Here is a 57,671-nt window from a genome sequence, read left to right as displayed (position 1 = left end):
TCTCAGTGGGGTCGCATTATAGGGAGATCCGAAAACAGATCAACCCTTTTTTGAAGAAAACTTGAAATAAATGACTGTTCGCTGCGTATTTGAGCTAAACGCTCAAAAACACAACTAAAAGTAGCCTTTATTTAGATTATAGTAGTGCTTTTATGTAAATGAATGCTGTGATTGTGCTTATTTATAACTTAACCATTAAGTAAAACTCTAATAAATAAGTTTATAAGTATTATTAAAGCTTAATAAATAGGCCCATTCATTTCTTAAGCTAAAAATTCTTAAAATTGATAAGTAGATAAGTAGATAAGTAGATAAGTAGATAAGTAGATAAGTAGATAGAATAACTCAAACAATTTGTTTATCAAATTTTTGGTATTAAAAAGCCGAGCATAAGCTCGGCTTTTTGGTGTCTCTTTAAAGACTTACTCTGCAGACTGCGCGTCTTCTTGAACTTCTTCGTTAGTCGCTGGGCGACCCACTAGTTCAATATAAGCCATTGGTGCATTATCACCAGCACGGAAGCCACACTTAAGAATACGAGTGTAACCACCAGGACGGTCTGTATTACGAGGACCGATTTCGCTGAACAATTTACCAACTACTTCATTATCACGCGTGCGAGCAAACGCTAAACGGCGATTTGCTACACTGTCAGTCTTAGCCAGTGTGATTAAAGGTTCAATTACACGGCGTAACTCTTTCGCTTTAGGCAAAGTAGTTTTGATGATTTCATGTTTCACCAAAGAACTTGCCATATTGCTGAACATCGCTTTACGATGGCTACTGTTACGGTTTAATTGACGACCACTCTTACGATGGCGCATGACCCTATCCTTCTAACTAAACTAATATAGTGATTTAGATTATTCAGCTAGGCTTGCAGGCGGCCAATTTTCTAGGCGCATGCCTAGAGAAAGACCACGTGAAGCTAGCACGTCTTTTATTTCAGTTAGAGACTTCTTACCTAGATTAGGCGTTTTAAGAAGCTCAACTTCAGTGCGCTGAACTAAATCACCGATATATTGAATTTGCTCGGCTTTCAAACAGTTTGCTGAACGTACTGTTAGTTCAAGATCATCAACTGGACGAAGTAGAATAGGATCGAATTCTGGCTTCTCTTCTTTCTCTTCTGGCTCAGTTACATCACGTAAATCTACGAATGCATCTAATTGCTCAGCTAAGATAGTAGACGCACGGCGGATCGCTTCTTCAGGATCTAAAGTACCGTTTGTTTCCATATCAATGATTAACTTGTCTAAGTCTGTACGTTGCTCAACACGGGCTGATTCAACCGAGTACGCAATACGTTCAACTGGGCTGAATGATGCATCAAGCAGCAATCGACCAATTGGACGCTCATCGTCATCAGAGGATAAACGACTAGATGCCGGCACATAACCACGACCACGCTCAACACGAATACGCATGCTGATCTCGCTGCTATCTGTCGTTAAATGACAAATAACGTGATCTGGATTAGCAATTGTTACATCGCCATCGTGCTGAATATCAGCCGCAGTCACAGGGCCTACACCAGATTTAGTCAGGGTCAGAAAAACTTCATCTTTGCCTTCTAACGTTACTGCTAGACCTTTTAGGTTTAGTAGTATTTCAATGATGTCTTCTTGTACGCCTTCTTTCGCGCTGTACTCATGCAATACACCGTCGATTTCAACTTCAGTTACTGCACATCCAGGCATAGATGATAACAGTATACGGCGTAAGGCATTACCCAGAGTATGACCAAAGCCACGCTCTAGTGGTTCTAAAACTACTTTAGAACGCGTTGGGTTGATAGCGTCGATATCGACTAACCTTGGTTTTAGAAATTCTGTAACAGAACCCTGCATTTTATCCTCTCTTAACTCTTAACTTTACTTAGAGTAAAGTTCGACGATTAGTTGTTCATTAATGTCCGCAGACAGATCTGAACGCTCAGGTAGGCGCTTAAAGCTGCCTTCCAATTTCTTACCGTCAACTTCAACCCAAGTCGGCTTTTCACGTTGCTCAGCCAACTCTAGAGCAGCGATGATACGTGCTTGTGTTTTAGACTTCTCACGGATTACTACAGTATCTTCTGGAGTAATTACGTATGAAGGAATATTCACAACACGACCATTAACTAAAATCGCTTTGTGGCTTACTAACTGACGTGCTTCAGCGCGTGTGCTAGCAAAACCCATGCGATATACAACATTGTCTAAACGTTGCTCTAAAAGCTGTAACAAGTTTTCACCTGTATTACCTTTAAGGCGAGCAGCTTCTTTGTAGTAATTACGGAATTGCTTTTCTAATACACCGTAAATACGACGTACTTTTTGCTTTTCACGTAATTGTAAACCGTAATCAGATAAGCGACCTTTACGAGCGCCGTGCTGACCAGGTGCAGTCTCAAGTTTACACTTAGAGTCGATAGCTCTTACGCCGCTCTTAAGGAACAGGTCAGTACCTTCACGACGACTCAGCTTGAGCTTAGGGCCCAAATATCTTGCCATGTTATTTCTCCTAACCTATTGTTAAACGCGACGTTTCTTCGGTGGACGACAACCATTATGTGGTATTGGCGTCACGTCAGTAATGTTGGTGATACGGTAACCAGCAGCATTCAAAGCACGTACAGCAGATTCACGACCTGGACCTGGACCTTTAATGAAAACTTCTAGATTTTTTAAACCGTATTCTTGAGCAGCAGTACCTGCACGCTCTGCAGCAACCTGAGCAGCAAATGGTGTAGATTTACGTGAACCACGGAAACCTGAACCACCGGCAGTTGCCCATGATAATGCATTACCTTGACGGTCGGTAATTGTTACAATAGTGTTGTTGAAAGACGCATGAACATGAGCCATACCATCAGCAACTTGCTTTTTAACCTTTTTACGACGAATTGGTGTCTTAGCCATAATACTATCCCCTTATCGCTTAATAGGCTTACGAGGACCCTTACGGGTACGCGCGTTAGTCTTTGTTCTTTGACCACGTAGTGGTAAAGAGCGACGGTGACGTAGGCCACGGAAACAACCAAGGTCCATAAGGCGCTTGATATTTAGAGTAACTTCACGACGAAGGTCACCTTCTACAGTGTACTTGCCAACTGCATCACGCAGTACGTCAAGAGTTTCGTCTGAAAGTTCACCGATTTTTGTGGTCTCGGCGATACCAGTCGCTTCTAAGATAGCCTTAGAGCGAGTCTTACCTATGCCATAAATTGCTGTTAAACCAATAACTGCATGTTTATGATCAGGGACGTTAATGCCAGCGATACGGGCCACTAACACATCTCCTATATTTGAATTTGGTAATCAAAAGTTTGAAAAGCCCGTAAGGATACTCAAACGAAGACCAAATCACAACTAAAAACACAGGCCGAGAAATCTCAGCCTGCACGACTGTTTACTTAGCCTTGCCTTTGCTTATGCTTAGGCTCACTGCAAATTACGCGTACTACACCAGCACGTTTAATAACTTTACAGTTACGGCATATTTTCTTAACGGAAGCACGTACTTTCATTGCTCAACTCCGTAAACTGACCTTATCGGCCGTAGCCTTTAAGGTTCGCTTTTTTCAGCACAGAATCATACTGATGTGACATCAGGTGAGTCTGTACTTGTGCCATAAAGTCCATGATTACTACAACGATAATCAAAATTGATGTACCGCCGAAATAGAATGGCGTTTGCCATGCCATAGTCATGAATTCGGGCACCAGACAGATAAAGGTTATATACAAAGCACCTGCCAATGTCAGGCGTGTCATCACTTTATCAATGTATTTAGATGTCTGCTCACCTGGACGAATACCTGGGATAAATGCGCCAGATTTCTTCAGGTTGTCTGCTGTTTCACGCGGGTTAAAAACCAACGCTGTGTAGAAAAAGCAGAAGAAGATGATAGCTGCAGCTAATACCATCGCATACAAAGGTTGACCAGGAGTCAACGTTGTTGCAATAGCTTGTAGCACATCAGCGACCGGACCTTCACCCTGGCCGAACCAGCTTGCAATTGTACCAGGGAACAGAATTATACTGCTAGCAAAGATTGGTGGAATAACACCCGCCATATTTACTTTTAGTGGTAAATGCGTGCTTTGAGCAGCAAATACTTGACGACCTTGTTGGCGTTTAGCGTAGTTAACAACGATACGACGTTGCCCACGTTCGAAAAACACTACAAGATAAGTAACAGCGAATACTATAACCGCAACCATCAACAGTACAAAAACATTCAAATCACCTTGGCGCGCCATTTCGGCTGTCGAACCAATAGCAGACGGCAGGTTAGCTACAATACCAACAAATATTAGAACTGAGATACCGTTACCGATACCACGTTCAGTTATTTGCTCGCCCAACCACATTAGGAACATAGTACCTGTAACCAAACTCACCACAGCGGTGAAGTAGAAACCGATACCAGGGTTAACAACTAACCCTTCCATCATGCCCGGTAAGCTAGTCGCAATACCGATTGATTGGATAGTAGCAAGCACAAGCGTGCCATAGCGTGTGTACTGGCTAATTTTTTTACGCCCTTGCTCACCTTCTTTCTTAAGCTCTATAAACGGAGGATACATATGCGTTAATAGTTGCGTAATAATCGAAGCCGAGATATACGGCATAATACCCAGTGCTAACACTGAAGCTCGCTCAAGCGCACCACCGCTAAACATGTTGAACATCTCAACAATGGTGCCCTTTTGTTGCTCGAAGAAATCGGCAAGTACAGCGGCGTCAATCCCAGGGATTGGCACAAATGAACCTAGACGGTAAATAATGATAGCACCTAAAACAAATAGTAATCGACGCTTCAATTCCGAAAGTCCACTTTGTGCACTTTGTGTATCTTGACCTGGTTTAGCCATCAGTACTTCCTTAGTCTTCTACCTTGCCTCCGGCAGCTTCAATAGCTTCGCGAGCACCTTTAGAAGCCTTAAGGCCTTTAACGGTAACAGCGCGTGAAACTTCGCCAGATTTAACAACTTTAACGAACAGAACGTTCTTTTTAACTAGACCAGCTGCTTGTAACGCGTTTAGGTCTACCACATCGCCTTCAACTTTAGCGATTTCAAAAAGGTTTACTTCTGCAGATACTAACGATTTGCGTGAAGTGAAACCAAATTTAGGTAGACGACGTTGCATAGGCATTTGACCGCCCTCAAAACCAACGCGTACTTTACCGCCAGAACGTGATTTTTGACCTTTGTGACCACGGCCACCAGTCTTACCAAGACCAGAACCGATACCACGACCAACACGTTTTGGAGCAGTTTTAGAACCTGCAGCAGGTGAAAGTGTATTCAAATGCATGAAATTAACCCTCTACCTTTACCATGTAAGAAACTCGGTTGATCATACCACGTACACATGCTGTGTCTTCTAACTCAACAGTGTGGTTGATACGACGTAAACCAAGACCGCGTAATGTAGCTTTATGCTTCGGTAAACGACCGATAGAGCTCTTTACTTGTGTTACTTTTACAGTTTTATTTGCCATGGTTACCCCAGAATTTCGTCTACGCGCAGACCACGTTTAGCAGCGATTGACTCTGGAGAGTTCATGTTCTCTAGAGCTTGAATCGTTGCACGTACTACGTTGATCGGGTTGGTAGAACCGTAACATTTAGAAAGTACGTTCTGCACACCAGTAACTTCTAGTACTGCACGCATAGCACCACCTGCGATGATACCAGTACCTTCTGATGCTGGTTTCATGAACACTTGTGAGCCAGCATGACGTCCTTTAACAGGATGCTGTAATGTGTTGCCATTTAGGTCTACATTGATCATGTTGCGACGTGCTTTTTCCATTGCTTTTTGAATAGCAGCTGGAACTTCACGTGCTTTACCATAACCAAAACCTACTTTACCTGCGCCATCACCAACTACAGTTAGTGCAGTGAAGCTAAAGATACGACCACCTTTAACTACTTTAGACACACGGTTTACCGCGATTAGCTTTTCAGCTAAATCAGGCTGTTGTTGCTTTGCTTCTACGTTAGCCATTGTCTACTCCTAGAATTGCAAACCGGCTTCACGCGCAGCATCAGCTAGCGCCTTCACACGGCCGTGATATTTAAAGCCACTGCGATCAAAAGCAATCTTTTCGATGCCTTTGTCAGCCGCACGTTCTGCAACCGCTTTACCAACTGCTTGTGCAGCTGAAACGTTGCCTGTGCCTTTAACTGTTTCGCTAATAGCTTTCTCAACAGTAGAAGCAGCAGCCAGTACAGTACCCTCAGCATTAACTACTTGAGCGTAAATGTGACGTGGCGTGCGGTGGATAACAAGACGCGTTGTGCCTTGTTCAATATAATTTCTACGAGTGCGTTTAGCACGACGTAGACGAGCTGTTTTTTTATCCATCGTCTTACCTTACTTCTTCTTAGCCTCTTTACGGCGTACATTCTCATCTGCGTAACGAACACCTTTACCTTTGTAAGGCTCAGGTTTACGGTATGCACGAATGTTAGCAGCTGTTTGACCAACTAACTGCTTATCTACGCCCTTAACTAGAACTTCTGTTTGGCTTGGAGTTTCAATCGTAATTCCTTCAGGAACTTCGAAATTAACTGGGTGCGAGAAACCAAGTGTTAAGTCTAAAACTTTACCCTTAGCTGCTGCACGGTAACCAACACCTACTAACTGAAGTTTCTTCTCGTAACCTTCATGCGTACCAACAACCATGTTGTTGATAAGAGCGCGAGCAGTACCTGCTTGTGCCCATGCATTAGCTACGCCTTCACGAGGTAAAGTTGTAATAACGTTGTCATTAAGTTGTACTTCAACTGCATCGTTGATAGTACGCGTTAATTCACCGTTTTTGCCTTTAACTGTGATGTCCTGGCCTTTTAATGTAACTTCTACACCGGCAGGAACATTGATTGGTGCCTTTGCTATGCGAGACATAGTTCCCCTCCGATTAAGCTACAAAGCCAATGATTTCACCACCAACACCAGCACTACGTGCTGCGCGGTCTGTCATTAGGCCTTTAGAAGTTGATACGATAGCGATACCAAGACCACCCATTACCTTAGGTAATTCGTCACGTTTCTTATAGATACGTAGACCAGGGCGGCTAACACGCTGGATATTTTCAATTACAGCTTTGCCTTCGAAGTATTTCAACTCGATAGAAAGCTCAGGTTTCGCTTCGCTGTTTACTGCGAAATCTGCGATGTAACCTTCGTCTTTTAATACTTTAGCTACTGCTACTTTCAGCTTTGAAGTTGGCATCGTTACAGATACTTTCTTCGCTGATTGACCGTTACGGATACGTGTGAACAAATCCGCGATAGGATCTTGCAAGCTCATAGTCTTACTCCCGTGATACTATTACCAGCTAGCCTTTTTAAGGCCAGGAATTTCACCGCGCATAGCTGCTTCGCGAACTTTAATACGGCTCATGCCGAATTTGCGAAGGAAACCATGTGGGCGGCCCGTAATGTTACAACGATTACGTTGACGTGCAGGGCTAGAATCACGTGGTAAAGCTTGAAGCTTAAGTACCGCGTCCCAACGATCATCTTCTGATGCGTTAACATCGCTGATGATAGCTTTTAGTGCTGCACGCTTTTCAGCGTACTGAGCAACTAGTTTAGTGCGCTTTGCTTCGCGCGCTTTCATAGAATTCTTTGCCATAACCCTACCCTTATTTCTTGAATGGGAAGTTAAACGCTTCTAACAACGCACGGCCTTCCTCATCAGATTTCGCAGAAGTTGTGATTGTGATATCCATACCGCGTACACGGTCTACTTTATCGTAATCAATTTCTGGGAAGATGATTTGTTCACGTACGCCCATGCTGTAGTTACCACGTCCATCAAAAGACTTAGCACTCACACCACGGAAGTCACGGATACGTGGGATAGCGATTGATACCAAACGCTCAAAAAAGTCCCACATACGCTCGCCGCGTAAGGTTACTTTACAGCCAATTGGGTAGCCTTCACGCACTTTAAAGCCAGCAACAGATTTGCGTGCTTTAGTGATTAAAGGTTTCTGACCAGAGATAGCTTCTAGATCCGCTACAGCGTTATCTAAAATCTTCTTGTCAGCTAGGGCTTCGCCCACGCCCATATTTAATGTGATCTTTTCGATCTGAGGGACTTGCATGACAGAGCTGAAACCAAACTTCTCTTGAAGCTCAGCAACTACTTTGTCTTTATATACTTCATGCAGTTTCGCCATCATTCTACTCCAACTATTAGATAGTTTTACCAGTAGATTTAAAGATACGTAATTTCTTACCATCTTCAATCTTGAAACCTACACGATCTGCTTTACTCGTTTCCGAGTTGTAGATCGCAACGTTTGATACGTCGATAGACGCTTCTTTCTCAACAATGCCGCCAGCTTGGTTCAATTGTGGAACCGGCTTTTGGTGTTTCTTGATTAAGTTAATGCCTTCGACAAATACTCGACCAGACTCGGTAACAACTGAAAGCACTTTGCCGCGCTTACCTTTGTCTTTACCTGCTAGTACGATTACTTCGTCATCACGACGGATTTTTGCTGCCATGATAGACTCCTTACAGTACTTCTGGGGCTAGTGAAACAATTTTCATGAACTTGTCATTACGAAGCTCACGAGTCACAGGGCCGAAGATACGAGTACCAATTGGCTGCAAGTTATCATTTAAGATAACAGCCGCATTGCTATCGAAACGGATCAGAGAACCGTCCGGACGACGAACGCCTTTTTTGGTACGCACAACTACCGCGTTTTTAACATCACCTTTCTTCACTTTACCGCGAGGAATAGCTTCTTTCACAGAAACTTTAATGATATCGCCAACTGCCGCATAGCGACGGTGTGAACCACCAAGGACTTTTATACACTGCACTTTGCGAGCGCCGCTGTTATCAGCAACTTCCAGCTGAGTTTGCATTTGGATCATGTTAATGACCTCCGGTGTAGTAATTACAACTTGCCTTAAATTTGTTTAAAATCAAGGCACTTCGATTAAATCCCACTCTAAAAACAACGGAGTTGTCTCTTAAGGGCGGGCAATTGTACCAGCATTGGCTAGTGAGTGGTAGGTTATTTTTTAATTAATTTGAGTGAAGGCCATATTAAAACTGAGTAAAAACCGCTATGTAGCTATTTTACAAGTGGTTATAAAACAATCAAGGCGCTAATAGCGCCTTAATTATTTATTTGTGGTTGCTTATTAGCTTTAGCCAAATAAGCCTTTTAGTTTATCTTTAACCTTGTCCTTGGCTTTCTCTTTTGCTTTTTCTTTGGCATCGTCTAGCTTTTGCTTTGCTTTATCTTTAAGTGCATTGCTTACATCTAGCTTAAAGCCAACGTCATGGAATGGGCCTTTTATTCGCAGTGGGATTTTAAAGCCCGTGCTGTCATCTGTAGTGCCTTGTCCTTCAATTGAATCAACAATACCTGTCACTAACCGATAATCAACATTGGTTTTAGGTAAATCTACATCGCCCTCACCTGTAATACGGATAAGTGGGCTCATCAGGGATAGGTCGTTATTATGTCCCACGCCATTCGTAAAATTAAAGCTACCGGTGAGCGCAGAAAAATCTGTTTGCTCAGATTCTTCAAAGCCCGTATCTAAGCCCTCGCTTACAGCGCCCAAGTTACCTGTAATAAGCTCTTTGCCTTTACGAACCATTTCAGCGATGTTTGCGCCCTTAACAGCCCCATCAGCAAATTCAAAGCCAATCTTGCCGTTTAATCCATCAATAAAGGTTTTTTGACTTTGGCCAGTCGTAGTTAAGTTCCAATTTAATGACCCTTTACCCATAAGTTTATCAAAGCCAGCTGCATCTGTGAGTAACGGTTGCGCGTCTATGTCGGCTAAATCAAAATTTGTGCTTATTTTATACGGTGTTTGCTGCGCATTTATATTAATGACCCCTTTACCGGTGCCCTCATAGGCTTTAAAGCTATCTAAACTTAATTTAGCAACGCTGTTGTTTAAGTCGACTGTCAATTGATTCGCACCGAGCTTAATATCATTCGCTTTTAAACCGCTTGAGCGAATAACTACATTAGCATTAAGTGCATTTAATGCGCTTAAATCAATTTTAGTATCGTCCCAAGCAATCGGCTGTGCGGCTTTAGGTTCTTCGCTTTGCGGCGCTTGCTGCTTGGCTACTGCCTCCGGTAAGTATGGATTTAGATCAAGCATACCTAGGTCTATGTCGGCATTAACCGCTAGTTTATTTCCTAAGTTAACTTCACTTTTACCTTTAATCTCTAATTCATCTAGGGTAGCAATCAGCTCTTCTAGGTTAAACGTATCATTTATAAGGTGCATTTTGCCGTTTACGCTAAACGCATTAAATGTATTTTCTTTGGCGTTTAAGTCTACTCCCTGCCAAGTTGCTAGCTCTTTAACAGAATCACCACTGAGCGCTAACTCACCTTTTATATCTTTTCCTTGTTGCGCAATATTGCCGTTAAAAGTAAGGTCGACCAAGCGAGAGTCTACGCTTTGAGTAACCTCAAACATCGCACCTTCAATAGCCTTTGCTGGCGTATCAAGTTTTACATCTAGCTCAAAGCGCTCTTGCATATATGTAATGCCGCCTTTGATCTCTAATGTTTTACGCAGTGATGGTAATAAAATAGCCAGCTCTAGGTCACTAATTTGCTGTTTAGCGCCAGTTTGCCCATCTAGGTAAGTAAATGTACCGCCGTAAATAGCCACTTCACCTAGCTCTATATCAAAATTCTCTGGTAGCTTAACAGCCTCACCAGATTGAGTTTGCTCTTGCGGCTGCGCTGCTACAGCATCAAACAACTGCCAGTTAGCTTTACCGTTTTTATCGGTTTCTAATAAAATATTGGGCTCGTTAATAACAAACTTATCAAGTTTAAACTCACCACCAAATAACGATAACCAGGGTATATGCACAGCTAATTGCTCCATACTGGCCATGTCGTCGCGCGAGCCTGTCTGCATGTTTGCAAAGTGCACATCGTTAAGCTCTAACTTTAATGCAGGAAATACACTAAGCGTTTTATCACCTTTAATAGTAAGTGTGCGCCCTGTTGTTTTTTCAACCTGTTCAAATACTTTATTAAAAATAGTATCAGTTGGAATTAAAAACGGAGCGGCAATAATTAACGCAATACAAAGTAAGAGTATTACACCAACAATTTTGAGTAAGGTCTTCATGATCATCCTTTCAAACGTGCAAATAATGTTCTTATCATAGCGAGTGTTAGCTTTAAAATCATTGTCGTTGCGACAAAAAAGCTGTTTATTGTAATTTATTTAATTTGAGATGAATTTATGCTTAAAAGTAAACTTTGCGAAATTGGTGACTAAAAGTAAAGCTCATCAAATTTAAATCTAGCCAAGTATTAAGCCCTACAACATTGCATCCCTTGAATTGTTAGGTATGATGCACGGCCCTGTTGCTATTGGCGTATTTGCGCTAAAATAAAGCAGCTAAAAAATGTATCTACTCGGAGACTCTACAAGGCATGAAAAAACTGCTAATTTCACCGTCAAAAATGGCGTTAGGCGAACAAGAAAGTCAAATTTACCAAAACATCTTGAAGCAAGCTTCAGAACTAAGCCTAAACCTAATGGCCGTGAAAGTAGAAAACCACCCAGAGGATTTTTTAGGCTGGTGTTATGAGCTACTAAGTGCAAGTAAAGACCGCATAAATTACGACTTACTAGAGCCAAAACAGCTACCCGTTTTAAAAAAGCTGCACGATCAGCTAACCTCTGCAATTAGCTTTTTACAGCTTAAAACACTACGTGTAGCACCTTGGCCTGTTATTAGTATGTTTGTAGAGCAACATAAAGAACTTATTGCACTGGAAGAACAGCTTCGCCTTACCACGTATTTGCACACCATTCGTGAGCAAGCATTAAAAGACATGATCCCAGAGGATTTACTGGCATTTAGTGGTAAACACACTGCTACGCTCGACCCAAGCACCTATAACTTTGATGTTGAATGGTTTGCATCAACAAAAAGTGCAAAGGGTTTTCATCAAATGCTAGCCGACTTACCTGGCGCGTTTGACGATGCACTTGCTAACATTCCGCTTGAAGGAAATGTGAGCGAAGCTGATTACCAACAGTTTGTTGTTGCTTATTTACTTGCTTTTAACGGCAGTGATGAAAAACCTACCCTTGCCCCAGCTACACGTTTATTAGCAATGCGCCGCCCAGATGTATTTACGCCAATTAGTAATAGCCGTCTTGATGCATTATGCGCAGCTTTAGGTATTACAAAATTAAACAACCGCGACTTTGAGCGCTACTGGCAAGATATAGTACAAAGCATTCATGCTATGTCGTGGTTTAAAATGGCTAGTGGCAGCAATGAACTAGAAGCGCAACTGGTAAGTATAAAAGCGCTATTACCGTGCTTTTTTTACTATGCAGATGCCAACACGGCCGATAACTCAAATTATATTAAGCTATTAAACAAACCTAAACGCAGCACAACAAGTGCGGGAAAACCACAGCGTAGAGGTAAAGAGTCAGCCGAAATACTTGTAGACCGCGCACTTGCAGCCGATGACATACCAGAGCACATTCGCAGTAAACGCGACTCTATAATTAGCGAAGTACAAAAAGGTCGCGGAGTAAACGAAACAATTAGTCTTATGCGCACTATATTTGGCTAATTTTACCTAACCTAACTGTATTTTTCTGGTGCAGTTAGGTTAAATTATGCACCAGCAGTGTGCGTTTCTTTACTATCACCCTCATTCCCTCCTTTTTCGAAAATCCTTTAACATCTTGTTATAAAAGAACAAAAAACCAGTTTCAACCAAATAATTTTGAGCTGGCACATACAGTGCAATTCTATTTCCAGTTAAACAATAAAACGCCGCTAGCCAAAGGGTTGCCAATAAGAGAATAAAAACCTTGGCGAGCAAAAAATCATATAACGGGAAATGGACATGTTAAAACTAAAAAAAACCATCGCTATTAGCGCAATAGCATTAATGGGTGCAACATCTTTAACGTCAACGGCTGTACATGCTGAAGTAACAGCAAACGCAGCGGCTACGTCTAACTACTTATGGCGTGGACAAGAGCAAACTGGGGGCGATGCTGCTATTTCTGGCGGTATTGATTACGCTAACGAGTCGGGCTTTTATGCAGGCACTTGGGTCTCAAATGCATCTTGGGCCGATGAAATGACGTATGAGCTAGACCTATACGCTGGCTTTGGCGGTGATATTAATGAGACAGTTAGCTACGATGTAGGTTACATTTATTACGCTTACCCAGATGCAGCTTCTGAGGCAGATGCTGATTTCTCTGAGATTTACGGTAGCATCAGCACAGGAGGTTTCACCTTTGGTGCGGCAATCCTTGCCACTTCAGCCGCAGATGGTGATGGCACCGACTTTGGCGATTCGCTATACCTAAATGCCGATTACAGCTTTGCTGTGGGCAGTAATGGCACTGAGGTTGCGCTGCACTTAGGCCACTACTCTGGCGACTTTATAGGCGATGATAATATTATTGATTATGGTATCTCTGTATCAAAAGATGGTTTTACTTTTGGCGTATCTGACACCGACATGGATGAGTCAGATGTTAAAGTTTACGTAGGTTACGCGGTAGACTTTACGCTTTAAAACAAAATGTGTTACTTGCTGCAACACTAAGGGCCTTTTGGCCCTTTTCTCGTTTAGGGCAGCCTAAATACCCATAACACCCTCTAAGTTTAGAACTAATGCGCTCTTCCATGTTCACCAGTTAATCAATCACTACCACCATGCTGTTAAATCATTTACCCGTAATGCCAACTCGCTTAATTGACTAATCTACTCTGAGGCAAGAGAAACGTGGCGAAACCTAGCCAAAGTAAGCTATTTAGTTGCTCTAAACCTGAGGCTTTAACGCAGCCAGCTGCCACGTTTAGCCTTGAAGTAATTAAGTATTATTGAGGGTCAGTGTTATACACATTAGCTAAAACAAAAAAGGCCGCACTAAATGCGGCCTACAAGTTAGTAGCTAATCGTTAAAACTTAGCGAGGTTGTTTTTACTGTCTTTATCAACAAGCTTAATGTACGGGTCTACCCCTGCGTACACTGGTTTTTCTTTTACTTTTAGCTCAATAGTATTAGTACCAGAGACTATTTGATGCTTTTGCGAGTAAATAACAAAGTCTTCAGCGAGTAAGTTTTCAGGATCATCGCTAAATAATGCAATATCAATTAGCTCATCGAGTGGTTGCTCAGTCTCTTCACCTTGACCATCGGCATGCTGCTTAGTTGCTTCAACGCTCAGTGTTACTGTATAAAAACCTTTGCTATCAACATCATCTGTAACCGACACTGCTTTCATTTCAAGCTCATAAAGCGTTATGTATTTAAACTGATCATCTATAAAGCGTTGTTCAGCTTGTGTTGCATCTCGCTTTAAATAACTAAGTAAATCAAGTGTGGTTGGGTATGGGGTTGATTGGTATTTAAACTCATTCAAAAACGCTTTAAGTGCGGCATTTAAGCGCTCTTCACCTAAGCGGTCATACAAAGCCATCATCACAACTGAGCCTTTATTATAGTGAAGGTATTGTTGAGCCTGCGTTTTATACAGCGGCATTTCTTCAAAGGCTTCGCCTGTGCGGCCCATTAAATATTTATCTAACTCGTACTTTAAAAATTTACGAAGTTTCTCGGCGCCAAAGCGTTTTTTTAGCACCATAAGTGCGCTGTATTGGGAAAGCGATTCAGAAATAACGGCACTGCCCTCTACATTAGCCCCCGATACTTGATGCCCCCACCATTGGTGCGCAACTTCATGTGCGGTTACATAGTAAGGTAAGTCAACTTTACTCTCATCTCTTAGGTCTGTAATAAAGCCAATACTTTCTGAGTAAGGCACCGTATTGGCAAAACTTTGCGCAAACGAGCGGTACTTAGGAAACTCAATAATACGTAACTGCTTATGCTGATATGGTCCAAAGGCTTGCGTGTAGTAATCTAGTGAGTCTTGTACCGACTCAATCATACGGTCAACATTCCATGCATGATCTTTATGGTAGTACACCTCAATATTTACACCGTTGTGCTCAACCTTTTTGCTTTCAAGCTCTGCCGAAAGCACAGAATAAAAGTTTAAAATAGGGGCATCCATTTCATAAACAAAAGTACGTCGTCCGTCTTTTACACTCTCACTTTTTAAGTAGCCGGGTGTAATAGCAAATTGCGACTCATCGGTGGTTACCATGGCTCTGTAGTTTATAAACCCATTAGCAGGCCCAAACTCATTTTGCGTATAAAAACGGCTGTCTTCTAGTTTATGTGCGCGTTCAAGTTCGGGTAAATCATGCTTACGGCGCTCATATTTATCGGCAATTTGATAATACTTTTGATAACCAAAACGCGGTAGTAATTCTCTATTATTTATAAAAGTACCGTTATGCACGAGCTGAGTATCCGATCTTCTATCAACAAAACCGTCGTGTTCACGAATAACAGACAGCTCTCCTTCGCGCACTTCGTTAGGCATTAGTGGTTGTTCAAACTCAAACCATACCATGCCAAAATCGGTTAAACGCTCAACTATTTTCCCACCTGCCATTTTTACATTCCAGCTTTTAGATTGGCTAGGCTCGTTAATTAACACACGGGTTATTGGCTCGTTTGCGGTATTGGTAAACTTAATTTTAGCCACGGCATTTAAAGCACGTTTTTTAGGATAAATATCAATGTGTAAATCAACATCAGTTATTATAGGCAGTGGCAAGTCTTTGTATTGTGAGAACTCTTGCTCATACCTTACTTGTAGCGCTTCGTTATCATCACTTGTTACAAACTCATTGATTACACGGGTGTTGTAATAAATGTTATAACCTGCGCCCACAAATACCAATAAACTTATAACCGCTGCAATCTGGCCTTTTAAAGACATGTTGTAACGCACTAAAGATAAACGCGTACGCAATGTTTGCGATGGGCCGCGATGCCATAAAGCAAACCCTACAATAGCTAAAAACACACTCAATGCACCCCAATATAAGGTATACCAATGTGCGCCTTGTAAAAAATGCCCGTAACCGTTTATATCAGAATACGGTACGCTGCTGCTTTGTGAAAAATGATACATATGATGCTCAAACCCGTAAGCACCCATTACCATTTGAGCAATGTAATACAAAATAAACAAGCCCATACCTATGTATTTATTAGGGCTAATTATTTGTAAAAAGAACGCCAAAATAGCCATCATAATTAAAGGTAGTAATGTAAGGTAGCCTAACCTAAATAAGTACTGGCCAAGCTCTAGGTTAAATTGCCCCTTAAATAGCTGCACTGCAATGGTAAACATCATGCCTACTAAATAAAGGCCACAAACTGCAGTGATTAGCGCAATAATTTTAGATACCCAAAACACACTGTTATGCACCGGGTAGCTGTCAACAATATCGCCCATACCACTGTGACGTTCTCGCCAAACCAGCTCTGCGCTGTAATAAGCAATAATAATAAACATAAATATAGCGGAGGCGTTTTGAATAATGCCCACCATGTTTTGTGTGAGCGGCCAATCTGTTGTGCCATATGCGCCAATAGGCGCAAAAAGTGGTGCGAGTAACGTAATAATACTGACACCCGCTAAAATCATAAAAGGAGCACTTAATATAACCTGCTTAAGCTCAAATAAGCTGCGCATTACTAATTGCGATTGCGTATTGATCCCTTTTGACTTGTAGTTTTTTGCGCTGCTAATAAGTGCTGCTTGTTTATTTTTTACAAACGTAGAAACAGCAAATTGCTTTTTCTGCTTTTTAGTGACTACGCGATTACCTAACTTTCCGAGGCCAAAAAACATCGCTAAGCTTAGTGCTACCCATAAAATACGGTTAATTAAAAAATCGCCCGAGAGCGTTAACACTTCCGTATTTTTATCACTTACAGTCCAGTAACGGGTTAAGTCAATTAACGACCCTGTGCCAAATGGGTCTGCGTAAACAACAATATTTCTAAACGCTAAATCATCAAAATAGATACTCGCCAATTGGTAACTTATGTAGATCAGCACGGCCGTTACATATACCGCCATCATAGTTTTAAAATAAACCGCCACACTATTAAAAATAGCACTGAGGACCAATAAACTTGGCACGGCTAAATATAAAAAAGGCGCAGCGTAATATATAAACTTATTAGGGCCTACTAGCTCACTATCAAGCCAGCCAACCAACAAACCAAATTGAGATCCTAAAAACACGCCTAATGGCACAGTTAAAAAAACAACGAGCACAACCAAGTAAGCACCAAAAAAGCGCCCTGATTGATAAGCAAGCGGGTTAACGGGCTTACTAAACACCAGCTCATCCATTTTGGTCTCACTATTGCGAATCGCAGAGCTTGCAACAAAGTTAACCACTAAAAACATAGCAAGCGTACAAAAGGTAACCGTTAAAACCATAATGGTATAAGGCGAGTTCATATGAACATTAGCCCCGCCTAACGGAAACTTACTACTGGAGCTTATAAAAAATGCCATAAAAAAGAAGATTAATGAGGTCACATAAAACGAAGGCTGACGCACAAAATAGCGCAGCTCAAACGCGAGCATATTAAAAAACATAGCGCCCCCTTATGCTACTTGGCTATTACGGTGATTAAGCAACGTAGAAAAGTACACGTCTTCTAGGTTTGCACTGCTGAGCTCAAAACCATCTGGGGCTTCATTGGCTAATACATGTAATATGGTTTGCCCAGCAAATAAGCGTTTTGAAATAACAGGCAGTTGCGGTTCAATCTCTAGTGCTTCTTCTTGGCTCATGGCTTTGCGCCAAATTTGTCCTTGGAGTTTATCGGTAAGGGCTATTGGGTTGCCCTCTAATAATATTTTGCCGCCGGCCAGTACGGCCATGTTTGGGCAAAGCTCTGCTACATCTTCAACAATGTGGGTCGATAATATAACGACTTTTTGCTCACCTAAGCTTACTAATAGGTTATGAAAACGATTTCGCTCTTCAGGGTCTAACCCTGCGGTGGGTTCATCAACGATTAGTAAGTCAGGGTCGCCAAGTAAGGCTTGTGCAATACCAAAACGTTGGCGCATACCGCCCGAAAAGCCACTTACGGCTTTTGAGCGATGTTGATATAAATTAGTATGTGCAAGCAGGCCTTCCACCGACTCTTTACGCTCGCCTTTGTTATGAATGCCCTTTAAAACAGCCATATGATCTAGCAAGTCGTAAGCACTAACGCGAGGGTAAACACCAAAATCTTGCGGTAGATAACCCAAACGTTGACGTAGAGCCTGTGGGTCTTTAAAAACATCAATACCATCAAAAGTGATTGAACCCGCATCGGCAGATTGCAACGTGGAAATAGTGCGCATAAGTGACGATTTACCCGCGCCATTTGGCCCAAGCAACCCAAACATCCCTTTTCCTATTGATAAATCAACACCTTGTAGTGCATGTACGCCATTATCGTAGGTTTTAGATAACCCTGTTATTGATAGCATTTTTACTTCCTTGAATTTTAATAGTTTTTTTATTGCGCTTTTTATACCACATTAAAAAAAGGAACATAAGTTACACCACGGTTAATTTTGTAACAATAAATAAACAAAGGATATTACTTGCCTCGCATTTATTCAGTCGGTATAAAAACCAAACACACACTTTATAAGAAGCGTAAAGCCATGCAAAAACATCAAAGCCAGCCACTAAACGACTTTATAGAATACCCTCACGATGAAATGCTAAAACGTGCAAACGAATTTTTACAAACCAGCCAGCGCCGCCATAGTATTCGCAGCTTTAGCGACCGACCAGTCCCTAAAAATATAATTGAAGCATGTATAAAAGCAGCAGGCACCGCGCCTAGTGGAGCAAACCACCAACCCTGGCACTTTGTGGCTATAAACAGTATCGATGTAAAAAAACAAATAAGAGAGGCCGCCGAAAAACTAGAGCGTTCTTTTTACGAAGGCAGAGCAGGAGAAGAGTGGCTTGATGCACTAAAGCCATTAGGTACCGACGCCAATAAACCCTATTTAGAACACGCGCCTTGGCTTATTGCAGTGTTTAGTCAAAAAAAAGGCGGTGTGAATACGGATGATAAAAACACCAATTATTATGTGCATGAATCAGTAGGGCTGGCGACTGGTTTTTTGATACAAGCACTGCACCGTAGTGGTTTAGCAACACTGACTCATACTCCAAAACCAATGAGCTTTTTAACCGATATATGTAAACGCGACAAAGACAACGAACGCCCTTACATGTTGCTTATTGCAGGCTACCCCGCTGACGATGCAACTGTACCTACCCATGCACTTGATAAAAAGTCGCTTGATGAGATTGCCACTTTTATTTAAAGCAAATTACTCAGCCGTATTTTGCTTACAAAACCATTCGTATAGTAACGTAATAATCGACTCAACTTTTGGGTCGATTAACGAATAATAAATAGTATGTCCATCCCGGCGGGTTGCCACTAGCTGGGCTTTACGTAAACTCGCTAAATGCTGAGATAAAGCAGACTGCGCCAGCGGAACATTTTGATTTAACTCTCCTACACTTTGTTCACCTTTTAATAAACTGCATAAAATCATTAAACGGTTTTTATTTGCCATCAATTTTAAAAATTGCTCTGCCTGCTGAGCGTTTACTGCAAGTTGTTCAATATTCATTGTGATGCTTAGTTATTTTGCGTGTTTTAATTATAGACTTTTATATTAGTAAGTTCTAATATAATTAACATTAGACAATGCTAATATTAAGGTCATCCATGAAAATAAGTGACGCCATACTCTTAATTGGCGGTAGTGCCGTTACAATCTCTGTGCTTTTAAGCTACTTTGTTGATAGTAACTTTCAATTTTTAACGTTATTCATTGGCATTAACCTCGTGCAATCAGCCTTCACTAAGTGGTGCCCGTTAATGTCTTTTTTGCGAAAAAGAGGATTTACAGACTAATGCTTACATCAATTCCTGATTTACTAAAAATTATCACACCTAACCAACGCCGTATTGATGCAGCGCAAGCAAAGCAAGAGCTTGAACAAAATAAAGGGCTGCTTATTGATGTGCGAGAACCTGCAGAGCATGCTACAAAAGCAGCAACTGGCGCTATAAATATTCCACGTGGATTACTAGAGATGAAGCTGATGGAAATAGAAAAAGACGCAGGGCGCCCTATTTACTTACATTGTGCCAGCGGTGCCCGCGCCACATTAGGTGCAGAAGCGCTAACTCGCGTTGGATACAAAAACGTAACGGTTATAACCTGTAACGCAACGCAAGTAAGTGAAGTTTTTTAACGGCTTCATAAAAAAGTAACCTAAATTGCCTACACTTTGCTTTTTACACTTAACAGGTACAAAGCAATGGCATTTACACGGAGAAGTTTTTTAAAAGCATCGGCAGCAGGGTTTGGCGCTGCCGTATTATCACTTGGTTTAACAGGTTGCAGGCTTGATGATAATGACGACACACCTGTTAGCTTTGATCACGGTGTCGCCAGCGGCGACCCGCTTAGCGATAGCTTAATTATTTGGACCCGTGTAACCCCACTCGATGTAACAACTAAATCATTAAAAGTACAGTGGCAAGCTGCCACGGATAAAGGCTTTACTAATATTGTGCACGATGGCGAAGCAAACATAAGTGACACCACCGACTTTACCCTTAAAGTTGATTTACAAGGGCTCGATGCCAATACCGTTTATTACTATCGTTTTAATGCACACGGTAAAACTTCCCCTGTCGGGCAAGGTAAAACACTTCCTGTTGGTGAAATTGATCAAGTGAAGCTAGCCGTTGTATCGTGCGCAAATTACCCTGCAGGGTATTTTCATGTGTATGGCGAAATTGCTAAGCAAAGCGATTTGGATGCAGTACTGCACTTAGGTGATTACATATACGAATATAGCAATACTGGCTATGCAACCGAAGACGCAGCACAATTAGACCGACTCCTCCCCCTTGATAACAGCAGTGAAATTATAGCGCTTACCGATTACAGAAAGCGCTATGCAAATTATCGTCTCGATGCCGACTTACAAGCAGCCCATAGCCACTGTGCATTTATAACGGTGTGGGACGACCACGAAATAACCAACGATACATGGCGCGAAGGCGCAGAAAACCATAACGAAGGTGAAGGTGAATTTAGCCAACGTAAGCTTAATGCGCTACAGGCTTACTTTGAGTGGATGCCAATTCGTAATGTAGCCGATAAAAAACGGATTTACCGCCGCTTTGAGTTTGGTAACTTAGTTTCTTTATACATGCTAGATACCCGTGTATTAGCGCGTGATGAGCAGCTTAGCTATAGCGATTTTGACCTAACCTCGCCTGCCGGTCAAAGCGCATTTGCTGCAGCAATAAGCGCGAGCGACCGTGCATTATTAGGCAATGAGCAACTTACTTGGCTCAGCGACGCCATCACTACATCAAGCACTCAGTGGCAAGTATTAGGGCAACAAGTATTGATGACCAAAATGCACTTACCTGTAGAGGTAATGCTGCTACTAGCCAGCTTACAAAGTACACAAGCAAATGGTGGCGATCCTAGTGCTTTACTCGCACAGGCCAATGTATTATTTGCTGAACTGGCGCAAATTAAAGGCCGAGTAATAGCGGGTGACCCAAGTGTAACAGAGGCAGAACTAGCCCGTATTCAAACCACCATACCGTATAACCTTGATGCGTGGGATGGTTACGCCTACGAGCGAGAGGTGTTATTAGGCACCGCTATTGCAGCACAAAAAAACCTAGTAGTTTTAGCCGGAGATACTCATAACGGCTGGGCAGGAGAGCTTAAAACTGATGCCAATAACCCTATTGCAGCCTCGCAAAATGCCGGGGTAGAATTTGCAACGGCATCGGTTTCATCACCAGGGCTTGAAAAGTATTTAGCGCTAAACACACAAGATGCGCAAACCGTAGCGCAAATAGAGCAAGTAATTGCCTTATTAATTGATGACCTTGCTTATAATAATTTAGTGGAGCGCGGCTATTTAACCGTTACATTCACACCTACAAAAGCCAGTGCTAAATGGAACTATATAAGCACAATTAAAGCGCGCGAATATCAGGTTGTAGAAAGCCGTAGTAAAGAGCTAAGCATGCTTGCGGGGCAAGCTCAATTACAAAGCGTTTAACGCTTCGCCTCTAAAGCAGCCAAACGCGTATCTATTCGCTCTACCACCTCAACTAAGCGGGCAAGTAATGCTTGGTTGAGGTGATCTTCAGCAAACTCTTCCATTTTAGGTGCTTGCGCAGCTAAGTTATCTTTTTGCTGAAGTATGGCTTCTCTAAACTCACTGGCATTTTCAACACCCAGTAATGATACCAATGCACCATGGCCTGATTGCCCGGCAGTTTCAAAGCTTAACCGATATAAGCCAAAAAAGCGCATAAGCGGCCCTTGGCTCAGCCCAACATCGGTTATTTTTTCAAGCGGTATCGATTTTTCTTCTTTAAATAAAATACCGCGTTTAACCACCAACTTTTGCGTGAGTAATTGCGCCGACATAGCGGCCAATATTTTACCTGCCACCAGCCAAACAATAATTAACACCACAGGTATAAGTGGAATGGTCACTAATGCAACGGCACTAAAAAAGCATGCCATGGTCATCCAGTATTGTTTCACTTTGGGATCAAAGCTGGCACTTTTTAAAATAGGGTTGCTCATTTTTTTATCCTCATTCCCATTTTATTAATCTAATCAAACGTATGCCTTTATTTAACTTACGTGAACAACGGCTTCAATGCAATTTAGCCACTAACATTCAAATAAACTTTCACACACTCTCTTACAAACACCAACAGTAAATATAGCTACACTAAAGCCTATTAGTTTTGAGATGCACTTTAATTGTCTCAGCAATTTATCTTTTTACTTATTTAACACCTAAGGCTTTTAATGAACACTTATATTAAAAACTCAATACGGATATTGGTTGGCACTCTTACACTTTGCAGTATTGCTGTACAAGCTGAGTCGCAGTTTTCTTTAGGGGGCGGCGTTATTTCTACCAGCTCACCTTATGCCGGCACTGACAGTGAAACGCTATTTTTACCTATTATTACCTACGAAGGTGAAAGGCTTAGTTTTAAAGGTTTGTCACTTGATTATAAATTAGTGGAGCAGCAAGGTTTTAACTGGTCATTAGTTTTAGAGCCAGGTGATAACTTTGATACATCAGATTCAGACCTTGCAGCCATAAAAGCCTTAGACGATAGAAAACTGTCTCTTTATGCTGGCACACAGGTTAGCTACACTGCAAGCTTTGGTAAAATAAGCGCCAGTGCGACTCATGATGTAATAGGCCACGGTGATGGCGCTAAATTTAAAACCAATTACAGTTACCCTATTAAATTATCTAAACAGCTAATGCTCGTTCCTTCTGTGGGTGTTGAGCTAAATAGCAGTGATGTATCTAACTACTATTATGGTGTAGCACAGGGCGAATCTACTACCTATGCGCCTTACGAACTTAGCTCTACGGTTAACTACAATGCGGGTTTATTTTTAATGTATTACATTAATAAAAACTGGAACGTAAATGCCATGGTTAACTATAAGCAGCTCGATTCTGATATTGAAGACTCACCCATTATTGATACCGATAGCACCACGACTGTTATGATGTCGGTTAACTATCGTTTTTAATATCTCTTTTGTTAGGTGTTAATTAGGTATTAAAAAAGCCGAGCATACAGGGCTATGCTCGGCTTAGGTTTGGGAAAATATAACCGCTACTGCTTATTAATGAGTATGCTCACATTTTCTCTATCTGGGCCTATTACATTAAACGTGTAGATACCTTGCTCGGTAATGCTCAGTGCTATATTGGCACCTACCGCTTCAAGTGGTGTTACTTCATTAATTACCACTACTGGCATATCGCCTGCTCCACCGTAATCAACGGTACTCCAATCTTCAGACGCTACTTTAAATTCGTAGTCGCCCGCTTCTAACTCTATGGATGTAGAGTAAACCGCATCACCCTCGTACATCAGTGGGTTATCAGTACTCCAGTCATTTAAACTACCGCGAATAAACACCGGTGTTTGTGCAAACATTTCGCCGTTGAGTACTTTAAGCGATACGTTATTTAAATCACTGGCGTCAAATATAAATTGGTATTCACCTTGCTCGGCAATGTCTATGGTCATATTTGCGCCCGCAACCGACAACTGCTCAGCGGTGCCAACCATTACACTGGCATCACCCTCAGCCGAGCCATAATCAACCGTGCTCCAATCTTCAGACGCTACTTTAAATTCATAGCTTGCAGCGCTCAGTGTTTTAGTAAAGGTGTAAATGCCTTTATAACTTAGCTCATCGGTTACTCCCCAATCATTAAGCGTACCGCGCACATAAATAGCAGTGCCTACAAATGGCTCTTCATTATATAAGGTAAGCGTTGGGTTTTCTGGGTTTGAAGCATCAAGCGAAAATACATAGGTTGCATCAATGGCAGCAATAAATGTCATGTTTGCACCTGAGCGTGTTAATGGCTCACTTTGATTTTCAACTACCTCTTTATCAGCATCAGAAAGCGCACCAAAATCAACAGTAGACCAATCTTCTGAGGCAATTTTAAATTCGTAGTCGCCAGCGCTTAGTGCAATTGCTATACGGTATTCACCCTCGCCAATATATTCAAATGCATCACGTGTGCCCCAGTCGTTTAAAGTTCCGCGCACAAACACAGCGGTGCTGCCATAAGGTACTACATCAGGCGCGCCTACGGTTGCATTTGCACTTAAACCAACACCTTGGCTCTCACCTTGGTTTTTAGTAAAAACAGCTAGTGTGTAAGGCGGTACTGTAAATGTGCCTTCGTTATCGCCTTGGGCAAAATTAGCGCTGGCCATACTTGGATCAACACTGTTTTTTAATACGTCGTGTAATTCAAAACCCGCTGCGGTGGTAATAGTATGGCTAAGGGTTTGCTCGGTTGCGTTAATCACCACTACAAGCGCGTCAAATGCTGGGTCTAAGTCTGTGAGTCCTTCTCCATCATCAATGCTCATTACAATTAAGCCATGTTGCTGGTTTTTACCCACATTGTGAAATCCGACACGGTCGATAACATCTTGCTCTGTGGTTAATCTAAATAGTGGACTTGCGCTGCGAATAGCCAAGAATTCTTGAAATACATCACCTGCATAAGCTATGTCTTGCGGCATTGCCTGTGCATCTGGATTAGCAGAGATAGGCATAATTTCAGACCATTTTTCTTGGTTCTTCTCTGCATTTGGTAAACCAATGTTCCAGTTATTATTCTCTTTGGTTAAATCAACAGCATTAAACCAATCACCGGCATTATAGCTATCACGATCCATTGACTTTGAACGTAGTAAATCAGCGCCCAATTGCATAAATGGAATGCCTTGGCTCATAAGTGGAATAGACAATGCCATGTTGTGCGCGCGCACACGTTGCTCAATACTCATGCTTGATGCATGTTTGTATTGCAGCTGATCCCACAGTGTTTCGTTATCGTGTTTTGATACGTAATGAATGCTATCCGCTGGGTCTAGTGCATACGCCGTTGGCTGAGTGTTCCAAGTAAAGCTATTGCCTTTAGATGAATTACCTTTAAAGTCTTTTAAAATGTAGTTTTGTAAATTACCCGCAAGCGACAAACGTAAAGTATCTTGCTCTGCTAAATTGCCATCTGTTGCGCTATTACTAAATAATGCCCCGCCGCGAATGGCTTCACGAATACGGTCGTTAAATGTACCCACCTCTGAGCCTGCCATATCAGCCTGTTTAGCTTGTGTGAATAAACGATTGTTAGCTACTTCACCAAAGTCCCAGCCTTCACCATAAAAATAGTTATCAGGGTCGACTGCTTGTACTGCTTCACGCGCAGCTAATATTGATGATTTAGGCATATGCCCCATAACATCAAATCTAAAACTGTCGTAGCCAAATTCACGCGCTAAAATAACCAGTGAATCAGTAACAAACTTATCCATCATTACATGCTCTGTAGCTGTGTTTTCACAACAGGTTGAGCGCTCTATTTCACCACTTACTTCGTTATAGCGATGGTAGTAACCCGGTACTAGCTTATCAAATACCGACTTATCCCAAATACCCGATGATGTTGTGTGGTTATAAACCACATCCAGTACAACACGAAGCCCTACTTCTTGCAGTGATTGCACCATAGCGCGGGTTTCTTTAACGCGGGCAATGCCCTCTGGGCTTGAGGCGTACGAGCCTTCAGGCGCTATAAAGTAATGCGGATCGTAACCCCAGTTAAAGCCATCTAAATCACGCATCGCACTGGCTAATGCTTGTGCATCGTCTGAGCCAGGTAGGTAACTTTGCATAATATCGACAATGGTGCTGTTTTTATCTTCGATTTTACATGCATCAGCTTCATCGTTAATACGCTCACATAATTTACCTAAGGTGTCTGTAATTTCCACACGCTGTGAGGCATCCTCTTCAATGGTGCCAATATCAGTCACTGGCAGTAAATGAAAGTGTGTTAAGCCTTTATCTGCTAATTGCTTAATGTGCTGCATTGGCACGCTTTCAAGCTCAGTGAATGCAAGGTATTTACCGCGGTTTGCTTCGCTTACTGACTGGTCGCGCACACTAAAATCACGTACGTGGCCTTCATAAATGACCGCATCTTCTGGGTTAGTAATAGTAGGCACAATACGCTCATCCCAGCCTTCTGGCTTAGTGTCATCATCGGCTAAATTAATCATCTGGCTGTACAAACCATTGCTAGATACATTAAGTGAGTAAGGGTCTGTACTCCAAAGCGACTCTATTTGCTGAGTCAGTGGGTGGTAAACATCAAAATTAAAGCGGTAGTAGTGGCGGTCATATTGCATATCTAAACTTGCCTGCCAAATACCCGTCTGTGTATTTAATGTCATTGGTACAGAGTGCACTTGTGTTTTTGCATCATCAAACACGTTTAGCACCATTTTATTAGCGGTGGGTGCCCACACAGTGACATCAATCGCGTTATTGCCATAAGTTACGCCAAGTACAGCTTCGTTAGCATCGTCTTCGCCTTGTGTGTAAAGGGCATCGAGTGCTTTAGCGGTTTGCACATAGCTTGCTTCTAGCAGCTTACCTTCACTATCGTAGCCGGTAATAACAAGCTGCGATTTTATAAGCGCTTTAGCCGTGCTTGTATCCCAACTTCCTTCGTAAGCGTTCCAAGTGGTTAAATGCGGTACTTTTGCCGCTTGCTCATCAGTTAAACTGCTTGATTGCAGCGTAACAATATCGCCGTTTAAACCAGTATCAATATCCACTTCAAGCTGCGCCGTGGCTGATGAATGCAACTTAATTAGGCTTGTAAGCTCGTTACTTGGTTTATACAAAATAGTATTTAAATCAATCCAATGCGCTGAAGCACCTGTTATAGCAACTGCGCGTTCGCCCAAACTTAAAATAGGGTATTCAAACACCGAAGGCTCACCATGAATGGTAAAGTTCATACGTTGAAAGGTTTCATCGTCTTGCATCAACGGCATAGTTAAATCCACATCACCAAACGCTTTACCTGACCCTTCTGTACCAATATGAATAATAAAATTGGCACATTCGTTATAACCCTCTTTAAGGTTAATTATCCAGTACGCACCGTAGTTAGGGTCAATACCATCGTACTCGTGGCCGTTAGCCCAATCGCTGGTGTCAAACGGGGGTGCATAAGCATCGCATATCTCGTTATTCCACGAATGTAATCGGTAGCCTTCGTAATTGTCATCGGCTAAGCGGTTGTAAAATAAAACCGCCTCTCCTTCCCCTGCAAATACCACAGGGTCTGGGAGGGTTGGGTCGGCGCCAACCACACAGCTTTCGTTATTTTCATCAGGTACTGTAGGTGCAGGGCAGGATATAGGTTCGGGATCGACACATTGTGTCCCCGCTTCATTAGGCACTTGCGGCACATTACAAGTAAGTAATGGTTCACCAGATTCAACATCATCTGTTCCACCACACGCTGCTAATAGCATTAACGCTAACGTTATTAGCAAATATTTAGGCATAGTTATAATTTTCATTTTTAAACGCTCCGTTTGCTAATTAATGACTGTATGTAAAACCAAGGTAGAACTGACGACCAAAGTACTGAGTCGTCCCTGTTCGCTGCTGCGACCCAAAGTAACTTTGGGTTGGTTCATCGGTTAAGTTATTAACTTGCAAAAGCATGGTTAGCGAGTCGCTAAAGCGATAAGAGGTTTGAAAGTCGACTACGGTTTCGGCATCAAAATTAACCACTTGCTCGTTAATGGCAACCTGCTCTGATACAAACTCATCGCGGTAACGCACATTAAGGCGGGTTTCAAAATCATCTAAAGCATAAAACACCGTAGCATTAAGCACGTTATTAGACAGCCCAGGTAAAGATTGCGCTAATGTGTCGCCCCCTAAACTGGTAATCGATTCAATTTCACTCTCGGTGTACGAGTAACTTGCATTAGCACCTAAGCCATTAAATGGCGAAGGCAAAAAGCTAAACACTTGCGTATACGCAAGCTCTAGCCCTCTAATGTAGCCACCTTCACCGTTATTAACTGCCGTGGTGTAAATACCGTTAGTTGTGGCAACTTGCTCGCCACTAACAGGGTCTTCTATTGAGTCAGGTACGTTAAAGCCGTTGCCTTTAAAGTCAAAGTTTTCGATTGATAAGGTTTCAACAAACGAGTCTATATTTTTATAAAATAACGCCGCAGCGATGGTGCCGTTACCTTCTTCAAAATAATATTCGTAAGATAAGTCGTATTGGTCGGCATAAAAGGGTTTTAAAAATGGGTTATTAGTACTTGAACCATTAATAACACCATCGTCACTCACATTTGCACTGGCATCGCCCGCTAAGCGGTTAATTGGCGCACGCGACATTACTTTAGCCGCAGCAAAGCGTACAAGTGAATTATCGTTAAGTTGCAGGTTTAAATTTAATGACGGTAAGTAGTCGGTGTATTTAGTGCCTAATACATTAGGCGCGTATAAATCATTTACAATGCCGTTCTCATCAACAATATTTTGCGCACCTAAGCGCGCATCGCCTGCTACGTTCTCTAGCACCGTTGCTGATTGATCGGTTTCAACGCGGCGCACACCCACATTGCCCGATAAGTCGAGCCCCCCTATTTGCGTGTTAATGTTTACCATAACGTACGCAGCTAGCACATCTTCAAACACCGAGCCGCTTTGCAGTACTGACCACGAATAGTTAGTTGTGTAACCTTGCGCGTCGTCTACGCCATCGGCGTTGCCCCATGTTTGAACCGGCTCTGGCGTGCCATCTGGAAACCACGCGTTAAGTGCTTTGTCTAAATCAATGGCTAAATACGACGGGAAATAACTAAATTCACCTTGCCAATCAACCACTGACGCCATATCGTCGGTTAAGCGCAAAGGGGGTTGCGTTGTTGAAAACGCCCCATCGTTACCGTACTCAAATACCGAGCGTTTACGGCTGTACTCTCTATCTGAGTAGCGCGCCCCAAACTCTACTGAGCTAAATATGTCGCTTTCTAGCTCGTATTTAAAGTCGAGCCTAAATGCCGTTACTTCATCTTCTGTTTGATCTGGGTAAATACCATATTTACTGACCATCACACGGTCTATATCACTAAAGGCGGCCGCCTGATTAAACCCAACGTCAGGTAAATTTAAGCCATTTAATTGATAGTTTATTGCTACGTTGTTATCAAATACTGGCGTTTCTGCATTGGCATCTTCTGCTACTAGGCTCCACAGTAAGCCATTTCTAAAGTTACTTTTTGCGCGAGAAAGCGACACATCGGCATTTACGTTTAGTCTATCGGTTACCTGCCAATCGGCATTCACGCCAAAGCTGTCTACTTCGTCAAAGTCTTGGTTGTCGTCGTTCACTATTTCAACGCGGGTATAACTTTGCGAAGTACGGTTAACCGCTGCGCCTATTACGGCATTACCATCAAGCTGAGCGTTAGCGTATGCAGCTGTTGGCCCGCCTAATTTAACCCTCAGGCCGCGAGCAAATGACTCTTTATCAAAGCGCGATAAAAACGCATCACCTTTTAATTTAAAGTTATCTACCGGCGCCCACTCTATAGCTGCTAAGTAACCATTACGGGTTTCTTCGCCGCCTAAATGCTGTAGCTCAAAGCCTTCGCTAATGTATTCGTTTTCTGGGTTAGCTAAAGGGCCATTGGTATCGTTAGCTGCGCCATCAACGTCTTTTGTGTCGTTGTACGCAAGGCCAATAAACTGCGTTGCTACACTTGGCTGAAACAAACGCGCATAGCCCAGCGCTACGCCTAATGTGTCGTCTAGGTATTTGCCTTGATACGAAAAACTAATTCGGTCGTCAAATTCAGTGGCATCCGATACCTCAGAGGCGCGGTCGTTATACATACCGCGCACATTAGCTACAAATTTATGCGTTTGATCATTATTAAGTGGGCTGGCGGTTTCAAGCTCTACGGTACCGGCCACGCCACCTTCAATAAGCGATGCCTTGGGCGATTTATATACCGCCGCAGAGCTAATTAATTCTGACGGATATTGGTCAAACTCAATACTGCGGCTACCACTTGTAGATACTTGCTCACGGCCATTAAGTGTTGAAAATACAAACCCGCCCGACAGCCCGCGTATATTAATTTGCGCCGCTTGCCCGCCCGTTCGTACCGCTGAAATACCAGGTAATCGTGTAAGTGCATCGGCCATTGAAATATCAGGCAGTGCCCCTAAATCATCGGCAGAAATTTGTTCTGACACCGTATCGCTAAAACGCTTTTGATTTAAAGATTGGATTAAACTGCGACTAAAGCCTCGCACTTCAATAATTTCTAAATCTTCAACTTCTGTGTCGGGTGATTGATTTGTTGAGTTTTCGTTTGCAGCCAATGCACTATTAGCGGCAAATAAAGCCAGCATAAGTGCACTTAGTTTAAACTTGTCCATGTGTGTGAACCTTTGAGTTATTATTGTCAGGTGTTGCTGTGTTGTTTAAAACACAACCAAAAAATTGTAACTAAAAGGTGAACTTATTGTGATGAATACGTATGCAGGGCATGAGGGTTAGGCTGCACGGAGCATAGAGGCACGCGCCCCTGCATCGGGAACGCGATTTAAAGGCTTAGCACCACTTTTATCGCAAGGGCAATAAATACGACTCCCAGTATTTTATCAAGCCACGGACTTTGCTTGGTAAAACCAAAGCGATTTTTTGAAACCTCTGTCAGTAACGCCACCAGCAAATACCAGCCGGTATCAATTACAAACACGGTTAAACACATAATTATACCCACGTTTAAAGTAAGTAGCTGAGGGTCAATAAATTGCGAGAACAAGGCTAAAAAGAAAATAGCGAGCTTGGGGTTTAAAAACGCAATAGCAAAGCCATCTTGTAAAGCTTGGCCAGCACTTACTTCACTTTTTTGTACTTCAAGTTCGTTATTGCTGGGTTTTGCTAGCAATATTTTTATACCTAAATATGCCAAATAGGCTGCGCCTAAATACACCAGTATTTGATAAACAGTCGGAAACTGCATCATTAAAGCGCCTAGCCCTAATAACGATGCACCTGCGTATAACCCAACACCAGTACCATGGCTGAGCGCGGCAAGCATTCCGTTTTTCATACTGCCGTTAAGTGAGTGCTTTAAAACCACCGCTAAACTTGGCCCTGGCGACATTGCGCCCATCATACAAATAGCCGCTAGGCTTAACCATACTGTAAATGTCATTTAAAACTCTTCATTTTCAATAAGTAATGTATAACCATGCACTTTCCCATAAAAGCCTGTCAATGGCACTGCGTTTACTACTTTCCAGCCATCTTGGTTTAATTCCTGTATGCGGTCATTCAGTGCGGCTATATCTACGCCACCCAAAAAACGGGTCTTTCTAAATTCGATTACTTTTTGCATTTTAATCCTTGTGTATTTTATACCAATTCGCTTATTTAAGTGATCTTTTTTGAGGACGGAAAAACGTGTTGATAGCTAGGCAAAAAATTCGCTACTTAGTTGTTCTAAATGAGAATTTTTTAACGCAGGTACCGACACGTTAGGCCCGCAAAATGATTAAGTAATATTGCGGATTGGTATTATAAGGTGTATTCAAAATCGTAGTAGTGAATCCCTTGCTCAATACGTATTTTCATACTGCCCGTTAACCCTTCTAGCTCATGGGTGCCTGAGTCGGGAATTACATTTAAAATTAGGCTGTCTTGACCTTTATCCATTGTACCAAAATGCTGTAGTACAAAGCTGCCTTTTTTACCTTCAAGCTCGCCTATTACTTGCTCTATGGCAACATAACCAGCACTGCCCTGCGTAGGAGTCATGGCGCTTAGCATTTCGCCTTGGCTGGTGGCATTTAAGCTACCTTTAAATGTTTTATCTATCGACATACGCCCTAAATTAACGCCGTTTTGGCCGCTTGCGTAGCCTTCTATAGGGGCTAGGTTTACATTAAATTCTCCACTTACGGTTGCAGTAGTCATAACGTTTCCTTATTGATGCTAATGTTTAAAAGTATTGATTTTTATTATCTTAGTGCCATATCTATACCTTAACCTTTAAAAAGAATCCACTATGTCAAAAACAAGCCCTAAGCCCGAAAAAGCCGCTTTTAGTAGTTTATTACCTATTTTTGCGTTTATTAAACCGTATAAATGGATTGTAGTGGCGGCACTTGGCGCCCTTTTAGTCACCGCTGGTGTTAACTTATCATTAGGGCAAGGCGTTAAATTTGTCATAGATCATGGTTTTATTGCAGGCTCCCAAGCACAGTTGCAACACGCTGTATTAGTGCTTATTGGTTTAATTAGTTTATTGGCCGTGGGCACCTTTAGCCGCTTTTATTTAATGTCGTGGATTGGCGAACGCGTTAGTAACGATATTCGCAAAGCGGTGTTTAATCGCATTGTTACCTTGCACCCAAGCTACTTTGAAGAAAACCGCAGTGGCGAGCTGATGTCGCGTTTAACAACCGACACCACCTTGCTGCAATCGATTATTGGCTCATCGTTTTCTATGGCGCTGCGCAGTGCATTAATGTTGGTGGGCGGCTTGGTAATGCTGTTAGTGACTAACTTAAAGCTTACCCTTGTCGTTGTTGCGTGTGTACCGCTGGTATTAGTGCCGATGATGGTATTTGGCAAAAAGGTTCGCAAACTTGCAAGTTCTAGCCAAGATGCAATAGCCGACATAAGCACCTATGCCGGCGAGATCATTCAAAACATAAAAGTAGTACAAAGTTATAGCCACGAACAGCGTGAGCAACACGCCTTTGCTCAAGAAACAGAAAAAGCCTTTAACGTTGCCAAAAGCCGTATTAAGCAGCGCTCTTTTTTAATTGCCGCGGTAATATTTTTAACCTTTAGTGCGATTAGCGTTATGCTCTGGGTAGGCGGTAGTGACGTATTAGCAGGTACAATGACTGGCGGTGAGCTAGGAGCATTTGTGTTTTACGCAATTATGGTGGCCATGTCGGTGGCTACCGTTGCCGAGGTTTACGGCGAGCTTCAACGAGCTGCTGGGGCGGCAGCGCGCCTACTTGAATTACTGGCCGTTAAAAGTGAAATTAAAAATCCAGAAAACCCGCAAGACGCTCAGCTACAAAATAACGTAGGTTTGCCTGCAATCTCGCTTGAAAATATTAGCTTTAATTATCCGTCTCGCCCTGATGTCAGTGCACTTAACAAAATAAGCTTAAGCATTTCGCAAGGTCAAACAGTGGCTATTGTTGGCCCCTCTGGCGCTGGTAAAACAACTTTATTTGAGCTACTTCAGCGCTTTTACGACCCAGCTAGTGGCACAATAAAATTTCACGATATTGATATCAAGTCACTCTCTTTAAACACCCTACGCGATAAAATGGGCATGGTGGCACAAAACCCTATTTTATTTAGTTCAGATGTAATGCATAACATTCGTTACGGCAACCCAAATGCCACTGACGAGCAAGTATACGCCGCTGCAAAACATGCCCATGCTGATGAGTTTATTAAACAATTACCGCAAGGCTATAACAGTTTTTTAGGTGAGCAAGGCGTAAGGCTTTCGGGTGGGCAAAAGCAGCGTATTGTATTGGCACGCGCTATTTTAAAAGATCCTGAAATACTGCTTTTAGATGAAGCCACCAGTGCACTCGATGCTCAAAGTGAGCACCACGTTCAAGCCGCGCTTGAGCATTTAATGCAAAATAGAACAACGTTAATTATTGCCCATAGGCTGGCAACGGTTAAACATGCCGATGTGATTGTAGTAATGGAAAATGGGGAAATAAAAGCAACGGGGAGCCACCAGCAATTGCTAGCAAGCTCCCCTTTGTATCAGCGTCTTTGTGAATTGCAGTTCAACAAACACTAACCTTCTGTGTTTGGCACTATTTGAATTTCTACACGGCGGTTTTGAGCTCGGCCGTTGGCGCTATCGTTAGTGGCTATTGGGCGGGTTTCGCCATAGCCTGTAGTGCTAATACGTGCAGCCATAATTTGCTGGTTCACTAAGTAATTTTTAACGCTTTGCGCACGCTCGCGCGACAAGTTCATGTTGTAGCTATCTTTACCTGTGCTATCTGTGTGACCTTCTACGCTTAAGTAGGTTTTTTCGTATTTGTTCATTACTTTAGCAATGGCGTTTAGGGTATCGTTAAAACCTGATGAAATATAAGATTGGTCTGTCGCAAAGGTAATGTTAGATGGCATAACTAAACGTAAGTTATCGCCCTCACGTACAACTTCTACCCCTGAGCCTGCTAGTTCATCACGAAACGCTTCTTCTTGCTTATCCATATAATCACCTACAGCAGCACCAGCTAGTGCGCCAATAGCTGCACCAATAAAGATACGCTTGTCTTTATGATTACCCGTTGCTTTACCTAATACGCCACCCGCAGCGGCACCAATTGCGGCGCCCTTGCCTGTGTTGTTCATTTCGCAACCGCTTAGCAATACAGCTACTACGGTTACGCTTAAAAGTGATTTAGTTAAAGTCATGTGATGTCCTATTCATTAAGAATTATAAAACGAGTATGCAAATACATGTATGAACAAACTATGAAGAGCATGTTAAAAGCAGTTCGCTTTATACCAATCCACGTAATTAAGTGGATTGGTATTACTTGTAGATTACGAATTAATGTATGCGTTTAATAAAAGTGTCATACTCCTTTGTGACAATTTAATGAATTTTAAAAAAGGACTCTAGCTCAATGTTATTAGCTATTTTTAGGCAGTTTTTTTTACTTGGCTGCATGAGTTTTGGTGGCCCCGCCGCACATTTAGGGTATTTTAAACGTCACTTTGTAGATACATTAAATTGGCTAACCGATACTCGCTATGCCCAATTAATTAGTTTAAGCCAAGCGCTACCTGGGCCTGGTTCAAGCCAAGTGGGCTTTGCAATTGGTGTTGAGCGCGCGGGGGTTATTGGTGGCATTACCGCATTTATCGCTTTTACCTTACCGTCTTTTTTAATCATGTTGTTACTAGCGGTAAGCGCACATCAGTTTGATGCTGTTTACTTTGCTATTATTGCCGGTTTAAAACTGTTTGCGGTTGTTATTGTGGCCGATGCAACACTCACTATGGCAAAAAGCTTTTGTACCAGTGTTGCGCTCAAGCTTATCGCAGTAATGAGTACCTTAGCTTTATTACTATTTCCTTTACTTGGCACGCAAATAGCTATTTTAGTAAGTGCCGCTGCTATAGGCGCAATCTGGCCTCTATTACAACTCAACACTCATATTGAGCCAAAACAAGATACTAAAAGCACGTTTAGGTGGCTCCCTTTAGGCTTATTTGTATTACTGCTCGCTATTAGCTTTATACCGTTAGGTGATGATCTTGCTTTGTTTACTCCTTTTTACCAAGCGGGCGCTATGGTATTTGGTGGCGGGCATGTGGTATTGCCTGTATTGCAAGCTGGCGTACCAGCGCTAAGTAACGATCAATTTTTAAGTGCGTATGCCAGTGCTCAAGCAATTCCTGGCCCCATGTTTACAATAGCCACATACTTAGGCGCGCAGCTCACTTCAGAGCAACCCTTAATAGGGGCCATAGCTGCAACCCTACTTATTTTTACACCGGGTTTTTTATTAATGCTGGCGTTTCAAAAAAGCTGGTTAAACCTGGCAAGTAAACCTCGCTTTGCAAGCTCTATTGCGGCGCTTAACGCTGCCGTAGTTGGCTTTTTAGCGGCGGCGTTGTACTCACCTATTTGGACATCGGCCGTTCACAATCTATGGCAGGTTGCACTAGTTATTGCCGCTTTTGCATGGCTAAGAATGAAAAAGCCACCTATTTGGTGGCTATTAGCTTTATTTATTAGTGTGGGCCTTACTCAGCACTATTTGCCATTACTTTAAAAGTTGGCTTATCGGTTTGCTGTGCATTAGGCGGGCTTAGTTGCCCGCTAACACTTTGATACGCTCTTAGGCCAAATACAGGCAACACTGCCAATAAGTGATCCATAATTTCGGCTTGTAAATGCTCGTAAGATATCCAGCGTTTATCTTCACTAAAGCAGTAAAACTCAATCGGTAATCCGTGGTTCATTGGTTGTAGCTCACGCACCATAAGCGTAAGTGAGGTATTTATTTTATTATGCTGCTTTAAATAGCCCTCGGCGTAGCGGCGAAACAAGCCTAAGTTAGAAACCGGATCAGGCAACGAGGCAACACGTATATATTCGTGCAGCGGAATAGCCGCATCTATTTGTTTTCTAAATTCATCACTCACTAAACAAATGCTATGCATGTCTATATTAAGTGAGCGCTTGATACGTCGGCCACCAGACTCTTGCATTCCGCGCCAGTTCTTAAACGAGCCCGCTACCAGCATATAAGTAGGTATAGTGGTTATGGTATTATCCCAGTTACGCACTTTTACGGTGTTTAGGCCTAAATCTATTACTTCACCGTCGGCACCGTAGTTTTCTACTTGAATCCAATCACCGTAAGTAACTAATCGGTTTGCCGCAATTTGGATACTGGCTACAAAACCTAAAATAGTGTCTTTAAATACTAATAAAGTAACGGCGGCTATGGCACCAAAACCAGAGAGAATATAAGTAGGTGATTTTTCAAGCACTATGCTTACAATTAATATTGCACACACAATAAAAGTAATAAGCTTAACAACCTGCAATAACCCCTGTATTGGCACTTCACGAGCAAAATCTAGCTGGTTATAAATGGCCCCAGCAATACTTACAATGCTGCTAAAAATAAAGCCTACATAAATAATTAATATACCTTGGCCAATGGTTTTTAGTATTTCTGCACTGAGTTCATTAACAGGGTAAACACTGTCGAAGGTTGCTAAAAAAAGCACGCTACATAACATACCTGCTATGCGCTTATTCAATTTGGTGAGCAACGGCGAAAGTAAGCCTATACGTTCAGGAGATAACTTAGTCACCACTTTTTGAATGCCCGGCAGCATTAATCGGCGAGTAAATAAATACACCACCAGCAAAGAAAGCACACCAATAGAGGCTGCAGTAATTGCACTTAAAAAATCTGCGTCGGGTACTTTTTCAAACCAAGGAGCAATTAACTCCTGCAGGTGGGTATTGGTCATAGTGTTTCTACTTCCTTACTAATGTGTGGCTCAGGTAAATCGTGTTGAGCATAAATGCTGGTAAGTTGCGCGTCTTTAGCAACCCATAGCTCATTAACGTACTTTTGAAAACTGCTTCTAAATGCTTTGTCGTGTTGGTAACTACCTAACATCTGCTGGTTAATAGCCAACACATCAATAGAAACATAAATCGAATCAAGCTCGCCCTTTAAAATATTGCGACAAACATGGCTTGTGCTGCCGCTGTACACCACACTGGTATTTAACATGGCATCAAATTGCTCGCCTAGTACCTCAAGAGCGAAAGCAATACCACCTGCTTTGGGCTTTAATAAGTACTTAAACGGGCTTTGCTGTTGTGCATGTTTGGCAGGTGTGTAGCGGGTGCCCTCTACAAAATTGATAATGGTGGTGGGGTTATCTCTAAAGTTACGGCAACTGTGCTTGGTGCGCTCAACGTCTAACCCTTTTAATTTGGGGTTTTTAGCCAGCTGGGCTTTAGTAACGCGCTTCATAAAAGGCATACCCATAGCCCATGCGCCAGAGCCAATGAACGGTACGTACTTTAATTCATCTTTTAAAAAAAACTTTGGGGCTGGTAATACATTAATTGAACTAAGCACTACAATATCTAACCAGCTCATATGATTACAAATTAGTAAGTACCAACTTTGCGAGTTTACATCGCCGTTAATATTGATGTTTATGTTAGCGCAGCCAAGCCATAAACCAAGCCTATTGCCATTACACCAGCCTCGGTACAGGCTGTGCAGCATAGCGTTAATTATAGATAAAGGGAGTAAAAGCTTTATTAGACCTAGTAGTAAAACTAAGGAGCCAAAAATAATTAAATTTGAAAAAAACACGCAGCCTACAATTAAGCCATTGAGCCAATTTGGTAACCACTTTTTTAGCATAATTGTAAGCCCATTTTGTTGCCTTATTATTTATGGTTTTGTTCGAGCTGCTGAATTGTTTGCTCTTTTTCTTCCCATAAACGGTTTAGTTCGCTTTGAAAGCCCACTCTAAACTCAGAGTCGCCAGTGTAATCACCAATCAACTCCTCGCTTACAGGGCGAATGTCTACATGCACATTAATTTGCTTCACTTTGCCGCCGGCAAAGTCCATAAACGTAGGTATGCCATCGGGGTAATGGATTGTTACATTCACCACTTTAGAGATTTGCTCACCCATGGCTTGCATTACAAATGCAATCCCACCTGCTTTTGGTTTTAATAAATGTGGAAAAGGGCTGTTTTGACGTGCGTGTTTTTGCGTAGTAAAACGTGTACCTTCTACAAAGTTAACAATGCTTACTGGCATTTCTTTAAATTTTTCGCAAGCTTTACGGGTGGTTTCTATGTCTTTACCACGTAGCTTTGGGTTCTTTTTTAGCTGTGCTTTACTGGTACGGGTCATAAATGGAAAGTCGAGCGCCCACCAGCACACACCTAAAATTGGCACGTAAATAAGCTCTTTTTTTAAAAAAAAGTTTAAAAAAGGTATTTTTCGATTAAATATACGCTGCAGCACTAATATATCTACCCAGCTTTGATGATTAGCAATTACTAAATACCAGTCTTGTAATTTGGTTTCTTCAAGTCCAGTCACATTAATTTTAGTTGGCGTGAATAAGCGTTGGTTAAAGCTATTAACCGACACCCAAATAGTGGCACACTGCTTAGCAACCCAGCTTAAAAACTTTTGCATAGGTTTGATAGGGATTAATTTTAATAGCCCACAAATAAAAATAGGTAAAAACCAAATAAGTGTGTTTATTGTGTAAAGTAAAATACTAAATACACTACGAATTACTGACATTTATTTCTATTCCTTTAAACAATGCGCAGCAAACAACCGCGCTTTTAACACTGAGTATGTAAAGTTAATCTTCAAAGTAAGTGTAACCTTCAAGGCCGGCATTTAGTTCAGCTAAATAGCCTGCTTTACACTGCTCAGACACTGCTAGCTTGTTGACCAATAGTTCAAAGTTTTGTGCCAAAATGGCGCTATCATAGTCAACAAACTTTAATACATCCTTAACGCTATCACCTTTTATAGCATTGGTTAACACATAGCCCTCATCGTTTAGCTCTACATGTACTGAATCTGTGTCGCCAAATAGGTTATGTAGGTCACCTAAAATTTCTTGGTAAGCTCCCACCATAAACATGGCTATATGGTATTGCTCGCCATGTTGATATTCAGGTATAGGTAAACTGGTTTCTATGCCTGCACCTTCTACGTACTCACGGATTTGTCCGTCAGAGTCACAGGTAATATCTTGAATAATCGCACGCTGCGTAAGTGGCTTATCTAGGTTTTCGATTGGCATAACCGGGAACAACTGCTCAATGCCCCATACATCAGGTAACGACTGAAACAGTGAAAAGTTCACAAATAGTTTGTCGGCTAACTTTTCGTGTAAATCGTCAAGTACTTCGCGGTGCGCACGCGCGTTATTGCTAAGTGATGCTCGCACTCGGTGCAAAATAGTAAAATATAACTGCTCTATTTTCGCCCACTCTAGCATGCTTACTAACCCATGCACGTATTGGTCATGGGCTTCGCTAAATAGGTGCATTGCATCGTGGTAAATCTCTAGCGCCATACGCGGGTTTAAACGTTGTAAACACTGCCACATTTCATCAAGCACTAACGCGCTATTTTGAAGTGGCGGCTCAGGGTTTGGATGATTTGGCGCTTTTTCTACGTCTATCACATCGGTAATTAACACCGCGTGGTGCGCTGTTAAAGCACGCCCTGATTCGGTAATAATGGCAGGGTGCGTTAAGCTATGCTGATCACACACCTCAGCAAAAGCGTTAACCACATTACGTGCGTATTCTTCAACGGTGTAGTTCATCGAGCACGCACTACGTGAGCCTGAGCCTTCGTAATCTACGCCTAAGCCACCGCCTACATCAACGGTATTGAGCGGTACACCTAGCTGAGTAAGTTCAGCAAAGTGGCGTGCACATTCGCGCAGGGCGCGGTGTATGTCGCGTATATTGGCAATTTGAGAGCCAATATGAAAATGCACCATTTGCATTAAATGCAATTTATTATGCTTTTTAAGCACCTCAACAGCACTAAGCACTTGGCCTGCGGTTAAGCCAAATTTACCTTTTTCGCCCCCGGTATTTTGCCACTTGCCTTTACCTACCGAGTTTAAGCGAATGCGTATACCAATGGCTGGCTCTATGCCAAGGTTATCTATTTCCTCAAGTAAAGTAGTGAGTTCTGATAATTTTTCGACCACTATTTTAACACTGTGCCCCATAGCTTGACCAATACAAGCTAAACGTAAAAATTCACTGTCTTTATAGCCATTGCACACAATAGTAATGGGCTTATCAGCTATGCCTAAAATTGCCATTAGCTCGGGTTTTGAGCCAGCCTCAAGGCCAACTAAACCACTTGGGTGCGCCAATAGCTTACTTACCACAGAGCGCTGCTGATTAACCTTTATTGGGTATACACACGTATACTTGCCTTTGTACTCGCGGTTGCTTTGAGCAAGCGTAAATGCATTAGTAAGCGTATCTACGCGGTTTTTTAAAATATCGGTAAAGCGAACTAATACCGGTAAGGTTAAACCTTGCTGCTTAAATTGTTCTGTGAGCTGCGTTAAAGAAATCGCATTTTTAGATTGGTCGCCATCTGGGTAAGCAACCAGCTCGCCTTGTGCGTTAATATCAAAATAGCCATCGCTCCAATGAGCAACATTATATGTAGCGCGTGCTGTTTCTAAACCCCAAGTCATGGCAACTCTTCTTTAATCAATTAGCTATAAAGGCGCATTTTAATACGTCACTATCCCCTACGCTAACAAAAATTGAACTTTAACTCGATACTGGCTAACTTTATTGGCTAAGCAGTTAAAATTTCATTGAGCAAAACGCAAAGCGCTGGCAAAATTGCCCCCTTTTCATACTCAACTTAAAAAGTGTAAAAGCAACTATGGCAAATTTAGATCAAAGTAAGTGGTTTACAGAAATTAGCGACCGTGATGGTAGCGCATTTTCATTGCGTATTAACAAAAAGTTGGATGAAAAACAGTCTCCTTTTCAAAAGGTAGAAATGTTCGAAACCACAGACTTTGGTAATTTAATGATCATCGATGGTTGCACCATGGTTAGCACTCGTGAAAACTTTTTTTACCATGAGATGATCAGCCACCCTGCACTTTTAGCGCACCCAAATCCTAAAAATGTGGTCATTATTGGCGGCGGCGATTGCGGTACATTACGTGAAGTATTAAAACACCCAGGCGTAGAAACCGTAACCCAAATAGATATAGACGAAGTAGTAACGCAAATGTCGTTAAAATACTTCCCAGAGCTTTGTGAGTCTAACAACGATACACGCGCAACCGTTATGTTTGATGATGGCATTAAATACATGCGCGAAGCTGCGAGCGAGTCTATTGATGTTGTTATTGTTGATGGCACAGACCCAGTAGGCCCAGGCGAGGGGTTATTTAACCACGCGTTTTACACGAGCTGCTTAAATGCACTTCGCCCGGGCGGTATTTTAGTGCAGCAAAGCGAATCACCATTAATGCATATGCCACTATTAGTAGAAATGCGTGAGGCTATGTTAAATGTAGGCTTTAACGATTTACAAACACTGCCATTTCCACAGCCAATTTACCCAAGCGGTTTATGGTCGGTAACGCTTGCTCGTAAATCACAAGCATTTAATGGCTTTAGAGAAGCCGATGCAGAGCAAGTTGCACAGCAAAGCGAATACTACAACAGCGGTATTCATCACGGCGCACTTGCTACACCAAACTTTATGAAACGCGCATTTGATAAAAAATAATTCACACTTTTTTTGAAACTAAAAGGGAGCTTTAAAAGCTCCCTTTTTTGTACTTTAAAAACGCCATTGAGCGTTAGCCATAAGTTGCTGCTGCGATATTCGCTGAGCAAACCCACTACCCGGCCTATTTTGTACAAAGCTATGCAGCGCTGAACCCTCAACACCTATTTGTACCGTATCGGTTAATTGGTAACGCCACGTAGCTGTTAAGCCTTCGCCGTGGCTGGCGTTAGGGTCAAACGCGGTGGTGTCATCGTCATCTACTTTAAAATAGTCATACCTAAGCGATACCCTATGCTTACCCGCCTTATGGCTTAGCATTAAATAATGGCTGTAAAAACGGTTATAAATAAGCTTATTAGCGCCCATTTCAGTTTTACCATCGAGTAGCTGGGCAATAAAACGGGTTTTTCCTGTCAATTTATATAACCACGCTAAGCTGCTAAAGCGAGTATGCCAAGCGTATTGCCCTGTTGTGCGATTAAAAACGCTCGGATCGGCGTTATTATCGTAATAATAAAACCTAAACTGCGAGCGCTTTAAATAATCCCAATGCACACCGGCATAGTAGCCAAAACGACCATCAACTTCTTCAAATGGCAGTACTTGGTTAGCTTGCCAGCGTAATTCGTCGCTATTTAATGCCGCAATAGGTGCAAATTGTACACTTTCGCTAAAGGTTGTTTGCCTATCGTGCAATGCAAATCCGCGCCACGAAAGTAACGTCCCTGTTGGGTCGTTTCCTTTGTAAATAGCTGCGCTCACACTAAAGCTGTGCTTAGAATTAAAACGTTTTCCGGGGCGCTTAATACTAAGCTCGCCACCGACGGTGCGAAGCTCTTCGCCTATCCAACTATTAATGGCTGAATTAGTATAATTGTAAGGTGAAGTCCAGCCTATATCGGGGTTTTCTAGCGACATACTAGGATAAAACCCACCGAGCTTTACATGCCATTTATAACGGCTGTTTACTAACGGCTGATACTGTAAATACGCTTGGCTTAAACCTAAAGTAGTTTTCGGCTCTTGATTGGCATTAACAACGGCATGTGCGCGCCAAGCACTACTTAAATCGGCCTTAAAGTCTATAATTCCTTGCGATAACAAAATGCTATCACTGCTATCCCCATGGCGATATAAACCAATACCGCCATCTTGAAAGCTTTGTGTATCATCGCTTGCAACCGCACGTACCTGAATAAGCCCTTTAACTTGCGAAAAAGCCGGTAGGCTCATAAAAAGCAAGCCAAGTATTACTGTATTTTTGCGCTTAATAGTCATCAAATTCATCCGTAGCAAAGTCTACTTGCTCGGCTATGGCCTGCTTTACGGTGTAGTGTATAGGTGACTCGCTCACATTAACGCTGTGGGTTTCTACGTTGCTTATATCGCTAAAGCCAGAATGCCATACCCTCATGCTGTATTGCCCATTAGGGGCAGTTAAATTAACCACACCGTTATTGTCGGTAATTGCAAAAACGGTGCTATCAACCACCACAATATAGCCTAGCATCCAGTCATGAATATTACAGCCAAGTTCAACCACCCCTGTTTGATCAAATGTTATGGGCGCTTTAGGTTGCTCTTTGTAAAGTTTCAACTCAAAGGTTTTAGCTTTAGAAAACGAATAAACATGGTGCATGATAGAGTCGGCATTAGGAAACTCTACCTTTGCATTTTGCGGAACCACTAACGTACGTGGCGTAAACTCGCGGTTTTTTTGGCTCATTGCATAGGTTTTACTTGCTTGGTTACTAGCCTCAATGGGCGCCCCGCTTAGCCACACTACCGCATTTGCTAAAGGCTGATTATTGGCATTTTTTATAGTTATTGTTGTTGCTGCTACGCAAGTACTCATACTTAGCAGTAATACACTGAGTAAGGGTTTTATCATGGGGCTAATCGCTATTATCAATTTGTTTACATTATAGACCGATTAAACCGTTAAATTCTTTCTATTTTTTAAAAGATTGAATACGTATGTAGACAGTCGCATTAACAACTCAGTGCCATTATCCTTAAAGGTCACCACCGACTCATCAAAGGACACACAATGAGAACATCCGCACTTTTACTACTGGCGTTTGCTGGCAATAGCTTTGCACAAACCGCTGTAGTTGAATCACCTAATTCACAAATAAAAGTGACTATTTCAGATGAAAATAGCACACCCAGCTACGCTATTAGCTTTAAAAACAAACCCGCTATAAACGCCTCGCGCTTGGGTTTTGAATTTAAAACCCAAGCGGCATTTAGCGATGGTTTTAAAATTACCCATGTTAAGCAGCAAAGCCTAAATACCCAGTGGCAACAACCTTGGGGCGAGCGACAAACGGTTACTGATAAACACAACGAAGTTGCGGTTACGTTTACAAAAAACGAGCCTAATGGGGCAACCTACACAGTGCGCTTTAGAGCTTTTGATAGTGGCGTTGGGTTTAGATACGAAGTGCCAAAACAAGCAGGCTTTGAGCAAACACACATTACCAAAGAGCTCACCGAGTTTGCCATTAACAATAACAACAATGCCACCGCCTGGTGGATACCCGCCCGCGGTTGGAACCGATACGAATACGTTTACAACACCACTGCATTAAATGACGTCCCCCTTGCACACACGCCGTTCACCTTAAAAACCAATGACGGTACCCATATAAGTATTCATGAAGCAGCCTTAGTTGATTACGCAGGTATGGTGCTTAATCAACGCCGCCCAGGCACTTTTAATGCCGATTTAACACCGTGGTCAGACGGCATTGCTGTTAAAAAGCAAGGGGCGTTTAATACCCCTTGGCGCACCATTCAAATTGCCGACAGGGCGGTTGGCTTAGTCAATTCAGACATAATATTAAATTTAAACGAGCCTAATAAGCTCGGTGATGTATCGTGGGTAAAACCTGGTAAATACGTGGGTATTTGGTGGGGCATGCATATAAACACGCAAACCTGGGGCAGCGGCGAAAAGCACGGTGCCACCACACAAACCACCAAATACTACATGGACTTTGCCGCAGAATATGGCTTTGATGGCGTACTAGTAGAAGGCTGGAACATAGGCTGGGACGGTGACTGGTTTTTTAATGGCGATGTATTTAGTTTTACACAACCCTACGACGACTTTGATATAGCGGCCCTTACTCAATATGGCAAACAAAAAGGCGTGCAGTTAATTGGCCACCACGAAACATCGGGTAATGTAAGTAACTATCGCGACCAAATGGACGAGGCCTTTGCCCTTTACGAAAAATCAAACGTAAGCCAAGTTAAAACGGGTTATGTGGCCGACGGCGGTAACATAAAGCGCATAGACGAAAACGGCATTGCCCGTCATGAGTGGCACGATGGCCAATTTATGGTTAACGAGTACCTTTACAATGTAAAGCTGGCTGCTAAACATAAAATTAGTATTAACACCCACGAGCCAATAAAAGACACCGGCCTGCGTCGCACCTACCCAAATTGGATTGCCCGCGAAGGGGCACGCGGCCAAGAGTTTAATGCATGGGGTACGCCGCCTAACCCACCAGAGCATATTCCTATGCTGGCGTTTACCCGTATGCTGGCAGGGCCTATGGACTTTACCCCTGGCATTTTTGATATGAGCTTTAATGGCTTAGGCGATAATACAAACCGCCCGCAAACAACGCTTGCCAAGCAGCTTGCACTGTATGTAGTGCTATATAGCCCGATTCAAATGGCCGCCGACTTACCTAAAAACTATTTAGCTAAGCCTGATGCATTTCAATTTATTCAAGACGTACCCACCGATTGGCAGCAAAGCATTGCGCTTGATGGCGAAGTGGGCGATTTTATTGTATTTGCCCGTAAAGAGCGCAAACGCGATAAATACTCAGGAAACGACTGGTATTTAGGCGCCGTAACCGATGAAAAAGCCCGTACTATTGAGGTAAAACTCGACTTTTTAGAAAAGGGTAAAAAGTTTGAAGCGCAGATATACCAAGACGGTAAAAACGCTGAATGGAAAAACAATCCGTACGATTTAGATATCGAAAAGCGCATAGTTAGCGCAAACGACAAGCTAACGTTAAAACTAGCCACAAGTGGTGGTACAGCAATCCGTTTTAAAGCACTTTAAGTTTTAACGCTATTAGGGCATGTTTATCTTTCGAGGTTGAATTTGTAGCAGTTTGTTTGGTATTTAGGCAAGGCAGAGCCTATGTAGTGTGGTTATTCCCCATAAATAGGCGATAACGCGGCATAAATGCCAAACAGGCGCTGCCCGAAGGGTTCTGTCTAGGGGCAATTTACTCTTTGTTGCTCGATTTTTACTTAGCCCACTAGGTTACAAACCTCGCGCCGCGATTAAATTGCCCCTAGTTTGAACAAATTTTAATCCTGAAAGGTCAACAGGCCCTAAAGTTATTGAAATAGCCAACTCTGCACAGTTTACTGTGCAGAGTTTTGTATTTTTATCGGTAAATAAATTTGTGCACTTAGACCGCCCTCTGGGCGGTTTTCAAGCTTAACTTTACCATCGTGCATATCAATAATGCGCTTAATAATGGCAAGGCCTAAACCACTACCTTCGCTGCCACGCGCTGCATCTCCTTGCTTAAAGGGTTCGAACACTGATTCAAGTTCGCTTTCTGGAATGCCTGGCCCGTTATCGTTTACCGCTATCACAACGTATTTTTTGTTTGAATTAAAGTAGCTTAATACTTCTATATCGCCGTCAGAATAACGCAGCGCATTTTCAATCATGTTAGTAATTACACGTTTAATAGCCACACTGCTTAACGGAACAAGTCCCACGCTAGGGTTACCTTTAAAGGTAATAACACGCTGATGTTTAAGCTCACAATTAACCACTTCAGACACGAGTGCGTTTATATCTTCGCAAACAAGCTCATCTGTTTTGTGGTGGCGTAAATACTCAATAAATTGATCGATAATGCCGTTCATATCTTCAATATCGTATATGATGCCCTCGCGAAGGTAGTCATCCTCATCGCTCATCATTTCGGTTGCAAGACGAATACGAGTTAGCGGGGTACGTAAATCGTGAGAAACACCAGCCATGAGTAAACGGCGGTCGTTTTCAAGAGCGGCAATGCCACGCGACATCTGGTTAAATGCACGGGTCACTTCTATTACTTCACTGGAGCCCTCTTCTTCAAGCTTAGAGCTAAAATCGCCCTTACCTACTTTCACAGCAGCTTGCTGCAACGCCTTTAATGGCCGGTTTAAGTGCCTCGCAAATAGCCAGCCACCTAATACACTTAAAAAACCAATACTTGATAAGTAAAAGGTTAAAAATTCGAGATTGTTTTCTTGATACCCGCTAAGCGGTACTTTTACCCAATACCCTGGCGCTTGCGGTGCTTCTACCCAATAAATTAGTGGGTCGGTTTGGCTAATGCGCACCCGCGCCGAGCCATTTAATTGCTCAGACATACTACGCGACAGCATCGAGTACTCTCGGGTTTGGCCAAGCCCTTGGCGCATTGCCTCGCGCTGCGTCATCACTTCTATACCGGTAATTTCAAAAAATTTTTCAGATACTTCGTCGTTTATTTCTACGCCGTCTTCCCAGTCTATAAATACCGTTTTAATTTGCTTTGCAAGCATGAGATTTACTTGCTCTATGGTCGGTTTTACAACGTAAAAGCTTACCGTCACATAGGACACTATTTGGTTAATTAGCAGTAAAGCGGCCACTAAAAATACAGTTTGTCCAAACGCACTTCGCGGAAAAAATCCCATATAAACTACTTTTCACCGTCAGGAACAAACACATAACCTAAACCCCAAACCGTTTGAATATAGCGCGGATTGGCAGCATCTACTTCTATCATGCGGCGCAGTCGCGATACTTGCACATCAATACTGCGCTCAAGCGCGCTGTAATCTCGCCCTCGAGCAAGGTTCATTAGTTTATCGCGACTCAATGGCTCGCGCGGGTGTGATACAAGGGCTTTAAGCACGGCAAATTCTCCGCTGGTGAGCGAAATGGTTTTATCGCCTTCACTCATTTCACGGGTGGCTAAGTTAAGTGTAAATTGGCCAAACGCAATAAGGTTTTCTTCTGCTGCGGGTGCGCCCGGCACTTCTTTAGCACGACGACGTAAAATAGCTTTAATGCGAGCCAGTAATTCGCGCGGATTAAACGGTTTAGGGATGTAGTCATCTGCGCCTAGCTCCAAACCAATAATACGGTCGACCTCATCGCCTTTTGCTGTCAGCATTACAATAGGAATTTCGTTTTCTTTTTGGCGTAGCCGGCGGCAAATTGATAAGCCATCTTCGCCTGGTAGCATTAAATCAAGCACCATTAAGTGAAAGTTTTCTCGCTCAATGAGTCTATCCATTTGCTCTGAGTTTGCGGCGGTTCTAACAATAAACCCCTGCTCTACTAAATAACGCTCTAGTAAGCTGCGCAGGCGCATATCGTCATCAACAACTAATACTTTTGTGGTTTCGTGTCCCATTGTTTGTTTCTTATTTTTATCTCCAATTAATAGTTAATATAAATGAAAAACTTAATAATCAAAATCTAATTGCGCGCTTAGATTGTTACTGAACATTTCAAAGCTTAATTTTTAGGGCGTGCTGATCTTTGCGGATTGAAATTTGTTCAATCTAGGGGCGATTAAATCGCGGCGTGAGGTTTGTAACCTAGTGGGCTAAGTAAAAACCGAGCAACAAAGAGTTTATCGCCCCTAGGCAGAACCCGAAGGGCAGCGCATGTTTGGCATTTATGCTGCGTTATCGCCTATTTATGGGGAATAACCACACTTCATAGGCTCCGCCTTGCCTAAACACCAAACATACTGCTGCAAATTCGACCATCAAGGAACAACACGCCCTAAATTTTACACTCGACAAATTTTAGCAAGTTTAATAACGTGCACAGCATTAGAGTTAATGACTAAAAGCCGATGAAAACAAATTTAATAACCCGCGAAGGTTACATACAATTACAGCAAGAGCACGACCATTTATGGAACGTTAAACGCCCTGAAGTCACTAAAATAGTGAGTTGGGCGGCAAGCCTTGGCGATCGCTCAGAAAACGCAGATTATCAATACAATAAGCGCTTACTGCGCCAAATTGATCGCCGCGTTCGGTATTTGCGCAAACGCCTACCCGATTTAAAAATTATTGATTACTCACCGCAGCAAGACGGTAAAGTATTTTTTGGTGCATGGGTAGAAATAGAAAACGAGCAAGGCGAGATAAAAAAATTTAGAATTGTGGGGCCTGATGAAATATACGACCGCAAAGACTACATATCAATTGACTCACCTATGGCGCGCGCCCTAATAAAAAAACAAGTAGATGATGATTTTGAGGTACCTACACCACAAGGTAAAAAAGAATGGTATGTAAATAGTATTGAATATCAAAAATAATCCCCCCATAACATTATTAATAGGGAATGACATTGATTCAGATCAGGTAAATTTTTTATTGTGTAATATATCTCATTAGGATATATATTAAGTCCGCAGGTTTATTTTTAACCTGATTTTTAAGGTAATGGCTATGTCAAACTTAGTACAGCGCATATGTAGTAATGCCGTATTGTTTGCACTTTTAATGAGTGTGAGTTTGACGCTGCACGCCAATACCACCGAAGTAAGTATAGATAACGCCAGTGTATCTAATCATTTTATCGCTTGTGAATTTTCTGACCAAGCAACCCCCGACATTGACTTAGATTCTCATGTTAATGCATTTGCTATTAGGTTGTTTCAACCGCTACCTAATGCAGTTTCATCTTTTTACCAAAGTACAAACCTAAACCGTCCTTTTAGTACGGCATATCAACGTGGTCCACCTAGCTATTTAATTTAATTCACAATTTTACTTTTTGATTAAATTTTATAACGAATAAGGTGACTACCATGTCTAACTTTAAAGAATTGCGTACCCAAAATATTTCTAATGCTGTTATTGCAAGCACGTTTGAAGAGCAACAAGCCGCTATTGATTTAACGTCTCCGGCATTAACCGTAATCAATAACTTTACCCAAAAAACGCCTATTCGCGCTCCATACGACACAACAATTAACGATGCGCTTAAACAGGTGTTAGCAGAGCATTCTGACTATGTATTGGTAACTGATGAGGCGCAAAAATTAATTGGTATTGTTTCAAGTGCCGACTTACAAAGCGCTAAAATTACAGCCATTGCACAGCGGTTAAATACCACTCGCAATGAAGTGAGCCTACGCTACATTATGACACCTATTAGTCAACTTAGTGGTGTAAGTATGCAAAGCCTAAGCTATGCAAGTATTGGCGATGCACTGCAAACAATGGAACATCAAGGCAGTATGTTTTTATTAGCAACAACCACTAATAACGAAATATGCGGTTTAATTTCGGCGCGTCAAATAGCTAAAACGTTACATATTCCGGTACATATTACCCCTATTGCTCACACGTTTAGTGATGTTTTAGAAAGTGTAGAGCACCCTCACTAAAGCGCGCTTTTTCACTTTGTAAGCTCAGCCAAGCCAACCATCTTAAAGCAAGCAAAATTGCTTGCTTTAAGAGCTTTTTATTACAACCTGCTGTGATATTATTCAACTAATAAATACCTACCAAACTCATTAAATAGCAACTTTAATAAGCTGGGTATAACAGTACCAGAGGGATTTTCTGGTTTTATTTTTTGTATTAAAAGGTTTATGCATGAGCGATATCTCTGCACGTTTAGCCACTGAGCTAAATGCACAACAGCAACAAGTTGTTGCTGCTACAAAATTACTTGATGAGGGCGCAACAGTTCCTTTTATTGCGCGTTACCGTAAAGAAATTACCGGTGGATTAGACGACACGCAATTACGCCTTTTAGAGCAACGTTTGTCGTATTTACGCGAGCTTGAAGAGCGCCGCAGCTTTATTTTATCAACCATCGAATCACAAAATAAATTAACGCCAGCGCTAAGTGCCGATATTACCAACGCGCAAAGCAAAACTGAGCTTGAAGATTTATACCTTCCTTATAAAGCGAAGCGCCGTACCAAAGGTCAAATAGCTATTGAAGCAGGCCTTGAGCCACTTGCCGATGCGCTATTTAACGATGCAAACTTAGACCCTGAGCAACACGCACAGCAGTATATTAATGTCGACCAAGGTATTACAGATACCAAAGCAGCCCTTGATGGTGCTAAATTTATTTTAATGGAACGCTTTGCAGAAGATGCTAAGTTATTAGCAAAATTTAGAAGCCACATTAGCCAACACGGCGCCATACAAAGCACACTTATTGACGGTCAAGAGCAAGCGGGTAGCAAATACCGCGACTACTTTGATCATCAAGAACCTCTTAAAAAGGTCCCTTCGCACCGTGCACTTGCTATGTTACGCGCACGAAACGAGGGTATTTTACAGCTAAGTATTAACCCAGAGCCAAGCAGCGAAAATGCAGCCCAGCTATGCGCACAAATGATTGCTGATCACTACCGCTTAGACGTGAAATATAAAGCAGCTAGCGCGTGGTTGTTAAGCGTTGTGCAATGGGCTTGGAAAATAAAGCTTGGCCTACACTTAGAAAATGAATTTTTAGCAGCCATGCGAGAAAAAGCCGAAACCGGCGCTATAGATGTATTTGCTAAAAACTTAAAAGACTTACTTATGGCCGCGCCTGCTGGGCCACGAACCACGCTTGGCCTCGATCCTGGGTTACGCACTGGCTGTAAAATTGCCGTAGTTGATGGCACAGGTAAATTGCTTACAACGCAAACTATTTTCCCCCACGCGCCACAAAATCACTGGGAAAAATCGTTGCGTACATTAGAGCAATTATGTCGCCAGCATAAAGTAGAGCTTATTGCGATTGGTAACGGAACCGCATCACGCGAGTCTGACAAGCTAGTAGGCGAACTTATTAAGGCTAATGCTGAGCTTAAATTAAATAAAATTATGGTAAGTGAAGCCGGTGCATCTGTTTATTCTGCGTCTGAATTTGCAGCGAATGAATTTCCTGATTTAGATGTGTCTTTACGTGGCGCGGTATCTATTGCGCGTCGCCTGCAAGATCCACTTGCCGAGCTTGTTAAAATTGAGCCAAAATCAATTGGTGTAGGCCAATACCAGCACGATGTATCGCAAAGCCAATTGGGTCAAACACTGACCGCAGTGGTAGAAGACTGTGTAAACTCTGTGGGTGTTGATTTAAATATGGCGTCGGTGCCGCTCCTTACTCGCGTGTCGGGGTTAAATAAAACCTTAGCGCAAAATATAGTAAATTACCGCGACACTAACGGCACGTTTACTAAACGTAGCGAACTTAAAAAAGTTGAGCGTTTAGGACCAAAAGCGTTTGAGCAAGCTGCAGGCTTTTTGCGAATTAATAACGGGAAAGATCCACTTGATAACTCATCTGTTCACCCTGAGGCTTATCCTGTTGTTAAACTTATTTGTGAGCGTAACAACCTTGATGTAAATAGCTTAATAGGCAATAGCGAGTTTTTAAATAAGCTGGTTGCTAATGACTACACCGACGAGAAGTTTGGCTTACCTACTGTAACCGACATCATTAAAGAGCTAGATAAACCTGGGCGCGATCCTCGTCCTGAGTTTAAAACTGCTGAATTTAAAGCCGGCGTAGAAAAAATCACAGACTTAAAACCTGGAATGATTTTGGAAGGTGTGGTTTCTAATGTAGCTAACTTTGGTGCGTTTGTTGATGTAGGTGTACACCAAGATGGCCTAGTGCATATTTCGGCAATTACTAATAAGTTTATCTCTGATCCTCGCGAAGTAGTAAAAGCCGGTGACATTGTAAAAGTAAAAGTGGTTGAGGTAGATGCCCCACGTAAGCGTATTAGCTTTACTATGCGCTTAGATGATGAAATAGACACAAGCAATAAACCCGCTGCTGCGCCGCAAAAGCAACGCAGTACCCAAGGCCAGCAACCGCGTGCAGCAAAACCAAAGCGCGATAACGGTAACGCCATGATGGGTAATGCCTTTGCCGATGCATTTGCTAATGCAAAAGTAAAAAAATAAACGCTGTTAACTTACTAAACCAAAAAAGCCGCTCATTGAGCGGCTTTTTTTAATTATGCTTAACTAGTTTTAACCAAACGCAGAAAAACCACTCTTGTTTTGTGGCGAGCTAGTCATTTGATAAAAATTAGCAATACGGCCAGCTCGAGCGTCTACTTCAGGATCGCGTGATTGCTCTGTATTAGTATCGCTTTGAGACTCAGCGGTGCTTGTTTCGTTTATTGATAACGCACTTTGTGGCTCTTGTGCTTGCGCTTCATCGTCAGCAGGGGCTGATAATTCAGCTTGTGCTGCGGCCATTTTTTGGGTTGCATCAGCCGCGATTGCCCTGTCGGCACTTGATGGCTCTGCTGGGGCAAGTGCGGCTGCACGTACCGTTTGCATTTTCTCTATAGTGGCTTGCGGATCGCCGGGAATTACAGATACATCAATTTGTACCTCACCGCCCACCGCGTAATTAGTGCCATCTGGTCCACGTTGATATTCATAGCTTGGCGAGCCTGCATACTGCCCTCCCACAGATGCATGAGCTTGTTCATGCACACGCACTTCAGTATCGCGCGCTTTAAGCTCTTTAATTTGCTGCTGTTCTATTTCAAGCTGTTGCTGCTCTAGTTCTTCCTCGGAGGTGTCTTCGCTTGCTTGTTGATTTTGTTGCTGTTCGTTATTTGAATCTTCACTGCCTTGCTGACGCTGCTCAACAGTTTGCTCATCATTCAGCTTACCGGTTGCATCGTACGTGGCAGAGTCTGCACTTGTTGGCAGCTTTGCTTTATCAGCATCACTTTGCGCTTTGGTTTCGGTATTGCTGGCGCTATTAGGAGCAGGGGCAGGAATAACGTCGCGCAGTTGGTTGTCACGCCGAGCGGTTTCCGTATAAACATTGGCGGTATTTATATTGATAGACGGAAATGGCGTGACAATATTCATAACGGTTAAACTTTAATATCGATTAACGTACCAAGCACTTCATCAGCCGTTTGAATAGATTGCGTGTTTGCTTTGGCATTAAATTCTTCGACTTTTAAATTAACAAGCGCTTCGTCAACTCGAGCGGGTTGTGCAACAGGCGCTGTTACAGCTTCATCTGAACTCGCTGCTGTTAACTGGCGCTGTTGGGCTAGCTGTGTATCGTCTTGCTCTTCAATGGTGGCACGGTTTATCTCTGCGCTTGCTCGTTCTATACCTTGGCTTGCACGATTAAACCCTTCTACACCACTATTAAATACTGAACCAATAGCCATGCTGTACCTCCAAAAAATAAATATTGTTTAATTATCGCTCACTTTATGGCCAAAATAAAGCTTTAAACAGGACCTTTCTTTAGGCTGTTTTAAAGCATTGATTTAACGGCAGATAAAAACTCTTTTTTATGAGAAATAAACGGTGCATGCGAAGCTTTGTCTAGTACTTCGTATTCAAACTCAGCATTTAGTGCTGCCATTTTATTAATTGCTTTGTAAGGTACCAGCGCATCTAAACGACCAAATATCGCTTTTATAGGCACTGGGCAATGTGTAAATACGTCGCGCAAATCATCATTTTGTAAAATGTTTAAACCCGCACTTAACGCTTCACTTTCTGGGGCGTTATACTGGTTTAACAATTGCTTTAGCTGCTTTATATCATCGCGTGCCGACTCGCTCCCCATAGCCTGAATAGCTAAAAAGCGCTCTATGGTTTTTTCTCGGTGATTAACTAATTGCTCTTTAAATTGCTCAAGCACGCTGGCTTTTATGCCAGGCCAATCATCTGCCTCGGCGAAAAAAGGGGTTGAGGCAACTAAAATAACTTTTGAAACTTTTTCAGGCCAATGCTTTGCAATATACAATGCAAACAACCCTCCTAGCGACCAACCCATTACAATAGAGCCAGAGCTAAGTTGCTCGCTTACGATTTCAGCCGCATCGTGAAGATTATAAGGGCTTGGGCAGCTATTGCTGTTGCCAAAGCCAGGCAGGTCAATACTGCGCACCGAGCCACTGTATAAAAACGTTAACTCTGGCTGCACTAATTGCCATACGCCTTGATTCATACCCCAACCATGTAATAAAACTAACTCGCTTTGCATATTTGCCTAACCTTAACCAAACTTAGCTCCATCATAACGGTTAATAATGCGAAAGCAACGCAAGGAGCTGTCAATGCAGCACACATTCTTTAACTGGCTGTTTCCCTCTTACTGCTTGCAGTGTCAGGGGGTTGTTAGTACTCAAGAGGCCCTGTGTAACTATTGTTTGGCAGATTTAAACATGTTTGATTTGAATAAATACAGCAATTTATTACACCGCCCTGATATTGTAGAAATGTTTCCAAATTGCGAATTTGATAAGCTCTTTGCCTGCGCTTTTTACCAACCCCCTTTTGAGCACTGGCTTAAACGCCTCAAATTTAATAATCAAATTCATTATAAAAAAGCACTGCAACAAGTAATCAAATACCAACTTGCTCTATTTTTTGAAAATTTAGCTACCCAGCCCGACATTTTTATCATTCTACCCTTGCATCAACGCCGTTTTTTAACACGAGGGTTTAATCAGGTCAGTCAAGTATGGCAGCCTTGTTTAGCCAAACACGCTTGCATTAGTAATGCGCTTACACGAAATAAAGCCACGCAAGCACAGTCCCGACTATCTAAAGCCAAACGGATTCAAAATGTAAAAAATGCCTTTGTATGTACACAAGATATGAGCGGAAAAACAGTGGCAATAGTCGATGATGTAATGACCACAGGCGCAACGCTCAACGCAGCTACCCGAGTATTAAAGGAAGCGGGCGCTAAACAAGTGTGGGCTTTTGTTACTTGTTTAACGCCACTTTAACAGTGTACTTAATCGCCTCTCACTCTAAATGTATGGCCAAAAAATAACGCATTACTGAGTAATCGACTTGTGCCGTACCAGTATCCTCTAAAAACGGGGTTATCGGTCATTGCAATAACACTGCCACGCCCGTATGAGTGAGCAATCATGGCTGCTGCACCGGCAATTTGCTGCTCATTTACGCCATCGGTAAACCCTGCTAGTAGTGGTTTTTGTGGGTAAGTGAGTATGTTTACGAACGGTGCGGATGATTTTTCTAATAACCAAGTGCTATTTTTAAATACTGGTAATGTTTCGCGATTAAGCGAAAATGTAAGTGGATGCGTGGTGTCTACATCGGTATTAAAAATAGCGCCGGCTATACGTTGTCGCCCAGCTAAATGATCTTTATCTGCGTAATTTAGCCCTTGAGTATTAAAAGCGCTGGCTACATCTTGCCTAGATAAATAATTAGCCTTAAGTAATTGCTGATCAGCTAAAAATTTAGCGCCGCCTTTGTGGCCCCAAATTACGCCGCCTTTTCTTACCCAGCTTTTAATGGCAACTTTATCACTATCAGGTAAGCCCGAATAATTGCCATTCGCTAGTACAATGTGGCTGTAATTATTTAAATCTAGGCTACCTAAACGCTCCATTTCTACTATGGTCGGAGAAATACCGACAAAGCGGTCTAGGTAATACCAAACTTCGCCTGCTTCGTATTGGCTTACACCTTTACCGCCCACAAGCAGTACTTTTGGCTCGTTTAATACTGCCATAGTGCGCGACCCTAAATCGGCGCCTTTACTAGTAAGACCGGTGGTAATAGGCTTTATCGCAATACCAAATTGGGTTTGCGCATCGTTTAAAATAGCCACCCAATCAGGGTCCGTTTGCAACCCAGCAGGAACGATAATACTGCCAGGTGCAAAGTCTATTTCGGTGGTGCTGCTTTTCGCTGTTAATGCGCTTAACGCTACACGCGCTTTAATGCCTTGCTTTAACAAGCTATTTAACATTTTAGGTGCTAAGTAATCATCCCAGGCAAAACCAAATGCATAGCTTTTCTTTAACGCAGCAAATGATGGTTTAACGGTTTTTTGCCACGCAGTACTTGCAACCTCTAAACCCCAACTACTTTTTACTTTTGCAAACTCTAAATTAAACGCATGGGCAAGGGTCCAGCCCGACACATCATAAAATGTGTTGTCGGCAAAGCTTTTTTGCTCGCTGAAAATAGCCTTAACTAATCTAAATTGAGGTTGTGCCAGCGGGACAAAGTAACTATTTGTAGAAAAGTTTTTACCATTGGCCTTTAGCGTTTTGGTAAGTGGGTAAGCATTTATTTGATGCTGCTTTAACAGGTTTAAAAATAGTTTAATGCGGGTGCTGTCTTCAGCGCCCTCAACCACATAGCCTTCAAAACTTTCATCATGTGCTAAATCAATTGCTTGGTTATAAAATTTTGCCTGATAGGTTAATAGCGCCTCACGGTTATCTACCGCTGCTTTAAAGGTTGATAGGCTGGTTAATAA

The 57,671-nt window shown here is 42.3% G+C and carries 56 protein-coding genes (1 of these 56 cut by a window edge); 16 read left to right on the top strand and 40 right to left on the bottom strand.

All coding sequences use genetic code 11. The features are described from left to right. Positions 1–422: 422 nt before the first annotated feature. The 18 genes from rplQ to CWC16_RS07080 form a co-directional block, all read right to left on the bottom strand. Complete coding sequence (gene rplQ / locus CWC16_RS07165; RefSeq protein ID WP_138541032.1) at positions 423–824, bottom strand: 50S ribosomal protein L17; 402 nt, start codon at positions 822–824, stop codon at positions 423–425. Between the two features lie 39 nt (positions 825–863). Further along, positions 864–1,850: a DNA-directed RNA polymerase subunit alpha gene (locus tag CWC16_RS07160; protein WP_004589198.1), complete on the bottom strand. Its 987-nt coding sequence runs from the start codon at positions 1,848–1,850 to the stop codon at positions 864–866. A gap of 24 nt (positions 1,851–1,874) precedes the next feature. Continuing rightward, positions 1,875–2,495: a 30S ribosomal protein S4 gene (rpsD, locus tag CWC16_RS07155; RefSeq protein WP_002959461.1), complete on the bottom strand. Its 621-nt coding sequence runs from the start codon at positions 2,493–2,495 to the stop codon at positions 1,875–1,877. A gap of 21 nt (positions 2,496–2,516) precedes the next feature. Further along, positions 2,517–2,903 (bottom strand): 30S ribosomal protein S11, encoded by a 387-nt coding sequence (gene rpsK / locus CWC16_RS07150; RefSeq protein ID WP_002959471.1) that lies wholly within the window; start codon positions 2,901–2,903, stop codon positions 2,517–2,519. A 12-nt stretch (positions 2,904–2,915) separates the two neighbouring features. Next, on the bottom strand, positions 2,916–3,272 hold the full coding sequence (gene rpsM, locus CWC16_RS07145; RefSeq protein ID WP_004589200.1) for a 30S ribosomal protein S13: 357 nt from the start codon (positions 3,270–3,272) through the stop codon (positions 2,916–2,918). A gap of 125 nt (positions 3,273–3,397) precedes the next feature. Next, the gene (gene rpmJ, locus CWC16_RS07140; RefSeq protein ID WP_002959476.1) at positions 3,398–3,511 is read right to left on the bottom strand and encodes a 50S ribosomal protein L36; all 114 of its coding nucleotides are present in this window, start codon (positions 3,509–3,511) and stop codon (positions 3,398–3,400) included. 22 nt (positions 3,512–3,533) lie between these two features. Next, positions 3,534–4,862, bottom strand: a complete 1,329-nt coding sequence (secY, locus tag CWC16_RS07135; RefSeq protein ID WP_055015418.1) for a preprotein translocase subunit SecY — start codon at positions 4,860–4,862, stop codon at positions 3,534–3,536. A gap of 10 nt (positions 4,863–4,872) precedes the next feature. Continuing rightward, complete coding sequence (gene rplO / locus CWC16_RS07130; protein ID WP_004589202.1) at positions 4,873–5,307, bottom strand: 50S ribosomal protein L15; 435 nt, start codon at positions 5,305–5,307, stop codon at positions 4,873–4,875. 4 nt (positions 5,308–5,311) lie between these two features. Further along, complete coding sequence (gene rpmD / locus CWC16_RS07125) at positions 5,312–5,494, bottom strand: 50S ribosomal protein L30 (RefSeq protein ID WP_004589203.1); 183 nt, start codon at positions 5,492–5,494, stop codon at positions 5,312–5,314. Between the two features lie 2 nt (positions 5,495–5,496). After that, the gene (gene rpsE / locus CWC16_RS07120; protein WP_004589204.1) at positions 5,497–6,003 is read right to left on the bottom strand and encodes a 30S ribosomal protein S5; all 507 of its coding nucleotides are present in this window, start codon (positions 6,001–6,003) and stop codon (positions 5,497–5,499) included. 9 nt (positions 6,004–6,012) lie between these two features. Further along, the gene (gene rplR, locus CWC16_RS07115) at positions 6,013–6,363 is read right to left on the bottom strand and encodes a 50S ribosomal protein L18 (RefSeq protein WP_004589205.1); all 351 of its coding nucleotides are present in this window, start codon (positions 6,361–6,363) and stop codon (positions 6,013–6,015) included. Between the two features lie 9 nt (positions 6,364–6,372). Next, positions 6,373–6,906 (bottom strand): 50S ribosomal protein L6, encoded by a 534-nt coding sequence (gene rplF, locus CWC16_RS07110; protein ID WP_138541031.1) that lies wholly within the window; start codon positions 6,904–6,906, stop codon positions 6,373–6,375. A 13-nt stretch (positions 6,907–6,919) separates the two neighbouring features. Continuing rightward, positions 6,920–7,312 carry a 30S ribosomal protein S8 gene (gene rpsH, locus CWC16_RS07105; RefSeq protein WP_004589207.1) on the bottom strand — a complete coding sequence of 131 codons (393 nt, stop codon included), beginning with the start codon at positions 7,310–7,312 and terminating at the stop codon, positions 6,920–6,922. A 21-nt stretch (positions 7,313–7,333) separates the two neighbouring features. Next, complete coding sequence (gene rpsN / locus CWC16_RS07100; RefSeq protein ID WP_004589208.1) at positions 7,334–7,639, bottom strand: 30S ribosomal protein S14; 306 nt, start codon at positions 7,637–7,639, stop codon at positions 7,334–7,336. A 10-nt stretch (positions 7,640–7,649) separates the two neighbouring features. Next, on the bottom strand, positions 7,650–8,189 hold the full coding sequence (rplE, locus tag CWC16_RS07095) for a 50S ribosomal protein L5 (RefSeq protein WP_010392500.1): 540 nt from the start codon (positions 8,187–8,189) through the stop codon (positions 7,650–7,652). A 16-nt stretch (positions 8,190–8,205) separates the two neighbouring features. Next, complete coding sequence (rplX, locus tag CWC16_RS07090; protein WP_004589210.1) at positions 8,206–8,520, bottom strand: 50S ribosomal protein L24; 315 nt, start codon at positions 8,518–8,520, stop codon at positions 8,206–8,208. Positions 8,521–8,530: 10 nt separating this feature from the next. Continuing rightward, a complete protein-coding gene (gene rplN, locus CWC16_RS07085; protein WP_004589211.1) occupies positions 8,531–8,899 on the bottom strand; it encodes a 50S ribosomal protein L14 in 369 nt (122 codons plus the stop codon). Between the two features lie 279 nt (positions 8,900–9,178). Then, complete coding sequence (locus CWC16_RS07080) at positions 9,179–11,149, bottom strand: AsmA family protein (protein WP_138541030.1); 1,971 nt, start codon at positions 11,147–11,149, stop codon at positions 9,179–9,181. Between the two features lie 311 nt (positions 11,150–11,460). On the opposite strand from CWC16_RS07080, the gene CWC16_RS07075 reads away from it, so the two are divergent. Next, entirely contained in the window at positions 11,461–12,624 is a 1,164-nt protein-coding gene (locus tag CWC16_RS07075) for a hypothetical protein (protein WP_138541029.1), read from the top strand. A gap of 279 nt (positions 12,625–12,903) precedes the next feature. Next, the gene (locus CWC16_RS07070; protein WP_138541028.1) at positions 12,904–13,590 is read left to right on the top strand and encodes a TorF family putative porin; all 687 of its coding nucleotides are present in this window, start codon (positions 12,904–12,906) and stop codon (positions 13,588–13,590) included. A 386-nt stretch (positions 13,591–13,976) separates the two neighbouring features. Here the strand turns inward: CWC16_RS07070 and CWC16_RS07065 are convergent, their stop codons facing one another. Together CWC16_RS07065 and CWC16_RS07060 are read right to left on the bottom strand one after the other, a co-directional pair. Continuing rightward, on the bottom strand, positions 13,977–17,555 hold the full coding sequence (locus CWC16_RS07065; protein ID WP_138541027.1) for an ABC transporter permease/M1 family aminopeptidase: 3,579 nt from the start codon (positions 17,553–17,555) through the stop codon (positions 13,977–13,979). A 9-nt stretch (positions 17,556–17,564) separates the two neighbouring features. Further along, positions 17,565–18,446, bottom strand: coding sequence for an ABC transporter ATP-binding protein (locus CWC16_RS07060; RefSeq protein ID WP_138541026.1), 882 nt, complete (start codon positions 18,444–18,446; stop codon positions 17,565–17,567). 180 nt (positions 18,447–18,626) lie between these two features. Between CWC16_RS07060 and CWC16_RS07055 the strand changes: the two genes are divergently transcribed. Next, on the top strand, positions 18,627–19,304 hold the full coding sequence (locus CWC16_RS07055) for a nitroreductase family protein (RefSeq protein ID WP_138541025.1): 678 nt from the start codon (positions 18,627–18,629) through the stop codon (positions 19,302–19,304). A 6-nt stretch (positions 19,305–19,310) separates the two neighbouring features. Here CWC16_RS07055 and CWC16_RS07050 read toward each other — a convergent pair whose 3' ends face one another. Further along, positions 19,311–19,619, bottom strand: a complete 309-nt coding sequence (locus CWC16_RS07050; RefSeq protein ID WP_138541024.1) for an ArsR/SmtB family transcription factor — start codon at positions 19,617–19,619, stop codon at positions 19,311–19,313. A gap of 77 nt (positions 19,620–19,696) precedes the next feature. On the opposite strand from CWC16_RS07050, the gene CWC16_RS07045 reads away from it, so the two are divergent. From CWC16_RS07045 to CWC16_RS07035, 3 genes are all read left to right on the top strand, one after another. Next, entirely contained in the window at positions 19,697–19,906 is a 210-nt protein-coding gene (locus tag CWC16_RS07045) for a YgaP family membrane protein (RefSeq protein ID WP_349665939.1), read from the top strand. Further along, complete coding sequence (locus CWC16_RS07040; protein ID WP_055017957.1) at positions 19,906–20,250, top strand: rhodanese-like domain-containing protein; 345 nt, start codon at positions 19,906–19,908, stop codon at positions 20,248–20,250. The genes CWC16_RS07045 and CWC16_RS07040 overlap by 1 nt, the downstream gene beginning before the upstream one ends. Before the next feature lie 66 nt (positions 20,251–20,316). Beyond that, positions 20,317–22,095 carry an alkaline phosphatase D family protein gene (locus CWC16_RS07035; protein WP_138541023.1) on the top strand — a complete coding sequence of 593 codons (1,779 nt, stop codon included), beginning with the start codon at positions 20,317–20,319 and terminating at the stop codon, positions 22,093–22,095. Here the strand turns inward: CWC16_RS07035 and CWC16_RS07030 are convergent. Further along, the gene (locus CWC16_RS07030) at positions 22,092–22,631 is read right to left on the bottom strand and encodes a PH domain-containing protein (RefSeq protein ID WP_138541022.1); all 540 of its coding nucleotides are present in this window, start codon (positions 22,629–22,631) and stop codon (positions 22,092–22,094) included. The two genes, CWC16_RS07035 and CWC16_RS07030, sit on opposite strands and share 4 nt — an antisense overlap. A gap of 231 nt (positions 22,632–22,862) precedes the next feature. On the opposite strand from CWC16_RS07030, the gene CWC16_RS07025 reads away from it, so the two are divergent. Further along, positions 22,863–23,612: a MipA/OmpV family protein gene (locus CWC16_RS07025; RefSeq protein ID WP_138541021.1), complete on the top strand. Its 750-nt coding sequence runs from the start codon at positions 22,863–22,865 to the stop codon at positions 23,610–23,612. An 86-nt stretch (positions 23,613–23,698) separates the two neighbouring features. On the opposite strand, the gene CWC16_RS07020 is transcribed toward CWC16_RS07025, so the two are convergent. From CWC16_RS07020 to CWC16_RS07000, 5 genes are all read right to left on the bottom strand, one after another. Further along, positions 23,699–27,997, bottom strand: a complete 4,299-nt coding sequence (locus CWC16_RS07020) for an alpha-1,6-glucosidase domain-containing protein (RefSeq protein ID WP_138541020.1) — start codon at positions 27,995–27,997, stop codon at positions 23,699–23,701. A 22-nt stretch (positions 27,998–28,019) separates the two neighbouring features. Beyond that, a complete protein-coding gene (locus tag CWC16_RS07015) occupies positions 28,020–30,893 on the bottom strand; it encodes a TonB-dependent receptor (protein WP_138541019.1) in 2,874 nt (957 codons plus the stop codon). Between the two features lie 167 nt (positions 30,894–31,060). Then, complete coding sequence (locus tag CWC16_RS07010) at positions 31,061–31,678, bottom strand: LysE family translocator (protein ID WP_138541018.1); 618 nt, start codon at positions 31,676–31,678, stop codon at positions 31,061–31,063. Further along, positions 31,679–31,861, bottom strand: coding sequence for a hypothetical protein (locus CWC16_RS07005; protein ID WP_055017961.1), 183 nt, complete (start codon positions 31,859–31,861; stop codon positions 31,679–31,681). Positions 31,862–32,040: 179 nt separating this feature from the next. Continuing rightward, entirely contained in the window at positions 32,041–32,439 is a 399-nt protein-coding gene (locus tag CWC16_RS07000) for a DUF3224 domain-containing protein (RefSeq protein WP_004587550.1), read from the bottom strand. A gap of 91 nt (positions 32,440–32,530) precedes the next feature. On the opposite strand from CWC16_RS07000, the gene CWC16_RS06995 reads away from it, so the two are divergent. After that, entirely contained in the window at positions 32,531–34,309 is a 1,779-nt protein-coding gene (locus CWC16_RS06995) for an ABC transporter transmembrane domain-containing protein (RefSeq protein ID WP_138541017.1), read from the top strand. On the opposite strand, the gene CWC16_RS06990 is transcribed toward CWC16_RS06995, so the two are convergent. Then, positions 34,306–34,938: a YiaD family glycine zipper/OmpA-like lipoprotein gene (locus tag CWC16_RS06990; protein ID WP_004587548.1), complete on the bottom strand. Its 633-nt coding sequence runs from the start codon at positions 34,936–34,938 to the stop codon at positions 34,306–34,308. The two genes, CWC16_RS06995 and CWC16_RS06990, sit on opposite strands and share 4 nt — an antisense overlap. 215 nt (positions 34,939–35,153) lie before the next feature. On the opposite strand from CWC16_RS06990, the gene chrA reads away from it, so the two are divergent. Continuing rightward, a complete protein-coding gene (chrA, locus tag CWC16_RS06985) occupies positions 35,154–36,308 on the top strand; it encodes a chromate efflux transporter (RefSeq protein ID WP_138541016.1) in 1,155 nt (384 codons plus the stop codon). Here the strand turns inward: chrA and CWC16_RS06980 are convergent. The 4 genes from CWC16_RS06980 to speA form a co-directional block, all read right to left on the bottom strand. Continuing rightward, positions 36,280–37,524 carry a mechanosensitive ion channel family protein gene (locus CWC16_RS06980; protein WP_138541015.1) on the bottom strand — a complete coding sequence of 415 codons (1,245 nt, stop codon included), beginning with the start codon at positions 37,522–37,524 and terminating at the stop codon, positions 36,280–36,282. The two genes, chrA and CWC16_RS06980, sit on opposite strands and share 29 nt — an antisense overlap. After that, complete coding sequence (gene yihG, locus CWC16_RS06975) at positions 37,521–38,441, bottom strand: 1-acylglycerol-3-phosphate O-acyltransferase, YihG family (RefSeq protein WP_055015435.1); 921 nt, start codon at positions 38,439–38,441, stop codon at positions 37,521–37,523. The genes CWC16_RS06980 and yihG (CWC16_RS06975) overlap by 4 nt, the downstream gene beginning before the upstream one ends. Before the next feature lie 26 nt (positions 38,442–38,467). Next, complete coding sequence (gene yihG / locus CWC16_RS06970) at positions 38,468–39,346, bottom strand: 1-acylglycerol-3-phosphate O-acyltransferase, YihG family (RefSeq protein ID WP_138541014.1); 879 nt, start codon at positions 39,344–39,346, stop codon at positions 38,468–38,470. A 64-nt stretch (positions 39,347–39,410) separates the two neighbouring features. Then, complete coding sequence (speA, locus tag CWC16_RS06965; protein ID WP_138541013.1) at positions 39,411–41,291, bottom strand: biosynthetic arginine decarboxylase; 1,881 nt, start codon at positions 41,289–41,291, stop codon at positions 39,411–39,413. A 197-nt stretch (positions 41,292–41,488) separates the two neighbouring features. Between speA and speE the strand changes: the two genes are divergently transcribed. Next, positions 41,489–42,352: a polyamine aminopropyltransferase gene (speE, locus tag CWC16_RS06960; protein WP_055019701.1), complete on the top strand. Its 864-nt coding sequence runs from the start codon at positions 41,489–41,491 to the stop codon at positions 42,350–42,352. 54 nt (positions 42,353–42,406) lie between these two features. Here the strand turns inward: speE and CWC16_RS06955 are convergent, their stop codons facing one another. Together CWC16_RS06955 and CWC16_RS06950 are read right to left on the bottom strand one after the other, a co-directional pair. Next, complete coding sequence (locus CWC16_RS06955) at positions 42,407–43,633, bottom strand: hypothetical protein (RefSeq protein WP_138541012.1); 1,227 nt, start codon at positions 43,631–43,633, stop codon at positions 42,407–42,409. After that, the gene (locus tag CWC16_RS06950) at positions 43,623–44,246 is read right to left on the bottom strand and encodes a cupredoxin domain-containing protein (protein ID WP_138541011.1); all 624 of its coding nucleotides are present in this window, start codon (positions 44,244–44,246) and stop codon (positions 43,623–43,625) included. The genes CWC16_RS06955 and CWC16_RS06950 overlap by 11 nt, the downstream gene beginning before the upstream one ends. Before the next feature lie 159 nt (positions 44,247–44,405). Between CWC16_RS06950 and CWC16_RS06945 the strand changes: the two genes are divergently transcribed. Then, entirely contained in the window at positions 44,406–46,448 is a 2,043-nt protein-coding gene (locus CWC16_RS06945; RefSeq protein ID WP_138541010.1) for a glycoside hydrolase family 97 protein, read from the top strand. A gap of 311 nt (positions 46,449–46,759) precedes the next feature. Here CWC16_RS06945 and envZ read toward each other — a convergent pair whose 3' ends face one another. Then, complete coding sequence (envZ, locus tag CWC16_RS06940) at positions 46,760–48,076, bottom strand: two-component system sensor histidine kinase EnvZ (protein WP_138541009.1); 1,317 nt, start codon at positions 48,074–48,076, stop codon at positions 46,760–46,762. 5 nt (positions 48,077–48,081) lie between these two features. Continuing rightward, positions 48,082–48,801, bottom strand: a complete 720-nt coding sequence (ompR, locus tag CWC16_RS06935) for an osmolarity response regulator transcription factor OmpR (protein WP_089348882.1) — start codon at positions 48,799–48,801, stop codon at positions 48,082–48,084. 450 nt (positions 48,802–49,251) lie between these two features. Between ompR and greB the strand changes: the two genes are divergently transcribed. The 4 genes from greB to CWC16_RS06915 all read left to right on the top strand — a co-directional run bounded on the left by greB (position 49,252) and on the right by CWC16_RS06915 (position 53,335). Beyond that, positions 49,252–49,725, top strand: coding sequence for a transcription elongation factor GreB (greB, locus tag CWC16_RS06930; protein ID WP_055015444.1), 474 nt, complete (start codon positions 49,252–49,254; stop codon positions 49,723–49,725). 133 nt (positions 49,726–49,858) lie between these two features. Beyond that, entirely contained in the window at positions 49,859–50,170 is a 312-nt protein-coding gene (locus CWC16_RS06925; RefSeq protein ID WP_138541008.1) for a hypothetical protein, read from the top strand. Between the two features lie 50 nt (positions 50,171–50,220). Then, positions 50,221–50,802, top strand: coding sequence for a CBS domain-containing protein (locus CWC16_RS06920; protein WP_055015446.1), 582 nt, complete (start codon positions 50,221–50,223; stop codon positions 50,800–50,802). A gap of 211 nt (positions 50,803–51,013) precedes the next feature. After that, positions 51,014–53,335: a Tex family protein gene (locus tag CWC16_RS06915; protein ID WP_138541007.1), complete on the top strand. Its 2,322-nt coding sequence runs from the start codon at positions 51,014–51,016 to the stop codon at positions 53,333–53,335. 69 nt (positions 53,336–53,404) lie between these two features. On the opposite strand, the gene CWC16_RS06910 is transcribed toward CWC16_RS06915, so the two are convergent. The 3 genes from CWC16_RS06910 to bioH all read right to left on the bottom strand — a co-directional run bounded on the left by CWC16_RS06910 (position 53,405) and on the right by bioH (position 55,406). After that, positions 53,405–54,265 carry a putative metalloprotease CJM1_0395 family protein gene (locus tag CWC16_RS06910; RefSeq protein ID WP_138541006.1) on the bottom strand — a complete coding sequence of 287 codons (861 nt, stop codon included), beginning with the start codon at positions 54,263–54,265 and terminating at the stop codon, positions 53,405–53,407. 5 nt (positions 54,266–54,270) lie between these two features. Continuing rightward, a complete protein-coding gene (locus CWC16_RS06905; protein ID WP_138541005.1) occupies positions 54,271–54,579 on the bottom strand; it encodes a hypothetical protein in 309 nt (102 codons plus the stop codon). A gap of 89 nt (positions 54,580–54,668) precedes the next feature. Next, a complete protein-coding gene (bioH, locus tag CWC16_RS06900) occupies positions 54,669–55,406 on the bottom strand; it encodes a pimeloyl-ACP methyl ester esterase BioH (RefSeq protein WP_138541004.1) in 738 nt (245 codons plus the stop codon). A gap of 73 nt (positions 55,407–55,479) precedes the next feature. Here bioH and CWC16_RS06895 point away from each other — a divergent pair, with 73 nt between their 5' ends. After that, positions 55,480–56,157, top strand: a complete 678-nt coding sequence (locus CWC16_RS06895; RefSeq protein WP_138541003.1) for a ComF family protein — start codon at positions 55,480–55,482, stop codon at positions 56,155–56,157. An 8-nt stretch (positions 56,158–56,165) separates the two neighbouring features. Here the strand turns inward: CWC16_RS06895 and CWC16_RS06890 are convergent, their stop codons facing one another. Further along, positions 56,166–57,671: the 3' portion of a M14 metallopeptidase family protein gene (locus CWC16_RS06890; protein WP_171037634.1), read on the bottom strand. It continues 1,050 nt past the right edge of the window; only the last 1,506 of its 2,556 coding nucleotides appear in the window; its start codon lies off the right edge, out of view — the gene reads right to left on this strand; the stop codon is at positions 56,166–56,168.

This window comes from Pseudoalteromonas sp. S3776 (assembly GCF_005886915.1).
Classification (GTDB): Bacteria; Pseudomonadota; Gammaproteobacteria; order Enterobacterales; family Alteromonadaceae; genus Pseudoalteromonas.
Note: the sequence above shows the minus strand (reverse complement) of the source record. Positions and strands in the feature narration are given on the sequence as shown.

Excerpts from the sequence above, each read along its gene's own strand:
- CWC16_RS06990 (WP_004587548.1), bottom strand. The coding sequence starts at position 34,938 with ATGACTTTAACTAAATCACTTTTAAGCGTAACCGTAGTAGCTGTATTG.
- ompR (WP_089348882.1), bottom strand. The coding sequence starts at position 48,801 with ATGGGACACGAAACCACAAAAGTATTAGTTGTTGATGACGATATGCGC.
- rplE (WP_010392500.1), bottom strand. The coding sequence starts at position 8,189 with ATGGCGAAACTGCATGAAGTATATAAAGACAAAGTAGTTGCTGAGCTT.
- rpmJ (WP_002959476.1), bottom strand. The coding sequence starts at position 3,511 with ATGAAAGTACGTGCTTCCGTTAAGAAAATATGCCGTAACTGTAAAGTT.
- rplN (WP_004589211.1), bottom strand. The coding sequence starts at position 8,899 with ATGATCCAAATGCAAACTCAGCTGGAAGTTGCTGATAACAGCGGCGCT.
- rplX (WP_004589210.1), bottom strand. The coding sequence starts at position 8,520 with ATGGCAGCAAAAATCCGTCGTGATGACGAAGTAATCGTACTAGCAGGT.
- CWC16_RS07075 (WP_138541029.1), top strand. The coding sequence starts at position 11,461 with ATGAAAAAACTGCTAATTTCACCGTCAAAAATGGCGTTAGGCGAACAA.
- CWC16_RS07080 (WP_138541030.1), bottom strand. The coding sequence starts at position 11,149 with ATGAAGACCTTACTCAAAATTGTTGGTGTAATACTCTTACTTTGTATT.
- yihG (WP_055015435.1), bottom strand. The coding sequence starts at position 38,441 with ATGCTAAAAAAGTGGTTACCAAATTGGCTCAATGGCTTAATTGTAGGC.
- CWC16_RS07055 (WP_138541025.1), top strand. The coding sequence starts at position 18,627 with ATGCAAAAACATCAAAGCCAGCCACTAAACGACTTTATAGAATACCCT.
- CWC16_RS07010 (WP_138541018.1), bottom strand. The coding sequence starts at position 31,678 with ATGACATTTACAGTATGGTTAAGCCTAGCGGCTATTTGTATGATGGGC.
- CWC16_RS07070 (WP_138541028.1), top strand. The coding sequence starts at position 12,904 with ATGTTAAAACTAAAAAAAACCATCGCTATTAGCGCAATAGCATTAATG.
- greB (WP_055015444.1), top strand. The coding sequence starts at position 49,252 with ATGAAAACAAATTTAATAACCCGCGAAGGTTACATACAATTACAGCAA.
- CWC16_RS07035 (WP_138541023.1), top strand. The coding sequence starts at position 20,317 with ATGGCATTTACACGGAGAAGTTTTTTAAAAGCATCGGCAGCAGGGTTT.
- CWC16_RS06955 (WP_138541012.1), bottom strand. The coding sequence starts at position 43,633 with ATGACTATTAAGCGCAAAAATACAGTAATACTTGGCTTGCTTTTTATG.
- rplO (WP_004589202.1), bottom strand. The coding sequence starts at position 5,307 with ATGCATTTGAATACACTTTCACCTGCTGCAGGTTCTAAAACTGCTCCA.
- envZ (WP_138541009.1), bottom strand. The coding sequence starts at position 48,076 with ATGGGATTTTTTCCGCGAAGTGCGTTTGGACAAACTGTATTTTTAGTG.
- CWC16_RS06910 (WP_138541006.1), bottom strand. The coding sequence starts at position 54,265 with ATGAATATTGTCACGCCATTTCCGTCTATCAATATAAATACCGCCAAT.
- CWC16_RS06980 (WP_138541015.1), bottom strand. The coding sequence starts at position 37,524 with ATGACCAATACCCACCTGCAGGAGTTAATTGCTCCTTGGTTTGAAAAA.
- CWC16_RS07000 (WP_004587550.1), bottom strand. The coding sequence starts at position 32,439 with ATGACTACTGCAACCGTAAGTGGAGAATTTAATGTAAACCTAGCCCCT.
- CWC16_RS06995 (WP_138541017.1), top strand. The coding sequence starts at position 32,531 with ATGTCAAAAACAAGCCCTAAGCCCGAAAAAGCCGCTTTTAGTAGTTTA.
- CWC16_RS07065 (WP_138541027.1), bottom strand. The coding sequence starts at position 17,555 with ATGTTTTTTAATATGCTCGCGTTTGAGCTGCGCTATTTTGTGCGTCAG.
- yihG (WP_138541014.1), bottom strand. The coding sequence starts at position 39,346 with ATGTCAGTAATTCGTAGTGTATTTAGTATTTTACTTTACACAATAAAC.
- secY (WP_055015418.1), bottom strand. The coding sequence starts at position 4,862 with ATGGCTAAACCAGGTCAAGATACACAAAGTGCACAAAGTGGACTTTCG.
- CWC16_RS07015 (WP_138541019.1), bottom strand. The coding sequence starts at position 30,893 with ATGGACAAGTTTAAACTAAGTGCACTTATGCTGGCTTTATTTGCCGCT.
- CWC16_RS07160 (WP_004589198.1), bottom strand. The coding sequence starts at position 1,850 with ATGCAGGGTTCTGTTACAGAATTTCTAAAACCAAGGTTAGTCGATATC.
- CWC16_RS06915 (WP_138541007.1), top strand. The coding sequence starts at position 51,014 with ATGAGCGATATCTCTGCACGTTTAGCCACTGAGCTAAATGCACAACAG.
- CWC16_RS07005 (WP_055017961.1), bottom strand. The coding sequence starts at position 31,861 with ATGCAAAAAGTAATCGAATTTAGAAAGACCCGTTTTTTGGGTGGCGTA.
- rpsN (WP_004589208.1), bottom strand. The coding sequence starts at position 7,639 with ATGGCAAAGAATTCTATGAAAGCGCGCGAAGCAAAGCGCACTAAACTA.
- CWC16_RS07050 (WP_138541024.1), bottom strand. The coding sequence starts at position 19,619 with ATGAATATTGAACAACTTGCAGTAAACGCTCAGCAGGCAGAGCAATTT.
- rpmD (WP_004589203.1), bottom strand. The coding sequence starts at position 5,494 with ATGGCAAATAAAACTGTAAAAGTAACACAAGTAAAGAGCTCTATCGGT.
- rplQ (WP_138541032.1), bottom strand. The coding sequence starts at position 824 with ATGCGCCATCGTAAGAGTGGTCGTCAATTAAACCGTAACAGTAGCCAT.
- bioH (WP_138541004.1), bottom strand. The coding sequence starts at position 55,406 with ATGCAAAGCGAGTTAGTTTTATTACATGGTTGGGGTATGAATCAAGGC.
- CWC16_RS07060 (WP_138541026.1), bottom strand. The coding sequence starts at position 18,446 with ATGCTATCAATAACAGGGTTATCTAAAACCTACGATAATGGCGTACAT.
- rpsD (WP_002959461.1), bottom strand. The coding sequence starts at position 2,495 with ATGGCAAGATATTTGGGCCCTAAGCTCAAGCTGAGTCGTCGTGAAGGT.
- chrA (WP_138541016.1), top strand. The coding sequence starts at position 35,154 with ATGTTATTAGCTATTTTTAGGCAGTTTTTTTTACTTGGCTGCATGAGT.
- rpsK (WP_002959471.1), bottom strand. The coding sequence starts at position 2,903 with ATGGCTAAGACACCAATTCGTCGTAAAAAGGTTAAAAAGCAAGTTGCT.
- CWC16_RS07040 (WP_055017957.1), top strand. The coding sequence starts at position 19,906 with ATGCTTACATCAATTCCTGATTTACTAAAAATTATCACACCTAACCAA.
- CWC16_RS07020 (WP_138541020.1), bottom strand. The coding sequence starts at position 27,997 with ATGAAAATTATAACTATGCCTAAATATTTGCTAATAACGTTAGCGTTA.
- rplF (WP_138541031.1), bottom strand. The coding sequence starts at position 6,906 with ATGTCTCGCATAGCAAAGGCACCAATCAATGTTCCTGCCGGTGTAGAA.
- rplR (WP_004589205.1), bottom strand. The coding sequence starts at position 6,363 with ATGGATAAAAAAACAGCTCGTCTACGTCGTGCTAAACGCACTCGTAGA.
- CWC16_RS06925 (WP_138541008.1), top strand. The coding sequence starts at position 49,859 with ATGTCAAACTTAGTACAGCGCATATGTAGTAATGCCGTATTGTTTGCA.
- rpsE (WP_004589204.1), bottom strand. The coding sequence starts at position 6,003 with ATGGCTAACGTAGAAGCAAAGCAACAACAGCCTGATTTAGCTGAAAAG.
- CWC16_RS06945 (WP_138541010.1), top strand. The coding sequence starts at position 44,406 with ATGAGAACATCCGCACTTTTACTACTGGCGTTTGCTGGCAATAGCTTT.
- CWC16_RS07045 (WP_349665939.1), top strand. The coding sequence starts at position 19,697 with ATGCTAATATTAAGGTCATCCATGAAAATAAGTGACGCCATACTCTTA.
- rpsH (WP_004589207.1), bottom strand. The coding sequence starts at position 7,312 with ATGAGCTTGCAAGATCCTATCGCGGATTTGTTCACACGTATCCGTAAC.
- CWC16_RS06895 (WP_138541003.1), top strand. The coding sequence starts at position 55,480 with ATGCAGCACACATTCTTTAACTGGCTGTTTCCCTCTTACTGCTTGCAG.
- CWC16_RS06920 (WP_055015446.1), top strand. The coding sequence starts at position 50,221 with ATGTCTAACTTTAAAGAATTGCGTACCCAAAATATTTCTAATGCTGTT.
- CWC16_RS06950 (WP_138541011.1), bottom strand. The coding sequence starts at position 44,246 with ATGATAAAACCCTTACTCAGTGTATTACTGCTAAGTATGAGTACTTGC.
- speA (WP_138541013.1), bottom strand. The coding sequence starts at position 41,291 with ATGACTTGGGGTTTAGAAACAGCACGCGCTACATATAATGTTGCTCAT.
- CWC16_RS07025 (WP_138541021.1), top strand. The coding sequence starts at position 22,863 with ATGAACACTTATATTAAAAACTCAATACGGATATTGGTTGGCACTCTT.
- CWC16_RS06905 (WP_138541005.1), bottom strand. The coding sequence starts at position 54,579 with ATGGCTATTGGTTCAGTATTTAATAGTGGTGTAGAAGGGTTTAATCGT.
- speE (WP_055019701.1), top strand. The coding sequence starts at position 41,489 with ATGGCAAATTTAGATCAAAGTAAGTGGTTTACAGAAATTAGCGACCGT.
- CWC16_RS07030 (WP_138541022.1), bottom strand. The coding sequence starts at position 22,631 with ATGAGCAACCCTATTTTAAAAAGTGCCAGCTTTGATCCCAAAGTGAAA.